Raw genomic sequence first — 46924 nt, forward strand, 5'->3', positions numbered from 1 at the left:
CGGCTTCCGCCGCGCCATGGTCACACCCCACAGAAGACGGGATCACATACCTCTCCACCGTGCCACAACACGATCTTTCTGCAAGGACCCCTAAGTGGGGGGCGTTCCCCCATGTGCCTCCCGGGTCCCGCGGGCACTGTGAGCAGGTCGATTCACACAACCGAGAGGGATCCCATGGGCAGAAAAGCGTTACTCCGGGTCATGGTGGTCGCGGCGATGGCCGGTTCCGCGGTGACCATGACCGGAGGGCCGGCTAGCGCGGCCACCGGTGTGTTCAAGAGCGGGACCAACATCGTCGTGAACGCGGCGCAGGGCCGCGCGAACAACATCACGGTCAGTCTGTCCGGGATCTACGTCATCATCCAGGACACCTCCGACACCCTGACCGCCGGTCTCAACTGCACCCTCCTGGTCAACGGCACGGTGGCCTGCCCGGTGGCCGTCAACTCCGACACGGTCGTGGTCAACGCCGGAGACGGCAACGACAGAATCACCAAGACCGGCAACGTCCGCAGTGAGCTGAAGGGCGAGTCGGGCCACGACGTCATCAACGGCGGCCCCAGCCCCGGCAGCAACAGCCTCAACGGCGGCCCGGGCAACGACACCCTGAACGGCAGCGCCACCTTCGACCTCCTCATCGGCGGCACCGGTGCCGACCGGATCAGCGGTGGGGGCGGAACCAACGACGTCGTCAGCTACCTGGAGAGCGGCTCCGGCGTGGTCGTCGACATCGACAACGTCGCCGACGACGGCATCGGCGGGGAGGGTGACAACGTTCTCACCGACGTCGAGATCGTCTACGGCAGCCAGTTCGGCGACACGCTCACCGGGGGCACGGCGGGCGACATCCTGTCCGGCTTCGCGGGCAACGACCTCCTGGCGGGCGGCACGGGCAACGACACCTTGGTCGGCGGTCCCGGCAACGACACCCACAGCGGCGGAGCGGGCAACGACACCCTCGACGCCGTCGACGGCGTGTTCGGCAACGACTCCCTCAACGGGGGCGCCAACACCGACACCTGCACCGCCGACACGAGCGACACGAAGAGCGCCTGCGAGGCCTGACCACCCGCATCCGCTGATTCCGCGGCGCTGATTCCACAGTCACTGGATCCGTAGCCGCTGGATCCGTAGCCGCTGCCGTCTCGTCACTCGGGAGCGCCTGCCGCGAGCACCGGTTCCACCGCTCGCGCCAGGCGCTCCCGAGCCACTCCGCGACCCGCGGTGCCGCGCGCTCGTCGACCGGCTCGTGCCGGCGGCCGGTCGAGACGGCCGGCGTCACCGCCCGTCCGCGTACCGGCGTGCCAGGGTGATCAGGGCGGCCCGGCCGCTCCGATCGGTACGGTTCCGGAGGCTCGCGAGGTGCTTCTCGACGGTGCGTGGCGAGAGGAAGAGCTGCTCGGCGATCTCCTGGTTGCCGAGCCCCCGGCCGAGCAGGAGCAGCACCTCGTACTCCCGGGCGGTCACCCCCGCCCGTCGCAGCTCCGGTGGAATCGTGTCGTGGCCCTCGCGGCGGCGGGCCACGGGGGAGCCCGCTTCCCGCAGTACGGCACGGCAGGCCGCCGACACCCGTGTCGTGCCCCGGTCGTGGAAGAACTGCTCGGCGGCGCGCAGCCACTCGACAGGCTGTCCCCAGCCGTCGGCGAGCGCCGCGGAAGCGCCCAGGCGCAGACACAGGTGGCGGGCCAGGGGGATGGTCTCGGTACCGGCCAGTGCTTCCTCGGCCGCCTTGGCGGCCTCGGCGGCCCGGCCCTCGCGGCCCAGCAGCACGGCCCGGGACCATCCCGCGAACGGCCGGTCCCAGTGGACCTGGGTGAGCCGGTCCGCGACGGCCCCGTCCAGCTCCGCCCAGCCGGCCGCGCCCCCTACGGTCCGCAGGAGCAGGTAGGGGCCCAGGAAACCGGTGACCCCGCGCGTGCTGGGCAATGCGCGCATCGCCTGGTCCGCCTCGGTGAACTCGGCCATCGCGCGGTCGGGTTCCTCCCGCAGCAGGGAGCAGATGCCCTGGGCCCAGCCCCACACGGAGGTGTCGGCGTAGCCCCAGAGTGCTCCGGCGCTCCGTCCGGCCAGTGCGCTCTCCATGACGTGCAGCGCGGCCTGGAGTTTCTGCCGGTCCCCGCGTGAGGCGGCGATGATGGCGTCCACTCCGACGCCGATCAGCTGGACCTCGCGCAGCCGCAGCCGGTGGGCCGTCGTCCGGAGCCGCCGGGCGGACTCCAGGGCGCTGTCGTGCTCGTCGCGCAGCAAGTGGGCCTGGGCCAGATGCATGTCGGCCCAGGCCGTCATGAGCACGGCGCCGGTCTCCTCGGCCGCCTTCCGCACGGCCAGCAGCCGATCGGTTCCGGTGGTGCGGATCCGGTCGAGCACGCCGAGTTCCAGCAGGCCGCGCAGCCGCCAGACCGGCAGCGCATGGGTCTCGGCCGTGGCCACCAGGCGCTCGAACGCCTTCTCCGCCTCGGTCAGATCCTGGGGCCGCAGGCAGTACCCGAGCATGTTCAGCGCCTTGCAGCTGACCTCCGGCAGTCCGACCGCCTCGGCGGTCGCCACGGCCCCTTCGGCCAGGGCCCTGGCGCTCTCCAGCCGGTCCGGGCGCTGCGAGTTGAGCACCAGGTGCGCGGCGACCGCGTCCAGGGCGGCGCGGGACGCGGGGTCGGGCTCGGCTCCGAGCAGTTCCCGTGCCCGCCGCACGGCGGTCAGGCCCTCCTCCCACTGCTGCGCGGTGGCGGCGGCTCTGGCCCGGGCCAGGAAACCCGCGGCGCGGCGGGCCGGCGGCGCGCCCCACACGGTCAGGACACCGTCCAGCCGGTCGCCGAGTTCCGGCACGCGCTGGACGTCGCCGGTGAGGACGAGTGTCCCCATCAGCTCCTCCAGCAGTCCGGCCACCGCCTCGGGCGGGGCGTCCGCGGCGCCGGAGGTCAACTCCAGTCCCCTGTCGAGGAGTTCCACCGCGGTCAGCAGAGCGCCCCGCAGGACCGCCTGTCGGCCGGCCCGGGTGAGCAGCACGGCCGCCCGTGCCCGCTGCCCGCCGGCCACGCACAGCTCCGCGGCCAGGCGGTACAGGTCGTCACCGGAGTCACCGCCGATCAGACCGTGCGGCTCCCCGGCCCGTCGAGGCTCCCCGGCCCGCCGGGCGGGGCGGCCAGCGTCCCGGGGCTCCGGCCCTGCCGCGTCGTCGGACCCTGTGGCGTCAACGCATCCGACGGCGTCGGCGGACTCGATCGCGTCGGCCGCGGCGAGACAGAGCGCCGCCCGCTCCACGGGGAGCAGCCGGTGGGTGATGGCGTCGGCGGTCAGGGCGTGGCGGAACGTGTGCCAGCCGGGCTCCTCCGCGGTGGCGCCGTCGGTGACCAGCTGGGCGCGTGCCGCATGGCGAAGCTGGCGCAGAGCCGTCGCCCGGTCGAGCCCGGCGACGCGGGCGGCTATGTCCACGGGAAAGCGCCTGCCCAGTACGGCCGCCGCTTCCAGAAGCGCGACACCGGGCGGTTCCAGGTGGTCCACGCGCTGAAGGACGGCGGCGGCGACCGTCGCGGGCACGTGGGCGTTCAGCGTGCCGGTCACCGTCCAGCCGTCGCCCCGCCGCCGCACGAGGTCGCCGCTGTCGACCATGGCGGTCAGCAGTTCCTCCACGACGAAGGGGACACCTTCGGAGACGGCGTGCAGGCGGTCAAGTACCTCTGCCGGTACGTGGCCCGCGTCGTCGTGGCCCAGACAGCGGGCTGCCAGCTCGGCGGTGTGGGCGGGGCCGAGGCGGGCGAGGCGCAGGGTGCGGGCCGTACGGCGGGACGCGGCGGCCTCGGCGAGGTCGAGGGCCGGTCCGGGCCCACCGCGCAGGGTGGCCAACAGGACGGCCCGCCGGCCGGGAAGGTTGTCCGTGAGGTAGTCGACGATGGTGAGCGTGTCGGCGTCCGCGTCATGCAGGTCCTCCAGCACCAGGACACAGCCGCCGGTGCGTCCGAGGGTCCCCAGGAGTCGCAGCACCGCCTCGGCGTATCCCACCAGGGGCGCACCGTCCTGCGGCGCCAGCCCGCACAGTCGCGACAGCAGCGGCTCGTACGGGCCCAGGTCCCCGTCGGCGGGCGCCCCTTCGCCGCGCAGTCCGGAGAACACGGCTTCCGCCAGCGGGCGCAGCGGCACCGCGCGCCCGGCGGACGCGGCCCGTCCGCGCAGCACCCGTAACCCGGTGCGTACGGCGGTGTCCGTGGCCTCCTCGACGAGGCGCGACTTGCCGATACCCGGTTCGCCCAGCACGAACACCGAGGAGCCCCGCCCCTCGCCCGCCGATCGGACGGCCGCGGTCAGAAGATCCCGCTCCGGTTCTCTGCCGACCAGTACCGATGACGACAACGACGACACTCAGGCCCCCCTGCGCCCTCTTCCGGGATGCCCCCCACCGGCTCCCGTCGAAAGCTCCTTCGAGTCCGTACAGCGTAGTACCCACGAGTCACAGGGGCCGCACAACTACATGGGGGTCCTTCCCCGATGTCCGCGACCGCGGGCGGGCGGCAGGCTCTCCTCCAGCAGGGCAGGGGGGAGCAGGGCATGGCCCGGGGGACATGCCCTGCCTGCTGTTCATTCTTCGATGGGGGTCGCCACATGTCTTCAACGTCGTCAAGGCCGCCGACACCGCGTACCCGCGTATGGATCGCCGCCGGGCTTCTGGGCGTGGCCCTGTGCGGGTGCTCCTCGCTCACCGGAAGCACGGCCGGAGGCACGGGCGACGGCGCGGGAGGCAGCGCGGGAGGCGCCAACGGCGGGTCGCCGTCGACGAGTTCGGCGGCGGACGCACCGGAGGTACCGGCGACCGCACTGGATCTGGAGCGGGTGTGCACGGACGGGCTCGGCTACTCGGGGATGCCTGCCTACGACCGTACGAAGAAGACCGTGCACCCGGCGGTCCTCATGAACAGCCCCGGCGACGGCTGGTCGCAGTCCGAGCCGCCGGCCGGCGACTTTCCCAAGGGCTGGATCCTCGGCTACTCGGACAAGCCGGCCGACGCCGAGCTGGTCGTCTGCGTCGAGCGCACCAAGGCGAGCCCGACCGGCAGGAAGTGCGACATGGAGAGCGACGACGGCAAACCGTTCACCGTCAGCACGTACAACACCTCGTACCGCCTGAAGGTCGTCGAGGCGCGCACGGGCGAGGAGTTGTCCGAGCACACGGGTGAGGCCAAGTCCGACGAGTGCCCGATGTACATCTTCACCTCGGACGGCGAGGACAAGGACAAGCACTACAACGAGGTTCGGCCAAAGGACTACCGCAAGCGCGTACAGCCCTTCATCGCGCCCTAGCCTTCTTCACCTCGGCCGTACCGCCGTCGCCGTCACCTCGGCCGTCCCCGTCGCCGCTCCCCCGGAGGACCGCATGCCCGGCACGACCACCACCGCCGTCGATCTCACCGCGCTGAGCGTCGCCCGAGGTGGCTCCTGTCGGCTCACCGGCCATCTCACCCGGCCCGTGGGGGCGGGCCCCTGGCCCGGTGTGGTCGTGGTCCATGAGGCGCTGGGCGTCAATGATGTGATGCACCGTCAGGCGGAGCGGCTGGCGAGAGCCGGGTACCTCGTCGTCATGCCGGACCTGTTCACCGACGGAGGTGCCGTCCGCTGCTTGGTGCCGACCTTCCGGGCCGCCCTGTCCGGCCACGGCCGTGCCTTCCGCGACATCGAGGCGGCCCGCACCCGCCTCGCCCAGGATCCCGACTGCACCGGGCGGATCGGCGTCATCGGCTTCTGCATGGGCGGTTCCTTCGCCCTCCTCTCCGTGCACGACGGCGAGTTCGACGCCGCCTCCGTCAACTACGGCCGTCTGCCGAAGGAACTCGACGGGGCGCTCGCCAATTCCTGCCCGGTCGTCGCGAGTTACGGGGCCCGCGACCGTACGCTGCCGGGCGCGGCCCGCAGGCTGGAGGCGTCCCTCGACCGGCTCGGCATCGTCCACGACGTCAAGGAGTACCCGGAGGCCGGGCATTCGTTCCTCAACGACGCCGAGGTGGGGCCACGCGCACTGCGTCCGCTGATGCGTGTCGCCGGAATCAGGCCGCATCCGGAGTCCGCCGTCGACGCCTGGCGGCGCATCGACGGCTTCTTCGCCACGCACCTCAAGGCGGAAGACCGAGCGGAAGACGAAAAGGACTGACTGAGGCGTCTATTTCCCGTTGTCCGCCTCGCCCGGCGTCCTCAAGGGGTTCGGGACCGGCAGATAGCGTGCGTCGGCGCCGTCCGCGCCGGTCCAGCGCAGCAGCAGGTTTGTCTTGCCGGGCAGGGTCGGGGCCCGGAGCAGTTCGGCCGCCTCGGGCAGCTCCGCGCCGCACCGCGACAGCTCGCGTCGCACGGCGTCCCAGAGTTCCAGGCCCGGGTACCGCTCCCCCAACGCCTCCGCGATCTCCAGGAGGTTGTTGACGACCAGGCAGTACACCAGCCGCTCCCACCCGGCCGCGCGCGTCACCTCGGGCAGCAGTTTCACGCCCTCCGCGTCGCGGAACAGCGCCTGCACCGGCATCCCGTCACTGTCCACGGCGACCACCGTGTTCTGCAGATGCGCTTCGAGTACGACCCCGTGCCGGGCGAACAACTCCAGGGCGGGCGGGACGACTTGACGCAGATACGCCGACCACCAGGCCGCCGGGTCGGCGAGGCCTTCGAGGGGGCTGCCCTCAAAGGCCTCGATGCCCTGCGAGCCCTCTGTGCCAGGCGTCCCCTCCGTCAGCGCGGCCGCCAGGACCGGGGTCGCGCCAGGGATCACATGGGTGCGCAGCCCATCCCGTACGAGGACGGCGAGTTCCTCGAAGGCGAAGTCGGCGGTGCGGTAGCCGCGGTCGCTCAGCCAGGCCGCGGGGGTGTCCGTGGCCGCGAACGCCGAGGTCACCGCCAAGTTCGTGCGGCGCAGCCGGAGGAGGTCGTGGCGCCAGAGGCGGCGGATGTCGTTGGTGATGCGGACGTCGAGGCTGAACTTCAGGAAGAGGTCGGTGTCGGGGACGTACAGCGTGCGGATCGCCGCCGTCGGCCAGGCCGTCCACGCGGAGGGGCCCAGCCGTACGAGGCGGCCGTCCGCGAAGGCCCCGCGGATCTCCGGGCGGGCGCCGACGAGGTCGAGCTGCCAGGGGTGGACGGGCAGGAGGCGATAGCCGGGCGGCGCCTCGCCCAGCTCGTCGAGCGCGCCCGTGTCACCTTCCTCCAGGCACACGTCCTCCCTCAGCCCCAGGAGCACCACCGGGAAGCGGGTGTACGCCTCGGGGGCGTACGGAATCCAGCCGGTGACCGGGCCTCCGCCGCGGGCCTTGGGGGCGGGATGGTAGGGATGTCCGGTGATCAGGGACTGTTCGGAACGCCGGTACAGGTCGTCGGGCGGGGTCGTTCCCTCCCTGGCGGTCAGGATCGCCGCCACCGCGTCCCGGCTGTCGATCATCTCGATGGGCAGCTCGGGGTTGGACAGGCCGGTGTGTCCGCGGAGGACCTCGGCGGTGAGTTTGACCAGTTCCGCGTGGCTCAGGCGCTGCCAGGCACCGGCCGCGTACACCTCCGGCTCGGCGGGGCGGCGTCCGCCGCGCACCCTCAGGAGCCGTCCCCCGGCCGGCAGCCGGTACACGCACCGGTCGCCGGACTGCCCGGGGCCCGGTGCCGGCTCGCCGAGTTCCCGCAGCAGACAATTGAGCAGCGGCGCCGCCGCGTGCGCATCGGCTGCTTCGCCGATGCCGTCCCCGGTGTTCATGGGGTGCATGGGTGGCATGGGGTGCATGAGGTCCACGCGATCCGTTCGTTGCGTACGGTGCCCTGGCGCTCAGTATGTCCGGCGTTGTACCCGGCCGCGACGCCGGCCCCACACCCTAGGAGCCCTCTGTGCACCCTCCCCGCACCCCAGTCGGGACCGAGGCCGTTCTCGCCGCCGAGCTGCGCACGGCACGCCCCGCTCTGCTGTCCCCGTACGCGGTCGAACTCCCCGGTGCCCGCGCGGCCGTGCTGACCCGGCTGTGGCGCGGGCTCGTCCATGAGCCGCTGCCGTGGGTCACGCGCCGGGAGGCGGCGGGGCACGAGGGGCTGGTGCTGCGGCTGGCCGACGGGCGTCGTTTGCACGGCCCGGTCTCGGACGCGTACGCGCAAGCCGCCACCGTCAGGGAGGTCGAACTGGACGGGACGGCGTACCGCCACCCGGCCACGCTCATGACGGCACTCGGGCTGCCGCACGGGCACGCCTTCGCCGTCGAACTCGGCCACAGCGTCGCCTCGTTGGCCCTCTCGCGCGCCAACCAGCCCGCGATGAGCTCTCCTTTCACGTCCTGGGGGTGGGAGCAGCGGGTCGTGGACGGGCATCCGTTCCATCCCAACTGCCGTTCCCGGCCCGGCTTTTCGGTGGCCGAGCAGCTGGCGTACGCACCGGAGCACCGGGCGGACGTCGAGCTGGGGCTGGTGGCCGTGCCGGAGGGCGCCTGCCTGGTGGGCGGGGAGTGGCCGTACCGGGAGGCGGGGCGCGTGCTGATCCCCGTACACCCGTGGCAGGCGCGGCATGTGCTGAAGGACGAACGGGCGGTCGGGGAGGGCGTCGCCGGGGAGAGTCTGACCGCGCATCCCCTGATGTCCCTGCGGACCCTGGCCCTCCCGGACGGACCGCACGTCAAGACCGCGCTCAGCGCGCGGCTGACCTCCTCCGTGCGGGACATCTCGGTGTACTCGATCGAGTCGGCGGCGGCCGTGTCGGCGTTCATGGAGGCGATGGCCGGGCGGCTGGACGGGATGCTGCACATCACCCGGACGCTCGGCGCGGTCACCGCCAACACCCCTGATCTGGCAGCGGTGTTGCGCGAGTCCCCGGACGTGTACGCGGGGGCGGGCGAGCGGGTCGTCCCGGTCGCCGCGCTCCCCTCGACCGTGCTGCCCCGGTCACCGGCCTGGCTGGCCGAGTTCAGCCGGCTCGCGCTCGCCGTCGGGCTGCGTCTGCTCGACCTGGGCGTGGCCCTGGAAGCGCACGGCCAGAACCTGCTGGTGGTGCTCTCGCCCGCGGGCGCCCCGCTGCGGCTCGTCTACCGCGATCTGGCCGACATCCGGATCAGCCCGACACGGCTGGCCCGCCACGGCATTCCGGCCCCGGACCTGACGGGCCGTATCGTCACGGACGACGAACCGGTCCTGCGCAGCAAGCTGTTCGGTTCGCTCGTCGCGGGCGCGCTGGCGGCGACGGCGGGTTCGGCGACCGCGCTGGGAGAGGCACTGTCCTCGGCCGTACGGGATCTGCCGCGCACCCCGGATCTCGCGGCACTGCTCGAAGAGCCGCTGCCGGCCAAGGCGTTGACGACGATGCGGCTGTCACCCGAGCGGCCGGGAGACATCTGGGCGCGGCTGCCGAACCCGCTCCCCGGCCCCTGACTCGACCGCCCCGGCCCTCGCCCCGCCCCCGTTTTGTTGCGTGACGCCATTGATCAATAGGATCCGGCGATGATCACAAGACAACGGCTGGCGGTGGGCGCCTGCGCCCTGCTCGCCGCCCTGACGGCCGGGATCGCCCTCCCGGCCGGAGCCGTCGCCGGCGAACCCACGGGTGACGCGGCGCCCAAGGTCGACCTCGTCCTCGACGTGAGCGGTTCGATGCGCGCGCGGGACATCGACGGACAGACGCGGATGGCCGCCGCGAAGCAGGCCTTCAACGAGGTCCTCGACGCGACACCCGAAGAGGTCCAGCTCGGCATACGGACACTCGGCGCCAACTACCCCGGCGACGACCGCAAGACGGGCTGCAAGGACACCGAACAGCTGTACCCCGTAGGGCCGTTGGACCGCACCGAGGCGAAGACCGCCGTCGCGACCCTCGCACCCACCGGCTGGACCCCGATCGGCCCGGCGCTCCTCAAGGCTGCCGACGACCTGGAGGGCGGCGAGGGATCCCGCCGTATCGTCCTCATCAGCGACGGCGAGGACACCTGCGCCCCGCTGGACCCGTGCGAGGTGGCCCGGGAGATCGCCGCCAAGGGGATCGGCCTCACCATCGACACACTCGGTCTGGTGCCGAACACCAAACTGCGGCAGCAGCTGAGCTGTATCGCGGAGGCGACCGGCGGAACGTACACCTCGATCGAGCACACCGACGAACTCACCGACAAGGTCAACCAGTTGGTGGACCGGGCTGCCGATCCAGTGGTCACGCCGGTCGCCGTGGACGGCGCGGACGCGTGCGCACAGGCACCCACGCTCAAGTCCGGGCTCTACACCGACCGTGAGGAGTTCGGGCAGCACCGCTGGTACCGCGTGGACGTCCCGGCGGGCTTCGAACTGCGCGCGTCGGTGAGCGTGGCGGCCGACCGTCAGGTCAACCGCGACTACGGGGTGTCGCTGCGGGCGGTGACCGCGAGCGGGCGCGAGATCGTGCGCGGCGAGTCGACCGGCTCGGGCCGGACCGACGTGATGTCCGCCGGTCTGCGCTACCCGAAGTCGGAGAGCGAGGACGACGACGATTCCGACAGCAAGCCCGCGGCCGAGGCCGTGTGTCTGCAGGTCGCCAACTCCTTCTCGGCGGCCTCCGGCGTCAAGACCACGCCCGGACTGCCGCTCGAACTGACAGTGGACGTCGTCGACGCTCCCGACACGTCGAGCGACGTGGCCTCCTTCGGCCTCGGTCGCGGCTGGTGGCTGCTCGGCGCCCTGGTGCTCACCGGCTTCCTCGCGGGTGTGCTGTGGGGCTGGGTCTCACGCTGGCGGGTCGCGGTCTGGAGGACCAACTGATGCGTACCACTCGTGTATTGAGCAGTCTCCGTGAATTGAGCAGTCTCCGTGTTCTGAGTGACGTCCGCACAGGCGGTGTCGGGCTGGCAGGCCGTGTCGTCCGTGCGGTGGGTGCGGGTCTGCTGGTGCTGGGGGCCGCCGCGTCTCCTGCGGTCGCGGACTCCTCCCCCTCCGCGAGCCCGTCGGACGACGGGGCCGGGCCCACCTCGGCCGGTACCTCGTTCCGTACGGCGGCCGAGGTCGACCAGGGGCAGCGGGCGACCGCGAGCGCGTCCATGGGTGACTACCTGTACTGGTCGTTCCCCGCCGACGCCGGGCAACGGCCCACCGTGAAGGCGACGGTGAAGCTGCCCGACGCGCACGCCTCCGCGACCTGGCAGGTCGACGTGTACGACGGTCTGCGGCGCCGCCAGGCGTGCCAGTACGGGGCGCAGACGCGGACTGCTGCCCAGGACGCGGCCTCCGTGGAGCTGTCCTGCACACTGCGTACGGTCCGTGCCTGGTCCGAGCCGTGGGCCGACGACCCGTTGCCGGGCACGTACTACGTCCGGCTGACCACCGTCGGCCTCAAGGCGGCCGACCTCGGGCTTCCCGTGAGCGCCGAGGTCCAGGTCGACTCGAAGGACGTCGGCGGGGCCGCCGCGGTGGACGGCTCGTTGGCCGAGCCGCTCGTTCCCGGGGTCGCCGTGGCGGCCGAGGGCGGCGACAGCGACGAGGAGTCCGAGACCTCGGTCGCCGTGCTGTCCAGCATCGAGCCCGATGACGGGTGGGCCTCCGGCTGGTGGTCCGACCGTTGGGTGTGGACCGGGGTGGGTGGTGTGCTGGCGGCGCTTGCGGGGGTCGGTGGGTACTCGTTGACGCGGGGGCGGTCTGTGCGGCCGGCCCCGTAGCGCTCCGTTCGATGGACGGTTGTTGTCTGCGGGGCGGTGGGGGCTGGTCGCGCAGTTCCCCGCGCCCCTGAAGGGGCGCTGTGCCGCAGCCGGTTTGAAACCGGTCCCGCTCAGGCCCTTGCCGTAAAAGCCCTGCCGCGCCAACTCCATGGCGCGGAAGGGCTTTTGGTGACCCGGCGTACGGGGTCACGCCTCCCGGAGTGTCTTGGCCAGGGGGCTTTCGCCCCTCACCGTGATGCGGCCGTCCCGGACCGCGTCGAGGAGGGCGAGGTCGCCTCTCGCGAGTGCCGTGCATGCCTCGGCGTCGAGGGAGAGGCCGGCGTCGGGTTCCTCGGGGGCCGGGCCCTCTCCGTAGACCGGGCCGTCCGGCGCGCCGAGTCGGACGTAGAACTCCCCTTCGTCGAGCCGGACTTGGACGACGCCGTCGCCAAGTCCCTCCAGGGAGCGCAGCAGCGGCAGCGCGAACCAGTGGGCGCGCACCGCGTCCGTGGGGCGCCGTTCTGCCAGCAGGGGTGCGCCCCACTCGCCGAGCGCCTGGAGGACGGGCAGCAACTCGCGCCCACGGCCGGTGAGTTCGTAGACGTTCGCCGCACCCGGCGGTGGCAGCCGTCGCCGGGTCGCCAGGCCGTCCCGCTCCATGTCCTTGAGCCGGGAGGCGAGGACGTCCGTGCTCACGCCGGGCAGATCCGCGTGCAGGTCGGTGTAGCGGCGGGGACCGGCCAGCAGCTCGCGGACGATCAGGAGGGTCCAGCGGTCACCGAGGGCATCAAGGGCCCGGGCAGCGGAACAGTACTGGTCGTAGCTTCGGCGAGGTGACATGCGACGCAGTCTAGACAACTTGTTGGACTTTCCAAGCTCGAACTTGGTAAAACCAAGCAACACACGAAACCGGAGGGGCGAGCGCGCATGGAGTTCCGGCAGTCGAACAAGCTCAGCGAGGTCTGCTACGAGATCCGGGGCCCGGTGATCGAGCACGCCGACGCGCTGGAGAAGGCAGGCCACAGCGTGCTGCGCCTGAACACCGGCAACCCCGCGCTCTTCGGCTTCGAGGCGCCGGAGGAGATCCTCCAGGACATGATCCGGATGCTGCCCCAGGCGCACGGGTACACGGACTCGCGCGGCATCCTCTCCGCCCGCCGGGCCGTGGCGGGGCGCTACCAGACGCTGGGCCTGGAGGTCGGCGTCGACGACGTCTTCCTCGGCAACGGCATCTCCGAGCTGATCTCGATGGCCGTACAGGCACTGGTCGAGGACGGCGACGAAATCCTCATCCCCGCCCCCGACTTCCCCCTCTGGACGGCCGTCACCACCCTCGCGGGCGGCAAGGCGGTCCACTACCTCTGCGACGAACAGGCCGACTGGTACCCGGACCTTGACGACATGGCGTCGAAGATCACCGACCGCACCAAGGCCGTGGTCATCATCAACCCGAACAACCCCACCGGCGCGGTCTACCCGAAGGAGATCATCGAGGGCATCCTCGACCTCGCCCGCCGGCACGGCCTGATGGTCTTCGCCGACGAGATCTACGACCAGATCCTGTACGACGACGCCGTGCACCACTCGGTCGCCGCGCTCGCCCCCGACCTGGTCGTGCTGACGTTCTGCGGCCTGTCGAAGACGTACCGGGTGGCCGGCTTCCGCTCGGGCTGGCTGGTGGTCACGGGCCCGCGCCAGCACGCGAAGAACTACCTGGAGGGGCTCACCATGCTGGCCTCCATGCGGCTCTGCGCCAACGCGCCCGCGCAGTACGCCATCCAGGCCGCGCTCGGCGGCCGGCAGTCCATCCACGAACTGACCGCTCCGGGTGGGCGTCTGCACGAACAGCGCACCGTGGCCTGGGAGAAGCTCAACGAGATCCCCGGCGTGTCCTGCGTGAAGCCGAAGGGCTCGCTGTACGCGTTCCCGCGCCTCGACCCCAAGGTCCACAAGATCCACGACGACGAGAAGTTCGTCCTGGACCTGCTGCTCCGGGAGAAGATCCAGGTCGTCCAGGGCACCGGCTTCAACTGGCCGACCCCCGACCACTTCCGCATCCTCACCCTCCCGCACGCCGACGACCTGGACGCGGCGATCAGCCGGATCGGCCGGTTCCTGAGCGGCTACCGGCAGTAGGAAGCAGTCCGGGCGGTCGGGGGCGCTTCACGGGCGGGCGGCAGGTCGGTGTCAGAGCCGGGTCGTAGTCTTCGAATGGGCCCGCTGATCGCCTGGATCTTCGCGCGGGCCTCCTCGTCGACGGACCGGGAAGGAGCGCCATGACACGACCGCCGACCGCCGCGCAGCGGCGCGTCATCGACGCGGCCGATCCCGTGACCGGACGGCTCAGAGGTACGGAGAGCCAGCTCGCGGCGCTGGTGAGGCGAGGGCTCGCCTTCCGGCATCCACGTCCGCCGCACGATCACTTCCTCACACCCGCCGGGCATCGGGTCCGCGAGGAGACGGCCACCCCGGCGGCGAGCGCTCCGGAAGCCGCCGAGCCCACTCAGGAGCCTGCCCGGGAGTCCTCCGGGGTGTTCGCCGCCCGGGTCGGCGGCAAGGAGGGCGTCGACGCCGGTCCGTCGCGCATACGTGAGGTGCACAGCGCCTGGCAGGGGCTGCTCGAACTGCGCCGCATGACCAATCCGCACGGGGTCGTGGACCGGCCGTGCGCCTGGGAGCGTACGCATCTGGTGCAGGCCGCCGCGCTCGCACTGGAGGCGGCGGGGCACCGGCCGGCGGACGCGGACACCGAGGGGTACCGGGTGCGCGCGACACCCCAGCCGGAGGCCGTCGCCGTGCGCGGTCCTGACGCCGAAGCCCTGCGGGAGTGCGCGGCGTCGCTGGAGCAGGCAGGCTGGCAGGTGGGCGAGCACACGGAGCCGCGTACCGGCGTGCGGTATCTGCTTGCCTCGCCCCGACGGACGTGACAGCACCCGAATGCCCTACGACATCCATACGACATTCAGCGGTTGACGCCCTTGAGCAACCGCTCAGTACGCTTGCGCCCATCCTGACTGCCGTTGAAGCTGTTGAAGGAGTTGAGGGAGAAGTCATGGCCGAACCGTTTTCCGTCCCTGTGACCGTGCGCGGGTACGAGACCGACGTCCAGGGGCATGTGAACCAGGCCGTGTACGTGAACTACGCGGAGCACGCCCGCTGGTCGTTACTGCAAGCCGCCGGGATCACCCAGGCCGGTCTGGCGGCCAAGGGCGTGGGCCCGGTGTCGCTGGAGATGACCGTCCGCTACCGACGGGAGCTGCGGGCCGGCGACGAGGTGGAGGTGACCTGCGACTTCATCTGGGGCGAGGGCAAGACGTTCCGGGTCGAGCAGACGATCCGCAAGTCCGACGGCACCGTCGCCGCCGAGATCACCGGGGTCGGCGGCCTGATGGACCTCAAGCAGCGAAAGCTGGTGGCGGACCCAAGGGACTACTTCCGCGCACTGGCCTCGGATCCCGGACGGTTCGGCCTCTGAGCAACGGGGCCCGCGCCCCCCAAGGGGCGCGGGGAACTGCGCGACAAGCCACGACGCACCCGCAGACGTCACGCAACACCACACCACACACCCGACCCACTCACAGCGGAGCACCCAGCTCCGGCCGATGCAGGGCGTCATACGCCGCACGCGACTCGGCGATCGTCACACGATGCCGCTCCGCCCAGTCGGTCAGCCCGAGCAGGCTGGCGTGCAACTCACGGGCCACCGGCGTGAGTTCGTACTCCACCTTCGGCGGGACCGTCGGGTGGACGGTGCGCGTGACGAGTCCGTCGCGCTCCAGATTGCGCAGGGTCAGCGTGAGCATGCGGCGGCTGATGCCCTCGATGCTGCGCTCCAGCTCGGTGAAACGGATCGGGCCGTGAGCGGCGGCCACGATGATCATCACGCTCCATTTGCCCGCGACCCTGTCAAGAACCTCCCGGACCGGGCAGCCCTCCGCGTGCACGACCTGCGACGTAACACCGGTGTTCCCCTGGGACATTGAAGTGCCTCCTTACGCCGGTCTCCATAGTCACCCACGATGTCCTCCGTTACAAGTCGTGCACCTATGGAACAACCAGCAGCGATACGGAGGGCCAAGGCCATGTCGTCCCGGAACGGGTCACCCACACAGCGAACCGCGCCGCACCCGGAGCAGAGTCCGGCACAGCGAACGTACTCCCGTTGGGCGTCCCTCGTCGTGCTCTGCGCGGGCACGCTGATGACGATCCTGGACGGCAGCATCGTGACCGTCGCGATGCCCGCGATCCAGAGCGACCTCGGCTTCTCGGCGCCGGGACTCGCCTGGGTCGTGAACGCCTACCTGATCCCGTTCGGTGGGCTGCTGCTGCTCGTGGGGAGGCTCGGTGATCTGGTCGGCCGGAAGCGGATGTTCGTGGCGGGTCTCGTCGTGTTCACCGTGGCGTCCGTGCTGTGCGGGGTCGCCACCAGTCAGGGCATGCTGATCGCGGCGCGGGCGCTGCAGGGCGTCGGCGGGGCGATGACCTCGGCCGTGGTGCTCGGCATGCTGGTCGCGCTCTTCCCCGAGCCGCGCGAACAGGCCAGGGCGATCGCCGTGTTCAGCGCGGTCGGCGCGGCGGGCGGCGCGCTCGGCACGTTCCTCGGCGGGGCTCTCACCCAGGCGCTCAACTGGCACTGGATCTTCCTGATCAACCTGCCGATCGGGATCGCCGCCTGGATCGCCGCCCTCCGCATCCTCGCCCCCGACCGCGGCGCCGGGCTCGGCAAGGGCGCCGACTACCCCGGGGCCGCGCTGGTCACCGGCGCGCTGATGCTCACGGTGTACGCGATCGTGGGCGCCGGCGAACGCGAGCTGGGCTCCACACTCGCGCTGGGGGCCGTATCCATCACCCTCTTCGCCGCCTTCGCCCTGCGGCAGTCGAGGGCCGCCCGTCCGCTCCTCCGTCTGCGGCTGTTCCGCTCACGCCTGCTCACCGGCGCGAACGGGGTGCAGATCCTGATGATCGCGACGATGTACGGCTTCCAGTACATCGGCGCGCTCTACCTCCAACGCGTGCTGGGCTTCGGCGAGTTGATGACCGGTACGGCGTTCCTGCCCGCGCCCGTCCTGATCGGGGTGCTGATGCTGGGCCTGTCCGCGCGGACGATCGGCCGCTTCGGCCCGTACCGCGTGCTGCTCGCCGGGCTCGTACTCATCACGGCCGGGATGGCGCTTCTGGCCCGGGTGCCGACCGACGGTTCGTACGTCGTCGACGTGCTGCCCGCGATGCTGCTGCTCTCCGCCGGGTTCGCGGCGGCGATGCCCGCGGTGACCGGGCTCGCGATGTCCGGCGCCCTGGAGGAGGACGCGGGCCTGGCGTCCGGCCTCTTCAGCACCACTCAGGTGGTGGGCGGTTCCCTGGGCCTAGCCGCCCTCACGACCCTCGCGGCGAGCCACACGGACGGCCTCGTGAACGGCGGCGCCACGCTCGCCGCAGCCACCGCGGACGGGTACCGGCTGGCGTTCGCGGTCGGCACGGGGATCGCGCTGGCGGGGCTGGCGCTCGCGGCGGGGGTGCTGCGGCCGGGGCGCGAGTCGTCCTCGGAACCGGTGAAGGTCGAGGCCGATTCGGGAGCCGGTTCCGATTCCGACTCCGAGGGCGATTCCGAGGCCGGGGCACGCGTGGAGGTGTCCGGCTGAGGCGGCTGCCGCAGGAACAGCGGACAGGGGCAGGGGCAGGGGCAGGGCTCATGTGCGGGAGTGTGCGGCTGTGGGGAGCGTTCCCCGGCAGCCGCGCTCCCGCCCGCGTCTCAGCTCTCGCCGAACGCCGCCCCGTGGTCGACCACCCACTCCCGGTACCTCCGCGGCGGCCGGCCCAGCACCTGCCGCACCTCCTCCGTGACGACGGCGTTGCGACGTGCACACCGGCCTCAGCCTGTGCCACGCATCCGGACCGGACACGCCACGAGCCAGCAGCGTGCGGCGAGACTCAGGGGAGGGGTCGGCCACCGTTGCCGCCGGAGTGCACAGCACGCACCAGGGATGCGCGTACAGATAGCGGCGGTGGATGTTCGGCCACCGTCGCCCCTACGGGCTTGTCTCTGGCGTCTCGCGCTGCACGTTCTCTTCTGTTGATGCGGACAGCTCACCCTGTCCGCATGAGTTCGGCATCAGCGCTGGATTGTTCGGCATCAGCGGATCGCGGAGACGCGCGTCCTGCTGTTCAGAGCCTGTCCTGTCGCGTCACTCTGGCCATGGGCAAATGCTTGATGCCGATAATTTTCAGTTGATGCGGACACGTCTACTGAACCGATTGCTCACAGCCAGGGGTGTAGCTCATCGTCAGTGCATGACAGCGAAGAAGCCCCCTCAGCCAGCCGTCGAACTCCGCTGCGGCGGGCTGCACTTGACGATTCAACGCGTCCCCGGATGGCTGGTGGCAGCCCTCGCCACTGCCACGGGTAGCGGGCTCGCGGCGTGGCTTACGTCCTGATGATGACGCTCGGGGCAGGCGGGGACAGAGCACCGGGGGGCGGGGCTTCAGGGGCATGGGGGATCACCTCCAGCGAGGGCAGAGGGGGCAGGCGAAGGCTCGGACATCCCCTGTCTTTTCAGTCATTCGAGTACCTCGATATCTGGCGATTTGACGGATTGCCCGAGACACGGTGTCCTGCGTCCATGACTAGGAACACGAGTGGCAGCGGCGCTGCCTCCACCTCCGCCAGTGATTTTGAACTCGGTTGTGGTGACGCTTACTTGCGGATGGGTAACGCCACCGAGCGAGTCCAACTGGCCCTTGTTGCAACGCTCTTTGTTGCCGTCATCGGGACACTGTCGATCGCCGCTTTGGTGGTGGCGCGAAGCTCTCGCCTGTGACTGTCGCAAGGGCAGCAGCCGGACAGGGTTTGGCGACGACAGCGCTCACCACTGCCAGAGGAAGCAGGCTTGCCGTGTGGCTCACGACCCGATGATGCCGCTCGGGGCAGCGGGGTGCCGAGCACAGGGGCTTGCCCGGCATGGGGGAACCTCCAAGCAGGGAGGGGGCGTTGCAGCACAGCGCTGGACTCGCGCCCATGGCGTCGGAAGGGAGGTGACCGTGAGCAACGAACTTCCGCCTATGGAGCGGGATTTGCGACTCTTCATGACGGGCTCATACGCGCAGGCAACCGAGTTGGCCAGAGCCGTAGAGGTTGGCGACACTGATTGCGTGCTCCACATGGCGATGGGGTCCGGCAAGTCGCACAATTTTGTGCACAGCTACAGTTGGCTGGACGCACAGACCTACGTTCGAGACGAGTTCCGGAACGGGCTTCTCGCTGCTGGCGAGCGTCTACGGAACGCTGCCACACGGTCCGAAAAGCGCGCTGCGGTACGCGAGTTTCTCTCAGCTTTGACAGACCTAATTTTGTGCCTGTTGCGCTATCTGATGAGCACTGTGCTGCTACTGCTATCTCGTTCAATAAGTCGTACTGATTCAGATGCCAAGACAGTTTGGAAGCCCTCGCCGATCGACACGTCACCACAGATCACGCCTCGGGGGCCGAACCCCGCCTTCCCGTGACCATTCACCGGGGCGGGCATCACAGCAGCGCGCTGGGGAGCGCCGTACTAGCTGCCTGAGTGGCTCGCCGACCATGCAAGGTCGGAAGGTTCAGATCATGTTTTCCCTGCCGGACACGGCCCCTTGGTGGGCAGTCTTGAGCGTCGCGGTTCTAGGAATCGTTGTATTCGGTGTTCCCCGTTTCGTCCGCTCTGTGTGGCCGCAGTCCTCCGCTCACCGCAAGGAACTCTTGCGAGAGTGGCAGCGACAGCGTGAGCAGGAACGGGCCCGTAAGCATGAGCAGGAACGGGCCCGTCAACAAAAGGAACTCGACGGCCAAGGGTGACGGGAGCACGGGCGGGAACTCGTCCAGTTCCCGCCCTGAAGTCCTCCCCGGTCTTGGCCAAGTGGCTGCCATGGCAGAGAGGTTGAACGTTGCCGTCCGTGTCCTCGCCCCCGAGGGCGAGCGGCTGCACGTGATCCACGTCCACGACGTCCACGAGGACGAGCGATCCGCACCGCGCACAGCAAGCACCACCGCAGACACCGTCCAGAACAAGGGGACGGGAATGGGAAAGGGCGGCGGGGGCGAAGAAAGCCCTCGGCCAGTTCACCGCCGGTTCTCCCCCATGTGGCCCAGCCACCGTGCCCAGGCCACCCACCGGGGGTATCCCTCCCACGGCACCCCCACCCCCACCACCGCGACCCCGGAGACCCACCCATGCCGCTAGCCCGTCGCGCGTTCCTCACCGTCTTCGCCGCCGCAGCCGGTACCGTCGCTTGTTCTCACGCACCCGCGCACTCGGACGGCACCCCGGCCAAGGAGGCACCCGTGACGGAGGCGGCGGCAGCAACGAGGGCGGCCCGGCGGCTCCTCCCCCACCACTGGCGGCAGCTGCGATTCGAGACGACTGGCACCGGGACCGGCACCAGAACCGGAACCGACACATTCGGCGTGTCCGGCGTCACCGGCCGCATCACCATCACCGGCAACAACGCGGCCACCCAACTCACCGGCCTCCGCTGGTACTTGAAGCACGTCGCCCACGCCAACATCAGCTGGGCGGGCGAGCAGCTCGACCTCCCGTCGGACCTGCCCGGCCCGGCCGATCCGGTGACCAGGACGGCCAACGTCCCGCACCGATTCGCCCTCAACGACACGAACGACGGCTACACGGGCGCGTACAACGACTGGACGTACTGGGAGCGCGAGCTGGACGTGCTGGCGTTGCACGGCTACAACGAGGTGCTGGTGTGCACGGGCGCGGACGCGGTCTACCACCGGGTGTTCCGCGGGTTCGGGTACACGGACGAGGAAGTGCGGCAGTGGATCGCGGGGCCCGCCCATCAGCCGTGGTGGCTGATGCAGAATCTCGCCGCCTTCCCCGATCCCGTGTCGCGGCAGCTCCTCGACGGCCGCGCCGCGCTCGGGCGGCGAATCGCCGACCGGGTACGGGAGTTGGGCATGACGCCCGTGTTCCCGGGCTACTTCGGCACCGTCCCGCCGGGCTTCACGGAAAGGAACGAAGGCGCCCGCACCGTCCCCCAGGGCACCTGGATGGGACTGCGGCGCCCCAACTGGCTGGACCCGCGCACCGCGCACTTCGCGCGCGTCGCGGCGGCTTTCTACCAGGCTCAGGACGAGGTGTTCGGCGGCGCTTCGACGCTCTACAAGATGGACCTGCTGCACGAGGGCGGCGACCCGGGTGACGTCCCGGTCGCCGACGCGGCGAAGGGCGTCGAGAAGGCGCTGCTCACCGCGCATCCGGACGCGACCTGGGTCATCCTCGGCTGGCAGCGCAACCCGCCGCGGGCCATCGTCGACGCCGTCGACAAGTCCCACATGCTCGTCATCGACGGCCTCTCCGACCGCTTCCCGAAGGTGAAGGACCGCGAGGCCGACTGGGGCGACACCCCGTACGCCTTCGGCTCGATCTGGAACTTCGGCGGCCATACGACCCTGGGCGCCAACACCCCCGACTGGGCAGCCCTGTTCAACAAGTGGCGCACCAAGCCGGGCAGCACCCTATGCGGTGTCGCCCTGCTGCCCGAGGCGGCCGACAACAACCCCGCCGCCTTCGACCTCTTCTCCGAACTCGCCTGGGAAGACGGCGAGTTGGACCTCAACGTCTGGTTCAGGGACTGGGCCCTCTCCCGCTACGGCGCCCGTGATCCGCACGCCGAGGCCGCCTGGGACATCCTCCGCCGCACCGCGTACGGCACGACACGCGCCGACTCGTGGAGCGAGGGCGCCGACGGGCTGTTCGGCGCCCGCCCCTCACTCACGGCGAAGTCGGCCGCCAAGTGGTCACCCAAGCAACTCCGGTACGGCGCCGATGAGTTCGAGCCCGCGCTCGGCGAACTGCTCCGGGTGCGCGCGAACCTCCGGAACTCCTCCGCGTACCGCCGCGACCTCCTGGACGTGGCCCGCCAGGCCGTCTCCAACCGCAGCCGCGTCCTCCTCCCCCGCATCAGGAAGGCGTACGAGGCCGGGGACGCGCCCTGCTTCGACCGGATCACCGGGGACTGGCTCGCCCTGATGGACGTGCTGGAGACCCTGCTGGCCACCGACTCCCGGCATCTGCTGGGGCGTTGGGTCGCCGACGCGCGGGCCTGGGGCGCGGACGCGGCGGAGCGGGACCGGCTGGCGTACGACAATCTGTCGCTGCTGACGGTGTGGGGCACCCGGCAGGGCGCGGACGCCGGGCTGCGCGACTACGCCAACCGTGAGTGGGCGGGTCTGGTCGGCGGGCTCTACCGGCTGCGGTGGGCGACGTACTTCACCGAGCTGCGGGCCGCGATGGCGGACGACCGGGAGCCGAAGGCCGTCGACTGGTTCGCCCTGGAGGAACGCTGGACACGCCGGCCGGGGCAACTCGCCACCCGGCCCACCGGTGACACGTACGAAGCCGCCGTCCGCGTACGAGAAGTGCTGGTCACGACCCGCTAGCCGGTCGCGCGCCGCCACCCGGCCCCGCCGTACGGCCTCGACTCCTCCACAACACGCACCTCCTTGACGGGTATACGTCACTCCAAATTTCTGGTAGGAAACCTTCCTAACAGTACGGACGAACGACTCCCACCCCACTGGAGGTCCCGTGCACACCCCCCACATACGCTCCTCGCGACGAACGATTCTCGCGCTGATCGGAGCATCCCTGGTGGCAGGTCCCGTCATCGCGACCAGGTCCGCGAGCGCCGCGCCGGCCGGCCTCGACGACCCGGCGAAGAAGGAGATCGCCATGCAACTGGTCTCCAGCGCGGAGAACTCCTCGCTGGACTGGAAGGCGCAGTACCAGTACATCGAGGACATCGGCGACGGCCGCGGCTACACCGCCGGGATCATCGGCTTCTGCTCCGGTACGGGCGACATGCTCGACCTCGTCGAGCTGTACGCGCAGCGCAGGCCGGGCAACGAACTGGCCGGGTATCTGCCGGCCCTGCGTCGCGTCAACGGCACCGACTCCCACGAGGGCCTCGACCCCGGATACCCGGACGCCTGGCGCCGGGCCGCCCAGGACGAGGCGTTCCGGCAGGCCCAGAACGACGAGCGTGACCGCGTCTACTTCAACCCCGCGGTCGGTCGGGGCAAGGCCGATGGCATCGGCACGCTCGGCCAGTTCGCGTACTACGACGCCATCGTGATGCACGGCGACGGCGGCGACAGCACGAGTTTCAGCAGCATCCGCGGGCGGGCGCTCGAACAGGCCAGGCCCCCGGCCCAGGGCGGCGACGAGGTGACGTACCTCAACGCCTTCCTCGACGCCCGGGTGTGGGCGATGAAGCAGGAGGAGGCCCACGAGGACACCAGCCGGGTGGACACCGCCCAGCGCGTCTTCCTCAGGAACCGGAACCTGAACCTGGATCCGCCCCTGGACTGGCAGGTCTACGGGGACAGCTACCACATCGGCTGAACACCTGGCTGAACACCCGAGGGCGCGGCACGCGTGACGTGCCGCGCCCTGCCCGTCCGTACGGGAAGTCCCGCAGGTGGAGGTCCCGTACGGGCGGGTCAGTGGACCGAGGCCGGCTGTGGATCCATCGGTGACGTCACCTCGTCGTCGGCCGCGCGTCCCCCGCCGAGGTGGTTGAAGACGAGGTTCAGGGCGACGGCCGCCACGCACCCCGTCGAGATCCCCGAGTCCAGGATGATCTTCGCGGTCTCCGGGAACGCGTGGTAGAACTCCGGCGCCGTGATCGGAATGATGCCGACGGCCAGCGAGACCGCCACGATCAGGACGTTGTTGTCCTTCTCCAGGCCCGCCTTGACGAGGGTCTGGATGCCGCTGGCGGCGACCGAGCCGAACAGCACCACGCCCGCGCCGCCGAGCACGGGGCGGGGTACGACGGCGATGAGCGAGGCGGCCATCGGGCACAGGCCCATCAGGACGAGGAAACCGCCGCCCGTGGCGACGACGTACCGGCTGCGGATCCTCGTCATGGCGACCAGGCCGATGTTCTGGGCGAAGGCGCTGCACATGAAGCCGTTGAAGAGCGGGCTGAGGGCGGAGCCGAGGGTGTCGGCGCGCAGACCCGCCGCGATGGTCCGCTCGTCGGCGGGGCGCTCGACGATCTCGCCCAACGCCAGCATGTCCGCGGTCGATTCGGTCATCGAGACCACCATCACCACGCACATCGAGAGGATCGCGGCGAGCTGGAACTGCGGGGCGCCGAAGTGGAACGGCGTGGGGAAGCCGACGACGGCCGCGTCGGCCACCGGGCCGAAGTCGGTGGCGCCGAAGGGGATGGCGAAGAGCGTGCCGACGACCAGGCCGAGCAGTACGGCGATCTGTTTGACGAAGCCGCGGGTGAAGCGGCGCAGGAGCAGGACGACGACGAGGGTCGCGCCCGCCAGGCCCAGGTTGGTGGTGGAACCGTAGTCGTCCGCCGCCGGGTTGGGGCCCTGCGCCCAGCCGAAGGCGACCGGCATCAGGGAGATGCCGATGAGCGTGATGACCGTGCCGGTGACGACGGGCGGGAAGAAGCGGACCGCCTTGCTGAAGAACGGGGCGGCGAGGAAGCCGAGTACGCCGGCGACGATGACCGCGCCGAAGATGACCGGCAGCGCGTCGCTCTTGTCGTCGGTGGAGTTGACGACGGCGATCATCGGGGCGACCCCGGCGAAGGTCACGCCGTTGACGAAGGGCAGCCGGGCGCCGATCTTCCAGATCCCGAGGGTCTGGAGGAAGGTGGCGAGGCCCGCGGTGAACAGGCAGGCACCGGTGAGGAAGGTCAGTTCGGTCGGGCTCAGGCCCACGGCCGCGCCGACGATCAGGGGCGGGGCGACGACTCCCGCGTACATGGCGGCCACGTGCTGCAGACCGCTGGTCGCCATCTTCAGGGCGGGGAGTCTCTCGTCAACTGGGTGTTTCTGCGGGCGAGTTGGATCTGCGTCCGTACTGCTGGACGTGGGCTGGGCGGCCACGGCGGCTCCTCCGGTCGGGTACACGTCGGCGTTGACGCGGGTGTCAGGGAGGTGGGGCGCGGTCGTGCGGGGACCGGGACGATGTCCGTCACGGGGAGGACGTGGCGGGGAGACCGTTCCGGGGCGCGCGCACGTCCATGCGCGTGCCCCGGAGACGGTCGCCGTGGGCCCCGCTGGGGTCCACGGCCACCGGCCGAGGGCCGTCCCCCTCAGCCGGAGATCTTCAGGTGTCGGAAGGTGTCAGGAGGCGTTTGGAGGTGTCAGGCCTGCGCGGCGATCCGCGCGAGGCGCTGGGCCTCGGTCCGCGTGGAACGGGCGATGGCGTCCTCGTCGACGTGCAGCAGTCGGCCGTTCTCGACGATCTGCTCGCCGTTGACGAAGGAGGCGGTGACCGGCGCCGCGGCGCCGAAGACGAGGGCGGTGACCGGGTCGGCGATCGACGCGTGGGCCAGGGTGTCCAGGTTCCACAGCACGAGGTCGGCGAGCTTGCCGGCCTCGAGAGAGCCGATCTCCCCTGCCCTGCCCAGGACTTGGGCTCCGCCGTACGTGCCGAGCCGCAGCGCCTGCCGGGCGTTCAGCGCGGCCTCGCGATGGGCGCCGAGGCGGTTGATGAGCAGGGCGTTGCGCAGTTCGGTGTGGAGTTCGCCCGACTCGTTCGACGCGGTGCCGTCGACGCCGAGTCCGACGGGGACGCCGGCGGCCAGCATGTCGGGGACGCGCGCGATCCCGGCCGCCAGACGGGCGTTGGAGGACGGGCAGTGGGCCACACCGGTCCTCGTACGGGCGAAGGCGGCGATGTCGGAGTCGTTCATGTGGACGCAGTGCGCCATCCACACGTCCTCGCCGAGCCAGCCGGTCGACTCGAAGTAGTCGGTCGGGCCCATCCCGAACAGCTCCTTGCAGAACTGCTCCTCCTCGACCGTCTCCGAGCCGTGGGTGTGCAGGCGGACGCCCTTGCGGCGCGCCAACTCCGCGCCCTGCCTGAGGAGTTCGGTCGACACCGAGAAAGGTGAGCAAGGGGCCACGGCCACCTGTGTCATCGCGCCGAAGGACGCGTCGTGGTGCTCGTCGACCGTCGCCTCGGTGGCGGCGAGGGCCCCTTCGAGGGTCTCGACGGCGAAGTCCGGGGGCAGGCCGCCGTCCTTCTCGCTGCGGTCCATGGAGCCGCGGGCGAGGGTGAAGCGGACGCCCATCTCGCGTGCGGCCCGGATGATCGAGCCGGACAGGTCGCCGGAGCCCCGCGGGAAGACGTAGTGGTGGTCCATGGCGGTGGTGACTCCGCCGCGGGCCATCATGCCGAGCGAGCCCTGGGCGGCCGCGTACGTCATGCGCTCGTCGATGCGCGCCCAGGTCGGGTACAGGGCGACGAGCCAGTTGAAGAGGTTGTGGTCCGTGGCGAGGCCGCGGGTGATCCACTGGTAGAAGTGGTGGTGCGTGTTGACCAGGCCCGGGGTCACGAGGTGGCCAGTCGCGTCGATACGGCGTACGACGTTCTCCAGGCCCTGAGGGGCCCTGCCCGTGCCGAGCGACTCGATGCGGTTGCCCGCCAGGACCAGATGACCGGACGCGTACTCGGTGTCGTCGGCGTCCACGGTCGCGATCGCACAGTTCTCGATGACGATGCGCGGGTCTGCTGCCATGGTTCGTCCTTCTTCGCTGAGGAATCGCTGAGTTGGAGTGGGCACGGCAGGACCCTGGGAGGTTTGAGTGCCGCGGCCCGGCCGGGCGGGCGGGCCGCGGGTGCCGAAATGGGGGGCGTCAGAGTGTGGTTCAGAGGTTGGTGAGGTCCACCGGGATCTTCGGCTCGCAGCCGTCCCGCAGGATCGTGGCCTCGATCAGGCCGTACGGCCGGTCGGCAGCGAAGTACACCTCATTGTCGTTCTTGAGGCCGAACGGCTCCAAGTCGACCAGGAAATGGTGCTTGTTCGGCAGCGAGAAGCGGACCTCGTCGATCTCGCCGCGGTTCTCGATGATCCGCGAACCCATCTGGTACAGGGTCTGCTGGAGCGACAGGGAGTACGTCTCGGCGAAGGCCTGGAGCAGGTGCTTCTTCACCTGCTCGTAGGACTTCTCCCAGTTGGGCGCCTTCTGCTCGTCGTCGGTCCAGTTGAAGCGCCAGCGGGCGGAGACCTGGGTGGCCAGGATGCGGTCGTACGCCTCGGGGAGCGTCGTGTACTTGTCCTTGACGTAGCCCCAGAACTCGGAGTTGGTCGAGTTCATCACGACGAGATCCTTGAGCCCCGAGACGACCTCCCAGGACTCACCGTCGTAGGTGATCTGCGTGACGCGGGTCTCCTGGCCCTGGCGGACGAAGGAGTGCTTGACCTCGTCGGCGCCGATGAACCTGGAGTTGGCGTCCGAGGTCGCGATCCGCTCCCAGGCGTACTCCTCGATGCGGATGCGCGCCGTCCTGATCGGCTCCTGGCTCGTCACGAAGTGCCGGGCGAGGTGGATGCCGAACTGTTCGGCGGACTCGATGCCGTGCTCCTTGGCGAAGGCGTACACCGTGTTCTTGGTGGTGTCCGTCGGCAGCACGTTGGCGTTCGAGCCGGAGAGGTGGACCTCGTCCATGTCGCCGGAGAGCGCGACGGAGACGTTCAGGTCCTTGATGTGGTGGGTGGCGCCGTCCCGCGTGATCTTTACGACTCGGTTCTCGGCCTTGCCGTACTGGTTCTGTCCCAGGATGGTCGGCATAGCTAGCTCCCTCGGTAAACGGAGTAGCCGAACGGGTTGAGCAGCAGCGGTACGTGGAAGTGCTCGCCCGGCACGACGGCGAACGTGATCGCCACCTCCGGGAAGAACGCTCCTACGCTGCCGCTGTCCCGGTTCGCGGGGGCGTCCTGCTGCGCATCGGCTTGCTTCTTCTCAGACTTCAGGAAATACGCCTCGACCGCGAAGTCGAGCCGTACGTGTGTGGTGCCCTCCGGCAGCGCCGGCAGGTCCTTGCACCGGCCGTCCGCGTCGGCCGCAGAGCCGCCGAGTGCCTGCCAGTCCGCATCACGGCCGCTGCGGGCCGCGAGGCTGACGGCGACACCCTCGGCGGGGCGGCCGACGCTGGTGTCCAGGATGTGCGTGGACACGGAAGCGGTGGTCTCGGTGCTCATACGGGTGCGTCCTCTTCGACGAGTCGGGCGAGCCGGATGCGGTTGATCTTTCCCAGTTCGATGCGCACGATCTCGCGCTCCTTCCCGGGTGCGTTGCCGATCCGTTCCCTGACCGCGTCGCGCATCTGCTCGCCGGTGCGGCCGGTCGCGCAGATCAGGAAGACATGGCCGAACTTCTCCTGGTAGGCCAGGTTCAGTTCGAGCATCTCCGCCTTCAGTTCCTCGGAGGCGCCGGCCATGCCGCGCTGTTCGCGCGAGGAGGTCGGGTCTCCGGGCTTCGGGCGTCCGATCGGCGGGTGGCCCGCCATCGCCTCGTCGAGGTCAGCGTCGAGCAGGCCGGCCGTGGCGGCGTCGCTCTCCGCGAAGAGTTCGTCGGTGGTGGTGTAGGGGCGGCGGGCGAGCAGCCGGTTCGCCCAGGCCGCCGAGGCGCAGACCTCGTGGAGGGCGGCGTAGGCGGCGTGCTCCTCCAGTGCGTTGAAACGGGCGAGGCCGCCGGATGTCGTACTCGAAGTCACGGGAAGCCTCCGTGGCCTTGTGCTGGACGGGCTGCGGATTAGCTAACGCCCTCGGAAACATCACGTCAACACTTTGTTGAAAAATCCGGGTAACAAATACCGGGAAGCGGAAACCGCCGCCCGCATGCCGGACGGCGGCGGCTCGCGGGCGCCCGCGAGCGGGTCACCGGGCGCCGCGTCATGCCTGGTCAGAGGCTTGACGGTGACCTGTCGTCGACTGGTGGCGGGTCCGAGCGCCGGTCAGCGGCGGGTTGGACGCCGGCCAGCGGTAGGTCAGGCTTCGGTGGGCGGTAGGCCACGCGCCAGCAGGCCGCAGGCCGCAGGCCGGGCGCCGGTCGGCGGCAGGCCAGGTGCCGGTCGGCGGCGACCAGGCACCCACCCCCGCTCAGGCGTCCTTCTCGCGGTTCAAGTAGTTGTAGACCGTGAACCGGCTGACGCCGAGCGCGCCCGCGACGGTCTCCACGCCGTGCCGCACGGAGAAGGCGCCGCGCGCCTCGAGTATCCGTACGACCTCCTGCTTGGCCTTGCGGTCCAGCTCGGCCAGGGGCTTGCCGCGCTTGCGCTCCAGGGCGGCCAGGATGTGGTCCAGCGAGTCGGCGAGCTGCGGCAGACGTACGGCGACGACGTCGGCGCCCTCCCAGGAGAGGACGACGTCATCGGGTCCCGCCTGGCCGGGCGGGAGCATCTCGCCGCCCATGGCGTCGACCAGCGGCTTGACGGCCGTGACGAAGGGGTCGTCCCCGATGCCGGTCACTCGCCCCCCTCCCCGATCACGTTGACCTGGAGCGAGACGCGGGTGGCGCCGGCCTCCAGGGCCTGGCGCAGCAGCGCGTCGACCGCACCGAGCACGGAGTCCGCGCCGCCCTCCGCGGTGTTGCCGAACGGTCCGACGTCCACGGCGTCCAGCTCGGCCGCCTCGATGACCTCGCGGGCGACCAGCGCGTGCCGCGGTGCCTCGTCGAGATCGAAGGGCTCGGTCGTGAACTCCACTCTCAATCGCACTGTGCCCCCATGGCATCGGCTCCGACCTGCTCGTTCCCCCGGCCTAGGTGATGCGGGGACTGTCGGACGCGCAAGCGACCCTAGCCGACCCGCACGCCACCCGTGAGGAACACCCGATCGAACGGCGCCGGTGCCACCCGGCCGAATCCGCCCGGGGCCTCCCGCGCCCCGGCGGCTTTTCCGGGCGACCCCTCTTGACAAGGTTCCCCGACACAGGCAGCCTTTCCATCAAGCAGAAACTAACTTCCGCAATACGGAACTACTCGACACGGAAGGGAGCGCCGACCCACATGCCCGGTTTCTCGATGGATGCAGCCGCTGAGCAGCGCTTCAACGTCAACCTGTCGATCCTCTTCACGGAGCTCCCGCTACTGGAGCGCCCCGCGGCCGCCGCCGCGGCGGGCTTCACCGCGGTCGAGCTGTGGTGGCCCTGGGTCGACTCCCCCACCCCCGAGCGCGCCGAGCTCGACGCCCTGAAGAAGGCGGTCGAGGACGCGGGCGTACAGCTCACGGGGCTGAACTTCTACGCCGGGCAGCTGCCGGGCCCGGACCGGGGCGCGCTGTCGGTCCCCGGCGAGGAGTCCGAGCGGTTCCGCGCGAACATCGATGTGGCCGCGGAGTTCGCGCGGTCGCTGGGCTGCAAGGCGCTCAACGCGCTGTACGGCAACCGCGTCGAGGGCGTGGACCCGGCCGAGCAGGACGAACTCGCCCTGGAGAACCTGGTGTTGGCGGCCCGCGCGGCCGACCGCATCGGCGCGGTCCTGCTGATCGAGACCCTCAACAAGCCGGAGTCGCCGCTCTATCCGCTGGTGACCGCCCCGGCCGGGATCGCCGTCGTCGACAGGGTCAACGAGGCGACCGGGCTCGGCAACGCCAAGTTCCTGATGGACCTCTACCACCTGTCCATGAACGGCGAGGACCTGCCGTCGGTGATCGACCGGTACGCGGCGAGGACCGGCCACGTCCAGATCGCCGACAACCCGGGCCGCGGCGCCCCGGGCACCGGCTCGCTCCCCCTGGAGGAGTTGCTCGGCCGGCTCCGCAAGCAGGGGTACGAGGGCTGGGTAGGCCTGGAGTACAAGCCGGGCGACCGCCCCAGCGCCGAGGCCTTCGAGTGGCTGCCCGCCGGGGCCCGCGCGGCGCGTTGAGCGCCAACCCATCGACGTACCAGAGCTTTTGGAGACGCACCCTCATGAGCAGCAACCTCACAGACTCCGCCCGCCCGACTCGCCCGTCGATCGCCTGGATCGGGCTCGGCATCATGGGCTCCCCCATGTCCGAGAACCTCATCAAGGCCGGTTACGACGTCACCGGGTTCACCCTGGAGCAGGACAAGCTGGACCGGCTGACCGCCGCGGGCGGCACCGCGGCCGGCTCGATCACCGAGGCCGTGCGGGACGCCGACGTGGTGATCACGATGGTGCCCGCCTCCCCGCAGGTCGAGGCCATCGCGTACGGGCCCGACGGCATCCTGGAGAACACGAGGTCCGGCGCGCTCCTGATCGACATGTCATCCATCACCCCGCAGACCTCCGTGGACCTGGCCAAGGCCGCGCAGGACAAGGGCATACGGGTCCTGGACGCGCCGGTGTCCGGCGGTGAGGCCGGGGCGGTCGAGGCCGTGCTGTCCATCATGGTCGGCGGCGAGCAGGCCGACTTCGACCAGGCCGAGCCGATCTTCGAGGCGCTGGGCAGAACGATCGTGCTGTGCGGTCCGCACGGCTCCGGGCAGACCGTGAAGGCCGCGAACCAGCTGATCGTCGCCGTGAACATCCAGGCGTGCGCCGAGGCCGTGGTCTTCCTGGAGAAGTCGGGCGTCGACCTGAGGGCGGCCCTCGACGTCCTGAACGGCGGCCTCGCCGGCTCGACCGTGCTGACGCGCAAGAAGGACAACTTCCTGAACCGCGACTTCAAGCCGGGCTTCCGTATCGACCTGCACCACAAGGACATGGGCATCGTCACGGACGCCGCCCGCAACGTCGGTGCCGCACTGCCCGTCGGCGCCGTGGTCGCCCAGCTCGTCGCCTCGCTGCGGACCCAGGGCGACGGCGGCCTGGACCACTCCGCGCTGCTGCGCGCGGTCGAGCGCCTCTCCGGCGCGCAGATCTGACGGTCCTCCGGCCCCACAAAGACCTCCGGGCGGCGCCGCCGCTGACACCTGTCCTGTCGCGCCCAAGCGGTGGCGCCGCCCGGAACCCATCACCCGCCCCTCCATCCCCACAGGAATCCCGCAGCGGATCCCCCAGCGGCGAACTTCAACAAACTGTTGACGTCCGGATCGCCCCAAACCTAGGCTCCACAAAGCGGAAAACAACTTCCGAAGAATTCCGCTGCCCCTCGTACGGAAGGTCACGATGTCGAAGCGCGTGCTCACGACAGAGTCCGGCGCCCCGGTCGCCGACAACCAGAACTCCGCCTCCGCCGGCGTCGGCGGCCCGCTCCTCCTCCAGGACCAGCACCTGCTCGAGAAGCTCGCCCGGTTCAACCGCGAGCGCATCCCGGAGCGTGTGGTGCACGCGCGCGGCTCGGGCGCGTACGGCCACTTCGAGGTGACCGACGACGTCACCGGCTTCACGCACGCGGACTTCCTGAGCACGGTCGGCAGGCGCACCGAGGTCTTCCTGCGCTTCTCGACGGTCGCGGACAACCTGGGCGGCGCGGACGCGGTGCGCGACCCGCGCGGCTTCGCGGTCAAGTTCTATACGGAGCAGGGGAATTACGACCTCGTCGGGAACAACACCCCGGTGTTCTTCATCAAGGACCCCATCAAGTTCCCCGACTTCATCCACTCGCAGAAGCGGGATCCCTTCACGGGCCGTCAGGAGCCGGACAACGTCTGGGACTTCTGGGCGCACGCCCCCGAGGCCACGCACCAGATCACCTGGCTGATGGGCGACCGAGGCATCCCGGCCTCGTACCGCCACATGAACGGCTACGGCTCGCACACCTACCAGTGGACGAACGCCGAGGGCGAGGCCTTCTTCGTCAAGTACCACTTCAAGACGAACCAGGGCATCCGCTCCCTGTCCTCCGAGCAGGCGGCCGAGATCGCGGGCAAGGACCCGAACTCGCACCAGACGGACCTGCTCCAGGCCATCGAGCGCGGGGTGCGCCCGTCGTGGACGCTGTACGTCCAGGTCATGCCGGCGGCCGAGGCGGACGGTTACCGCTTCAACCCGTTCGATCTGACGAAGGTCTGGCCGCACGAGGACTACCCGCTCCAGCGGGTGGGCCGGCTGGTCCTGGACCGCAACCCGGACAACGTGTTCGCGGAGGTCGAGCAGGCCGCGTTCTCCCCGAACAACTTCGTTCCCGGCATCGGTCCCTCGCCGGACAAGATGCTCCAGGGCCGCCTGTTCGCGTACGCGGACGCACACCGCTACCGGCTGGGCGTCAACCACACCCTGCTGGCGGTCAACGCCCCCAGGGCGACGGTGGCGAGCAATTACGGCCGGGACGGCCTGATGGCCGCCAACTCCCAGGGCCGCGCGGCGAGGAACTACGAGCCGAACTCGTACGGCGGCCCGACGGAGACCGGCCGCCCCCTGTCGGCGCCGCTCGCGGTGAACGGCCACACCGGCACGTACGAGACCCCGCTGCACACCAAGGACGACCACTTCTTCCAGGCGGGCGAGCTGTACCGCCTGATGTCGGAGGAGGAGAGGTCCCGGCTGGTCGCCAACATCGCCGGCGGCCTCTCCCAGGTCTCCCGCGACGACGTGATCGAGAAGAACCTCGCCCACTTCCACGCCGCCGACCCCGAGTACGGCAGGCGCGTGGAGGAGGCGGTCCTCGCCCTGCGCGAGGACTGACCCTCTCAACTCCCAAGCTCAACTCCCAAGCTGCGCCCCGGGTCCGACGGGAGGTCGGACCCCAGGCGCGTCGCCCGCGAAGCCCGTGGACCCGGATGAGGGGTTGTCGACGGGCGGAGCGGGCCGGCCGAGGACCGCGGCGGCACGTGAGCCAGTGCGGTGGTGAAGGTCCCGGAGCCCCCTTCTCGACCAGAGGGAAGGACGGTCCCGGCCCGTCACGACCGCCGCGGTCCTCGGACGACACCTTGATCGACACTCTTGATCGAGACGGCGAAGAGCGCCGGGTACGGACGGTCCCGTACCCGGCGCTCTTCGCCGTCCGCGGAAATGCCCGGCCCCTTCGGGGTGCGGATTCCCCGGCCGCGCAGCAGCCTGGATGCATGGACCTTCCCAGCATCGTCGTGCACCCTCCGGCGCTGGACGGCTCGCGCCGGGTCACCGCGGGCAGCGAGACCCTCGGCATCGCCTACCACCTCGACGACGTCGTCGAGATCCTGCGCCTCGCCGACCTGGACGAGATCGAGGTGGAGGAGAGCGACATCATCGACTGGCAGGGCGGCGGCCCCGACGACTGGCCGGGCCTGTCGGAGCACCACGCGGCCGAGTGACGTAGCACGTACGTCCGTGTGCGTACATGGGCTACGGAACCCTCAAATCAACCTCTGAACATGCCTCCGGGGGCTTCAACTCACTGTGCTTCAGGGCACATTCTCAGCACATGGGGCCCGCCGGCACGGGGGCGGCGGGCCCCGAACGGGGAACAGTGGGCTTGGCCGGAGACGGAGGTGAGACGCATGAGCAGCCTGATGACGACGCATCGGCGGGAGCCGTTCGCGTTGGCGCTGCTCCGGGGCGTTTCCCGGTCCGGCCGGTCCGGCACGGTACTTCGGGCGTCGGGGGCGTCCGGAGACGGGGGGAAGCACGGGGGCGGCGGACTCCGTTCGGGTGGCGGCGGGGGCCGCTCGAACTGAACACGCCGAGGGGCCCCCGTCCTGGATCCTCAGGACGGGGGCCTCGGTTCTGCCCCTTGAGCTGCTCTCTCCCAGGTCTTGTCAGACCTTCTTGTCAGACCTTCAGGGTCCTGATGGACGTGGGCGCGTGGCCCGGCTCGGTCGCGATCTCCTCGAACTCCACGACGTTGCTGATGTCGTTGGTCGTGGACATCGAGATGTTGGTGACGCGCTCCAGGATCGCCTCGACGACGACCGGGACCCGGAACTCGACCGCGAGCTTCTTCGCCTGTTCGAGGGCGGCGCCCAGCTCGCTCGGGTCGGTGACCCGGATGGCCTTGCAGCCGAGGCCCTCGACGACCTTGACATGGTCGACACCGTAGACGCCCAGCTCGGGCGAGTTGAGGTTCTCGAACTCCAGGTTGACCTGGAAGTCGATGTCGAACGCCCGCTGCGCCTGACGGATCAGGCCCAGATAGGAGTTGTTCACCAGCACATGGACGTACGGGATCCGGTGCTGGGCCCCGACGGCCAGCTCCTCGATCATGAACTGGAAGTCGTAGTCGCCGGAGAGCGCGACCACCTGCGCCTCCGGGTCGGCCTTGGCGACACCCAGCGCGGCCGGGACGGTCCAGCCGAGGGGGCCCGCCTGACCGCAGTTGATCCAGTGCCGCGGCCGATAGACGTGCAGCATCTGGGCGCCGGCGATCTGCGAGAGTCCGATGGTGGAGACATACCGGGTCTCGGGGCCGAAGGCCTTGTTCATCTCCTCATAGACGCGCTGCGGCTTGATGGGGATGTCGTCGAAGTGCGTACGGCGCTGGAGGGTGGCCTTACGCTCCTGCGCGGCCTGGGCCCACGCCGAGCGGTCGGGCAGCCTGCCCTCGGCCTTCAACTCCCGTGCCACCTCGACGAACAGTTCGAGCGCGGCCTTCGCGTCGGAGGCGATGCCGTAGTCCGGGGCGAAGATCTTGCCGATCTGGGTGGGCTCGATGTCGACGTGCACGAACTTCCGGCCCGCCGTGTAGACGTCCAGCCTGCCGGTGTGGCGGTTGGCCCAGCGGTTGCCGATACCGAGGACGAAGTCGGACTCCAGGAAGGTCGCGTTGCCGTAGCGGTGCGAGGTCTGCAGGCCGACCATGCCGGCGTTCAGCTCGTGGTCGTCGGGCAGGATGCCCCAGCCCATGAGGGTGGGGACGACCGGTGTGCCGGTCAACTCGGCGAATTCCACGAGGAGTTCGCAGGCGTCGGCATTGATGATGCCGCCGCCGGCGACGATCAGCGGCCGCTCCGACTCGTTCAGGAGCGTGATCGCCTTCTCGACCTGGGCACGGGTCGCGGACGGCTTGTAGACCGGCAGCGGCTCGTACGTCTCCGGGTCGAACTCGATCTCCGTCAGCTGGACGTCGACGGGAAGGTCGATGAGGACCGGGCCCGGACGGGCGGACCGCATCAGATGGAAGGCCTGCTGGAAGACGCCCGGGACCTGCGCGGCCTCCAGCACGGTGACCGCCATCTTGGCGACCGGCTTGGCGATCGAGGCGATGTCGACGGCCTGGAAGTCCTCCTTGTGGATCACGGCGGTCGGAGCCTGGCCCGTGATGCACAGGATCGGGATGGAGTCGCCGGTCGCGGAGTACAGACCGGTGATCATGTCGGTACCCGCGGGCCCTGACGTACCGATGCAGACGCCGATGTTGCCGGGTGCGGTGCGGGTGTAGCCCTCCGCCATGTGCGAGGCGCCCTCGACATGGCGGGCGAGGGTGTGACTGATTCCGCCGGAGGCCTTCAGCGCCGCGTAGAAGGGGTTGATCGCCGCGCCCGGGACACCGAACGCGCTGGTGACGCCCTCACGCTTGAGGATCTCAACTGCCGCGCGGGCAGCGGTCATACGAGCCATTGCGTACTCCTGCTTCGGCCGTCGGATTCGGGCTCCCGTCGCGCCCCGCGGAGAGCTTCAAATTCCGTATTACGGAAACTAACTTCTACTATCTGGAAGCAATGTAAGTGGACGGCCAGAAGGCGTCAAGGGTCGGAGGGCGGCCGGAGGGCAGCCGGCGGGCGGCCGTCGACCGGCCGTCCGTCGGTCGACAGGCGGGGGAATCCCGGGACGTCGGATCGTTTCGCTGCCGGAGGAAGGGGTTCCGGAGGACGATGGAGGCGCTGTCCCGATGTGGCGTTGTGGTGTCGCGGTGTTCTGGAGAGGGTCATGTCCGAGAGCGTGCCGGTGAGGTGTCCGGCCTGTCGGCGCGAGCATGTCTATGCGGCGCCGTCGTACCCGTGCGTGTGCGGCGCGCCTGTCGCACCCGTCCTCGACCGGAGCACGCCCCCGGAGCCCGTCACGCACCACACCTGGGACGAGGGCTGGCTGACGATCCGCTGCGAGGGCTGCGGGCGGGCGGACCACTGGCCCCGCCCGGAGCTGGGGTGCCCCTGCGGCGCGCTGTTACGGATACCGGTGACGGAGCCGGGGGCCGACGGCGACGCGGGAACCTCGGGCGCCGACGCGGCGCACTCCTCGGGCGCGGACACCGGCGAAAGCACCGGTGAGACCACCGGTGAGAGCACCGAGGGCGGCTCCCACGAGAGCTCGCACGAGGGCTCATACGAAGGCTCGCACGAGGGCTCGTACGAGGGCTCACGCGACCACTCCGGCCGGCCGCCCCGGACCCCGCGGACCGACCGGGCCAACCGTCTCCCCGCCGCCGCCATCCCCCTCCCCCGTACCGCCCCGGCCCCCCGCCCCGCGTTCCAGCCGGTGGTCATCCGCACGGCCCGGGACGCCGTGACCGCCGCCGCGCTGTATCTGCGCTGGCTCGGGTACCGCGACATCCGGCGGGCCGACCAGCGGCCGCCTTCGGGGATCGGTCTGGCGGCCCGCGGGATCGTGGCCCAGGTCGACCCGACCGTACGACCGGCCTCCCTGCGGGACGTGGAGTGCCTGTGGCTGACGGCGATGACGGAGTCGGCGGGCTGCGTCTACTTCTCGCTGGCGGGCTACGAGGAGGACGCCCGCGTCTGTGCCGACTCCCTCGGCATCCCCCTGTTCGTACTGGACCTCACCGGCACCCCACAGCCGGTGAACAGCCTCGCCGACGACCTGATAGCCACGGGAGACTGAGCAGCCCAACTCCCGGAAACGACCGCATACTTGACGACATGCGCATCAGACCGGCAACCCCCGCCGACCTCCCGCTGCTCCAGGACATCGAGCGGGCCGCGGGCGAGCCCTTCCGCACCCTGGGCATGACGGAGATCGCCGACGACGAGCCGCCCGCGCTGGAACTGCTGGAGCGCTTCAGGGAGGCGGGCCACGCCTGGGTCGCCGAGGCGGAGAGCGACGGGGCCGAGGGGGACGGCGACACCGCCCGTCCCGTCGCGTATCTGATCGGCGAGCCGGTGGACGGCGCCTTCCACATCGAGCAGGTCTCCGTCCACCCGGACGCCGCGCACCGGGGCGTGGGCCGGACCCTGATCGCGTACGCCGCCGACCGCGCACGCGACCAGGGCCTGACCGGTCTCACGCTGACCACCTTCACGGAGGTCCCCTGGAACGCGCCCTACTACGAGCGCATCGGCTTCCGCCCCCTGACCGACCCCGAACTCACCCCGGGCCTACGCAAGATCCGAGCAACAGAGTCCGAACACGGCCTGGACCGCTGGCCCCGGGTGTGCATGTACAGAGGCGCCCTGTAAGGGGCGCCTCACAAGGGGCGCGGGGCTGTGACATTTGCGGCTCCGCCGCGTGGGCGCGACAAGCCCCCACCGGCCCGCAGCCATCAAGCACCCCCAGCACCCCCCTCCCGCAGCTCGACCTTCCGCACCTTCCCGGACACCGTCATCGGAAAAGCCTCCATGACCCGCACCCGACTCGGCACCTTGTAGTGCGCCAACCGCCCCTCACAGAACGCCCGCACCTCCTCCAGCGTCGGCGGATCACCGGCATCCCGCGGAATGACACAGGCGAGCACCTCCTCCCCGTACCGTTCGTGCGGCACACCCACCACCTGCACGTCGGCGATCTTCGGATGCGCGTACAGGAACTCCTCGATCTCGCGCGGGTAGATGTTCTCGCCACCCCGGATGATCATGTCCTTGATCCGGCCGACGATCTGCACGTACCCGTCGTCGAGCATCACGGCCAGGTCCCCGGTGTGCATCCACCGCCCGGCGTCGACGGACTCGGCGGTCTTCTCGGGCTCGTCCCAGTAGCCGAGCATCACGCTGTAGCCGCGGGTGCACAGCTCGCCCGCCGAGCCGCGCGGCAGGGTCGTGCCGGTCGCCGGATCGACGACCTTGACCTCGATGTGCGGCAGGACGCGTCCGACCGTGCCGGTGCGGTGCTCCAGGTCGTCGTCGCGGCGGGTCTGGAGGGACACGGGCGAGGTCTCGGTCATGCCGTAACAGATGGAGACCTCCGCCATGTGCATCTCGGAGACCACCCTTTTCATCACCTCGACCGGGCAGGGCGAGCCCGCCATGATGCCGGTCCGCAGGGCGGACAGGTCGTACGTCGCGAAGTCGGGGAGGTTCAACTCCGCGATGAACATGGTCGGTACGCCGTAGAGGGACGTACAGCGCTCGTCCTGGACCGCGCGCAGGGTCTCCGTCGGGTCGAAGGATGGAGCCGGGATCACGATGCACGCGCCGTGCGAGGTCGCGGCGAGGTTGCCCATGACCATGCCGAAGCAGTGGTAGAAGGGCACAGGGACACAGATCCGGTCCTGCTCGGTGTAGGCGATCAACTCTCCGACGAAATAGCCGTTGTTGAGGATGTTGTGGTGGGAGAGGGTCGCGCCCTTGGGGAAGCCGGTGGTGCCCGAGGTGTACTGGATGTTGATCGGGTCGTCGCAGGACAGCTCGCTCCGGCGCGTCCGGAACTCCTCTTCCAGGCCGGGTGTGCCCCGGGCGACCAGCGCGTCCCAGCTCGGGTCGCCGATGTAGACGGTCTCCCTCAACTGCGGGCACTTGCCCCGCACTTGCTCGACCATGGCCCGGTAGTCGCTCGTCTTGTGACTGAGCGAGGCGAACAGCACCGAGATGCCCGCCTGCTTGAGGACGTACTCGACCTCGTGGGTGCGGTAGGCCGGGTTGATGTTCACCATGACCGCGCCGATGCGGGCGGTGGCGTACTGGACGAGCATCCACTCCGGGCAGTTGACCGCCCAGATGCCCACCCGTTCCCCCTTGCCGACTCCGCCGGCGAGCAGCGCGCGGGCCAACCCGTCGACGTCCGCGGCGAATTGGGCGTACGTCCAGCGCCGCCCGGACGGTACGTCGACGAGCGCCTCGCGGTCCGGCCAGGCCGCGACGGCCCGGTCCAGGTTGGCGCCGATGGTGTCGCCGAGCAGTGAAGTCCCGCTCACCCCGTGCGCGTACGACAATTCACGCGTCTCGCCCGCCTCGCCCGGCTCACTCACCTCAGTCGCCCCACTCGCCCCACTCGCCCCAGTCACCTCACTCACCTCACTCACCGGAAGTCCTCCTCGCGGTACTCGGCGTCCGACCCCGCCGCCGTCGCCTCGCGCAGCTCGATCCGGCGGATCTTGCCGGACACCGTCTTGGGCAGATCGCCGAACTCCAGGCGGCGGATGCGCTTGTACGGGGCGAGGGCCGTGCGCGAGTGTTCGAAGAGGACCTTCGCGGTGTCGGGTCCCGGCTCCCAGCCCTCCGCCAGTACGACGTACGCCTTCGGGACCGCGAGCCGCAGCTCGTCCGGGGCGGGCACGACGGCCGCCTCGACGACGGCCTCGTGCTCCAGGAGCGCGCTCTCCAGCTCGAAGGGGCTGATCTTGTAGTCGCTTGCCTTGAAGACGTCGTCGCTGCGGCCCACGTACGTGATGTAGCCCTCGGGGTCGCGCGAGCCGATGTCGCCGGTGCGGTAGTAGCCGTCCGCCATCGCCTCGGCGGTACGGTCGGGGTCGCCGTGGTAGCCGGTCATCAGGCCCACGGGCCGGGCGGACAGGTCGAGCGCGATCTCGCCCTCCGTGGCGCCGGGCGCGCCCGTGACCGGGTCGAGGAGTTCGACCTCGAAGCCGGGGCTCGGCCGTCCCATGGAACCCGTCTTGAGCGGCTGGCCTGGGCTGTTGGACACCTGCACGGCCGTCTCGGTCTGCCCGAAGCCGTCCCTGATGGTGACGCCCCAGGCGCGCCGCACCTGCTCGATGACCTCGGGATTCAGCGGCTCGCCCGCGGCCACGGCCTCGCGCGGGGGCGTACGAAGCTGGGTCAGGTCGGCCTGGATGAGCATGCGCCAGACGGTGGGCGGGGCGCAGAACGTCGTCACTCCCGCGCGGTCCATCTCGGCCATCAGGCGGGGCGCGTCGAAGCGCGTGTAGTTGTGGAGGAAGACGGTCGCCTCGGCGTTCCAGGGCGCGAAGAGGTTCGACCAGGCGTGCTTGGCCCAGCCGGGTGAGGAGATGTTCAGGTGCACGTCACCGGGCTTGAGGCCGATCCAGTACATGGTCGCCAGGTGGCCGATCGGGTACGACGTGTGCGTGTGCTCGACGAGCTTGGGGCGGGCGGTGGTGCCCGAGGTGAAGTAGAGCATCAGCGGGTCGTCGGCCCGGGTCGGTCCGTCGGGCAGGAAGAGGCCGGACTCGCGGTCGTACACGTCCTCGTACGACTGCCAGCCCTGGTGTTCGCCGCCGACCACGACGCGTGTGTAGTCACCGGGCACCTCGTCGAACTTGCCGGTGTCCTCGGCGCGCACGATGACGTGCCGGACCCGGCCGCGTTCGACGCGGTCGCGCAGGTCGGCGGGGCCGAGCAGCGGGGTGGCCGGGATGACCACGGCGCGCAGTTTCATCGCGGCGAGCGCGGTCACCCACAGCTCGGCCTGGTTGCCGAGCATGACGAGGATGCGGTCCCCGGCGCGTACGCCCAGCTCGCGCAGCCAGTCCGCGACCTGGTCCGAGCGCACGGACAGTTCCCCGAAGGACAGCTTGGTCTCGCGGCCGTCCTCCTCGACGATGTGCAGCGCGGTCCTGGCGTTGCCGTGGGCGATGTGGTCGAACCAGTCGAGGGCCCAGTTGAAGTGCTCGGGGCGGGGCCAGACGAAGCCCTCGTAGGCCGTGGCGTAGTCCTCGCGGTGCTCCAGCAGGAAGTCCCGCGCGCTGCGGAAGCTCTCCGTCGGCGTCGTCGGCGGCGTAGTCATCTGTCCTCCTCGGCCCCGGACCATTGCCGGGCGGCTCACTCACATCGTGTAATCCGTGATGCGGGTCTCACTACCCCCGAACGGGGGGTGCGCTGCGGTGAAGGGACGAGCACGTGGCAACTGGCGCGACCGAAGCGGTGGAGCTGCGCGGTGCGCTGATGCGGCTGCGCCGGACGACGGGGCTGCCCGTGGCCTTCGGCGGCCTGGTCGAGCCGGGCCGCCATCAGGTGCGGATCAGCGAGCTGAACGGTACGGCGACGGCGGCGCTCAGCGCGCTCGCGGTGTCGTCGGGCAACGGCCTCGGCGGCAAGGCGGTCGCCCTCGCCCGGCCGTGCGCCGTCCTGGACTACTCGTCATCGCGGCAGATCAGCCACGAGTACGACGCCCCGGTCGCCGCGGAGGGCCTGCGGGCCATCCTCGCGGTGCCGGTCGTCGTACGCCGCCGGGTGCGCGGTGTCCTGTACGGCGCCCTGCGCACGGCCCAGCCCCTCGGCGACCGGACGCTGACCGCGGCCGTGGAGGCGGCACGCGACGTGGAGCAGTCACTGGTCGTACGGGACGAGGCACAGGGTCTGCTGGCGGCAGCGCGCGAGCCCGAGGTGACGCCGGACGTCACCGAGGGCGCGGCGTGGGAGCGGGTCCGGGAGGCGCACGGGGCGCTGCGCGCGCTGGCCCCGCGCGTCGTGGATCCGGCGCTTCGGGCGGAACTCCTGGCGGTCTGCGCCACGCTCACCGCCTCGCCGGGCCCGGTGCCGACGGCCCGGCGGGTCCGGCTCACCCCGCGTGAGCTGGACGTTCTTGCCTGTGTGTCGGTCGGTACGACCAACGCGGCCGCCGGGGACCGGCTCGGGCTGCGTCCGGAGACGGTGAAGGCCTATCTGCGCTCGGCGATGCGCAAACTGGGCGCGCACACCCGGCTGGAGGCGGTGGTGGCGGCGCGGCGGGCGGGGCTGCTGCCCTGAGATGCGCCCTTGCCCGCCACCCCGAAGGTCCATACCTCCCCCGGCGCTCTATACATGCACGGGCACGCTGAAATCCCGTATACCGGATCTCTGTTATTTCCCTCACGGCGCAACCCTCCGAAATTCAAGGGCTCTTTGCTTAATATTGAGCCGAACACGACTGAGGGGAGCGGTGCGCGTGCGACGGGATTTCGAGGAGCCTGTCAGACCCCGTTCCGAGCAGGTCGTCGGGCGGGACGAGGTGCTCGTACGAGCACGTGCGCAGCTCTCCCGAGGGGGCAGTCTCCTCTTGCACGGTCCGCCCGGAATAGGAAAGTCGACCGTCCTGCGGGCAATGACAGCGGAATACGCCGAATCGACCCGGACTGTGTTGCGTTGCTCCGCGACGGAGTCCGAATCCCATCTCCCGTTCCTCGCCCTGGTCGATCTGCTCGGTCTGGTCGCCGACGAGGTCGCGGACGCGCTGCCAGCCCCGCAGCAGGCCGCGCTCGAAGCCGCGCTCACCGGCCGTGCCGAATCGTCCCTGCACCAGGACGGTCTCGCGCTGCGGCTCGCGGTGCTGTCGGTGCTGCGCGCGCTGGCGGCCAAAGGTCCCGTCCTCCTCGTGGCCGACGACCTGCAGTGGCTGGACGCGCCCAGCGCGGAGCTGCTCGGTTTCGCGGCCCGCCGCCTCGGCGGGATGCCGGTGCGGATGCTCGGCGCGGTGCGTACCGGCACGGAACCGAAGGAGCAAGAACACGACCCGTATCTACGCGCGTATCCACCGGAGGCGCTGGCCCTGCGGCTGACCCCGCTGTCCCGGCCGCAGGTGTCCGAGCTGCTGGTCGCGCGCGGTTACACCGGTCTGGGCCGCTCGACGCTGCGGGACATCCACCACACCAGCGGCGGCAACCCGCTGTTCGCGCTGGAGCTCGCGCGCGCCCTGGCCGAGAGCCCGACGCCGCCCCGCCCCGGCGAGCCGCTGCCGGTGCCGACCTCGCTGCGCGCCCTCGTCCTCAGCCGCCTGGAACTGCTGTCCGCCGAGGCCCGGCAGACGCTGCTGGTCGCGAGCGCGGGAGCCCGCCCCACACAGACGCTGCTGGGGTCCGCGGGCCGTAGGAACGCGGAGTCGGAGATCGCGCTCGCGGCCTCGCTCGGTCTGGTGACGGCCCACACTCCGGACGCCCAGGGCCCGGACGGGCAGGAGGGCGCGGTCCGCTTCGCGCACCCGCTCGTCTCGGCCGCGCTGTACGCGCAGGCGACGCCCCAGGAGCGGCGGGCCGCCCACGCCGCGCTGTCCACGGTGGCCTCCGACCCGATCGAGCGGGCCCGCCATCTCGCGCTGGCCACCACCGGCACCGACGAGCAGGTCGCCGCGCGGCTCTCCGAGGCGGCCGCGCTGGCCCGGGACCGCGGCGCACCCTCGGTCGCGGCCCAGCTCGGGCTGCTCGCCGCCCGGCACACCCCGCCCGACAGCCTGCCCGGCGCGGACGAACGGCGGCTGAGGTCCGCCGAGGACGCACTGACCTCGGGCGAGATCGACCTCGCCCGCGAGGTGGCCCGCGACGTCCTGGACCGGGCGACGGACCCGGCGGTCCGGGTACGGGCCTGGATGGTGGTGATCGACTCGGCGGGGCAGGCGATGGCCGACGTGGAGGCCGTGTTCCCGCAGGCCCTCGCGGACGCGGGCGAGGATCCGCGGCTGCTCGCCCTGGTCCACTACCAACTGGCGTGGCGGGGACTGCTCGTGGAGGGCGAGATGGCCAAGGGCCGCGAGGAGGCCGCGCAGGCTGCCCGGCTCGCCGCCACCGCCGGCGACCGGAGCACCGAGCTGATGGCCCTGTCCTTCCAGGCCCAGATGGAGACCCTGATGGGTCACCCCGCGGCCCCGGAGACCCTGGAGAAGGCCCTCGCGGAACCGCAGGACCTCCGGGTGGCCTGCGACCACAACGGCGCGGGTGCCACCCGGTTCCGCTGGCAGATCATGAGCGACCAGCTCACCGACGCCCGTACGACGATCACCCGGCTCCTCGGCGAGGTGCGGCGGCGCGGCATGGTCGAGAGCGAGGTGCACTTCCTGCGCGGACTCGCCGAGACCGAACTGCGCTCCGGACACTGCGCCCGCGCCCTGGACCTGGCCCACGAGAGCCTGCGGCTGGCCCGGGACACCGGTATGGGCGAGGCCGCGGGCAACATGTTCACCTCGCTCGCCGAGGCCGCGGGCGGGGATGTGCACCGGGCGCTCGTACTGGCCGGCGACGCGGTGCGCCGCGCCGAGGACGACGGCGACCTGATCTACCTCTCCCGTGCGCTGGGCGCGCTCGGGCATGCCCGGCTAGTGGCCGGGGACGCCGCCGGAACGGTCCAGTCGCTGCGCAGGGCAAGGGAGTTGGAGCAAGGGCTCGGCATCTCCGACCCCGCGCGCGGCCGTTGGCACGGCGACCTCGCCGAGGCCCTCGTCCTGGTCGGCGAACCGGCGGAGGCACAGGACGTCATCACCGCCACACGCGAACACGCGGTACGGCTCCGGCGGGCAAGCGTCCTCGCCGTACTGGACCGTGCCGAGGCCCTGGTGAAGGCGACGGCGGGTCAATACGAGGCGGCGGCACAGCAGTTGACTTCCGCACAGGACCGTCTGGCGCAACTCGGGTACGGGCTGGAGGAGGCCCGGGCGGCCCTCGCACTGGCCAGGCTGCGGGCCGAGCAGTCGGGTCGCGGCTCGTACGACGAGGCGGCACGGCTGTTCCGACGCTGCAAGGCGGTGCCCTGGCTACGGCAGTTGGAGACGGCTTCGGTGACCGCCCCGGCTCCCGCTGCCCCCTCGGCCATGGCCCCCGAGTCCCTCCTGCCACACCTCGACCGACTGGCCTCCACGGAACGCCAGGTCGCGGGGCTCGTCCTGGAGGGCGCCACGAACCGCGAGATCGCCGCGCGCCTGTTCATCAGCGTGAAGACGGTCGAGGCGACACTCACCCGGGTGTACCGGAAGCTGGGTATCCGATCGCGAGTCGACATCGTGCGGTTGGCTGCGGGGCAGCGGCGGGGGAACTGAACTCGGGGTTCGTGGGCGGGGGTTGGGTCGGCCGTCGGGATTGAGGCCGGTGGGCTGAGCCGAGCTTGGGTGGTTGCCGGGGCGTGGTGGCCGCCCGGGCGCGGGCGTCGCTGGGACGCGTGCCCGCCGGGTGTGGGCGGGTACCTGGGACGCGGACGCGGTGCCCGCGGGGCGCGGGGGCCCTTGGACGCCGTGCCCGCAAGGTGCGGCGTGCCTCTGGGACGCGGTGCCCGCGGGGTGCGGACTGTCCTTGGGACGCGGTGCCCGCCAGGTGCGGGCGGACCCTGGGACGCCGTACCCGCGAGGTGCAGGCGGCCTCTGGGACGCGGCGCCCGCCGGGTGCGGGGTACCTCTAGGACGCGGCACCGGAGGGGTGCGGGCGTGCCGCTGGGACTCGGTGACCTCGGGTGCGAGCGATCCCGTGACGCCGTGCCCGCAAGGTACAGGGTGCTTGTGGGCCGCGGCGCACGCGGTGTGCGGGTGGCCCCTGTCTGGTCAACGGTGCCCGCCGGGCGACAGACGTCGCCCGCAGGTACTTGCCCGGGCGGCGACCGTCGCCGGACGGCTGAAGTCGGCAGATGCCCGCCGGGCGGCGGAAACCGGGAGATGCTCGCCGGTGGACGGAAGTCCAGTGGTGCTCGCCGGGCCCCAGTGCGCCGGACGCCGAGCGGGCTGGCGGCTGGCGGCTGGCGGCTGGCGGCTGGCGGCTGGCGGCTGGCGGCTGGCGGCTGGCGGCTGGCGGGGCATCGTCGCGCTTCGGCGGCGTACCCGCGCCCCGCCAACTGCCCTGTCCCGCGGCCCGCAGGGGCAGGCAGGGGCACGACCGAGGGTTTTCCCTCGTCAACTCCCGCAGGGAGTTCCCTCATTGGGGAGAGGGCAGGTCCGCTTCTAGCGTGGGACCCGCCCCGCAGGCTGTCGCTCCACCCCCACAGTGCACCCCCCACCGGCACTCCTGAGGAGAACCATGTTCGGGCTCACCCTTGCCAAGAAGGCCGCCGCCGTCACCGCGGCGGTCGCCGCCGCCGCGACGACCTGTCTGCTCGGAGCCACCACCGCGAGCGCCGCTCCCCAGCCCATCGTCGGTGGCTCGACCACCACGGCAGCCGCGTACCCGTACGTCATGCAGATCACCGACTCCTCGCAGAGCCAGTTCTGCGGCGGCACCCTGGTCTCGGCGACCAAGGTCGTCACCGCCGCCCACTGTATGGTCGGCGAGACCACGAGCAGCGTCAGAGTCGTCGGCGGCCGCACCTACCGCAATGGCACCAACGGCACGGTCAGCCGGGTCAGCAAGATATGGATCAACCCGAGCTACGTGGACGCCGAGCAGGGTGACGACGTCGCCGTCCTGACCCTGTCGACCTCCATGCCGTACACGCCCATCAGCTACGTCTCCTCCTCCGAGACCAGCGTGTACGCGGCCGGCACCACCGCCCGCATCCTCGGCTGGGGCACCACCAGCTCGGGCGGCTCCTCCTCCAACCAGCTGCGCACCGCCACGGTCCCGACCGTCTCGAACGCCACCTGCTCCTCGGCGTACGGCTCGTCGTACATCTCCTCCGACATGGTCTGCGCCGGCTACACCTCCGGCGGCGTGGACACCTGCCAGGGCGACAGCGGCGGCCCGCTGATCATCGGCGGCAAGCTCGCCGGCATCACCTCGTGGGGCTACGGCTGCGCGGACGCCGAGTACCCCGGCGTCTACACCCGCCTGACCACCTTCTCCAGCCTGGTGACGACGCAGGTCAACTCCTAGTACTACTCCCCGAGTACCTCCTGAGCACGACTCAGGTTGAGCCAGGGGGGGGGGGGGGGGGGCCCCGCCGCCCCCCCCCCCCCCCAAATAGGTGGACCGCAACCCCGAGGGGGGGGCGGGTCGAGGCGGCTCGTACGTCGAGTTCATCGTGCGGCGGCG

36 protein-coding genes are annotated in these 46924 nt (G+C 70.8%); 21 read left to right on the forward strand and 15 right to left on the reverse strand.

The window, feature by feature from the left end; genetic code table 11:
- Positions 1-174 precede the first annotated feature (174 nt).
- Positions 175-1065, forward strand: coding sequence for a calcium-binding protein (locus ACIBEI_RS47700; protein ID WP_398897608.1), 891 nt, complete (start codon positions 175-177; stop codon positions 1063-1065).
- Positions 1066-1278: 213 nt separating this feature from the next.
- On the opposite strand, the gene ACIBEI_RS47705 is transcribed toward ACIBEI_RS47700, so the two are convergent.
- Positions 1279-4353, reverse strand: coding sequence for an AAA family ATPase (locus ACIBEI_RS47705; protein WP_398897611.1), 3075 nt, complete (start codon positions 4351-4353; stop codon positions 1279-1281).
- A gap of 240 nt (positions 4354-4593) precedes the next feature.
- Between ACIBEI_RS47705 and ACIBEI_RS47710 the strand changes: the two genes are divergently transcribed.
- Together ACIBEI_RS47710 and ACIBEI_RS47715 are read left to right on the forward strand one after the other, a co-directional pair.
- Positions 4594-5289 carry a hypothetical protein gene (locus ACIBEI_RS47710; protein ID WP_398897612.1) on the forward strand — a complete coding sequence of 232 codons (696 nt, stop codon included), beginning with the start codon at positions 4594-4596 and terminating at the stop codon, positions 5287-5289.
- 73 nt (positions 5290-5362) lie between these two features.
- Positions 5363-6133: a dienelactone hydrolase family protein gene (locus tag ACIBEI_RS47715; protein WP_398897614.1), complete on the forward strand. Its 771-nt coding sequence runs from the start codon at positions 5363-5365 to the stop codon at positions 6131-6133.
- Positions 6134-6142: 9 nt separating this feature from the next.
- On the opposite strand, the gene ACIBEI_RS47720 is transcribed toward ACIBEI_RS47715, so the two are convergent.
- Positions 6143-7705 (reverse strand): IucA/IucC family protein, encoded by a 1563-nt coding sequence (locus tag ACIBEI_RS47720; protein WP_398897616.1) that lies wholly within the window; start codon positions 7703-7705, stop codon positions 6143-6145.
- A 128-nt stretch (positions 7706-7833) separates the two neighbouring features.
- Here ACIBEI_RS47720 and ACIBEI_RS47725 point away from each other — a divergent pair, with 128 nt between their 5' ends.
- The 3 genes from ACIBEI_RS47725 (at position 7834) to ACIBEI_RS47735 (ending at position 11594) form a co-directional block, all read left to right on the forward strand.
- Complete coding sequence (locus ACIBEI_RS47725) at positions 7834-9354, forward strand: IucA/IucC family protein (protein WP_398897617.1); 1521 nt, start codon at positions 7834-7836, stop codon at positions 9352-9354.
- Between the two features lie 69 nt (positions 9355-9423).
- Positions 9424-10704: a VWA domain-containing protein gene (locus ACIBEI_RS47730; RefSeq protein ID WP_398897619.1), complete on the forward strand. Its 1281-nt coding sequence runs from the start codon at positions 9424-9426 to the stop codon at positions 10702-10704.
- Positions 10656-11594 (forward strand): hypothetical protein, encoded by a 939-nt coding sequence (locus tag ACIBEI_RS47735; RefSeq protein ID WP_398897621.1) that lies wholly within the window; start codon positions 10656-10658, stop codon positions 11592-11594. Before ACIBEI_RS47730 ends, ACIBEI_RS47735 begins: the two co-directional genes overlap by 49 nt.
- Positions 11595-11780: 186 nt before the next feature.
- Here the strand turns inward: ACIBEI_RS47735 and ACIBEI_RS47740 are convergent, their stop codons facing one another.
- Positions 11781-12413: a winged helix-turn-helix transcriptional regulator gene (locus ACIBEI_RS47740; protein ID WP_398897623.1), complete on the reverse strand. Its 633-nt coding sequence runs from the start codon at positions 12411-12413 to the stop codon at positions 11781-11783.
- A gap of 87 nt (positions 12414-12500) precedes the next feature.
- Between ACIBEI_RS47740 and ACIBEI_RS47745 the strand changes: the two genes are divergently transcribed.
- From ACIBEI_RS47745 to ACIBEI_RS47755, 3 genes are all read left to right on the forward strand, one after another.
- Positions 12501-13709: a pyridoxal phosphate-dependent aminotransferase gene (locus ACIBEI_RS47745; RefSeq protein WP_398897625.1), complete on the forward strand. Its 1209-nt coding sequence runs from the start codon at positions 12501-12503 to the stop codon at positions 13707-13709.
- A gap of 140 nt (positions 13710-13849) precedes the next feature.
- Entirely contained in the window at positions 13850-14500 is a 651-nt protein-coding gene (locus ACIBEI_RS47750) for a hypothetical protein (protein WP_398897626.1), read from the forward strand.
- A gap of 125 nt (positions 14501-14625) precedes the next feature.
- Positions 14626-15048, forward strand: a complete 423-nt coding sequence (locus ACIBEI_RS47755; RefSeq protein ID WP_398897628.1) for an acyl-CoA thioesterase — start codon at positions 14626-14628, stop codon at positions 15046-15048.
- Positions 15049-15148: 100 nt separating this feature from the next.
- On the opposite strand, the gene ACIBEI_RS47760 is transcribed toward ACIBEI_RS47755, so the two are convergent.
- Positions 15149-15553 carry a helix-turn-helix domain-containing protein gene (locus tag ACIBEI_RS47760; RefSeq protein WP_269655262.1) on the reverse strand — a complete coding sequence of 135 codons (405 nt, stop codon included), beginning with the start codon at positions 15551-15553 and terminating at the stop codon, positions 15149-15151.
- 219 nt (positions 15554-15772) lie between these two features.
- Here ACIBEI_RS47760 and ACIBEI_RS47765 point away from each other — a divergent pair, with 219 nt between their 5' ends.
- Positions 15773-17212, forward strand: a complete 1440-nt coding sequence (locus tag ACIBEI_RS47765; RefSeq protein ID WP_398897677.1) for an MFS transporter — start codon at positions 15773-15775, stop codon at positions 17210-17212.
- A gap of 1956 nt (positions 17213-19168) precedes the next feature.
- Here ACIBEI_RS47765 and ACIBEI_RS47770 read toward each other — a convergent pair.
- The gene (locus tag ACIBEI_RS47770) at positions 19169-19771 is read right to left on the reverse strand and encodes an HNH endonuclease (RefSeq protein ID WP_398897630.1); all 603 of its coding nucleotides are present in this window, start codon (positions 19769-19771) and stop codon (positions 19169-19171) included.
- 2 nt (positions 19772-19773) lie between these two features.
- Between ACIBEI_RS47770 and ACIBEI_RS47775 the strand changes: the two genes are divergently transcribed.
- Together ACIBEI_RS47775 and ACIBEI_RS47780 are read left to right on the forward strand one after the other, a co-directional pair.
- Entirely contained in the window at positions 19774-22002 is a 2229-nt protein-coding gene (locus tag ACIBEI_RS47775; RefSeq protein ID WP_398897631.1) for an alpha-N-acetylglucosaminidase, read from the forward strand.
- A gap of 148 nt (positions 22003-22150) precedes the next feature.
- Positions 22151-22966 carry a chitosanase gene (locus ACIBEI_RS47780; RefSeq protein ID WP_398897633.1) on the forward strand — a complete coding sequence of 272 codons (816 nt, stop codon included), beginning with the start codon at positions 22151-22153 and terminating at the stop codon, positions 22964-22966.
- A gap of 98 nt (positions 22967-23064) precedes the next feature.
- On the opposite strand, the gene ACIBEI_RS47785 is transcribed toward ACIBEI_RS47780, so the two are convergent.
- The 7 genes from ACIBEI_RS47785 to ACIBEI_RS47815 all read right to left on the reverse strand — a co-directional run bounded on the left by ACIBEI_RS47785 (position 23065) and on the right by ACIBEI_RS47815 (position 29098).
- Positions 23065-24387, reverse strand: a complete 1323-nt coding sequence (locus ACIBEI_RS47785) for a nucleobase:cation symporter-2 family protein (RefSeq protein ID WP_398897679.1) — start codon at positions 24385-24387, stop codon at positions 23065-23067.
- Between the two features lie 350 nt (positions 24388-24737).
- A complete protein-coding gene (locus tag ACIBEI_RS47790) occupies positions 24738-26117 on the reverse strand; it encodes an 8-oxoguanine deaminase (protein WP_398897634.1) in 1380 nt (459 codons plus the stop codon).
- A gap of 130 nt (positions 26118-26247) precedes the next feature.
- Positions 26248-27171 carry a factor-independent urate hydroxylase gene (gene pucL, locus ACIBEI_RS47795; protein ID WP_398897636.1) on the reverse strand — a complete coding sequence of 308 codons (924 nt, stop codon included), beginning with the start codon at positions 27169-27171 and terminating at the stop codon, positions 26248-26250.
- Between the two features lie 2 nt (positions 27172-27173).
- Positions 27174-27581: a hydroxyisourate hydrolase gene (gene uraH / locus ACIBEI_RS47800; protein ID WP_398897638.1), complete on the reverse strand. Its 408-nt coding sequence runs from the start codon at positions 27579-27581 to the stop codon at positions 27174-27176.
- Positions 27578-28096: a 2-oxo-4-hydroxy-4-carboxy-5-ureidoimidazoline decarboxylase gene (gene uraD, locus ACIBEI_RS47805; RefSeq protein ID WP_398897640.1), complete on the reverse strand. Its 519-nt coding sequence runs from the start codon at positions 28094-28096 to the stop codon at positions 27578-27580. The genes uraH and uraD overlap by 4 nt, the downstream gene beginning before the upstream one ends.
- 385 nt (positions 28097-28481) lie before the next feature.
- Positions 28482-28850 (reverse strand): helix-turn-helix domain-containing protein, encoded by a 369-nt coding sequence (locus ACIBEI_RS47810; protein WP_143641961.1) that lies wholly within the window; start codon positions 28848-28850, stop codon positions 28482-28484.
- Positions 28847-29098: a hypothetical protein gene (locus ACIBEI_RS47815; RefSeq protein ID WP_398897642.1), complete on the reverse strand. Its 252-nt coding sequence runs from the start codon at positions 29096-29098 to the stop codon at positions 28847-28849. The genes ACIBEI_RS47810 and ACIBEI_RS47815 overlap by 4 nt, the downstream gene beginning before the upstream one ends.
- Before the next feature lie 290 nt (positions 29099-29388).
- Here ACIBEI_RS47815 and ACIBEI_RS47820 point away from each other — a divergent pair, with 290 nt between their 5' ends.
- The 4 genes from ACIBEI_RS47820 to ACIBEI_RS47835 all read left to right on the forward strand — a co-directional run bounded on the left by ACIBEI_RS47820 (position 29389) and on the right by ACIBEI_RS47835 (position 33518).
- The gene (locus ACIBEI_RS47820) at positions 29389-30246 is read left to right on the forward strand and encodes a TIM barrel protein (protein WP_398897643.1); all 858 of its coding nucleotides are present in this window, start codon (positions 29389-29391) and stop codon (positions 30244-30246) included.
- A gap of 44 nt (positions 30247-30290) precedes the next feature.
- Complete coding sequence (locus tag ACIBEI_RS47825; RefSeq protein ID WP_398897645.1) at positions 30291-31208, forward strand: 2-hydroxy-3-oxopropionate reductase; 918 nt, start codon at positions 30291-30293, stop codon at positions 31206-31208.
- Positions 31209-31452: 244 nt separating this feature from the next.
- The gene (locus ACIBEI_RS47830; protein WP_398897647.1) at positions 31453-32910 is read left to right on the forward strand and encodes a catalase; all 1458 of its coding nucleotides are present in this window, start codon (positions 31453-31455) and stop codon (positions 32908-32910) included.
- A gap of 380 nt (positions 32911-33290) precedes the next feature.
- Positions 33291-33518 (forward strand): hypothetical protein, encoded by a 228-nt coding sequence (locus tag ACIBEI_RS47835; protein WP_143641952.1) that lies wholly within the window; start codon positions 33291-33293, stop codon positions 33516-33518.
- Between the two features lie 457 nt (positions 33519-33975).
- Here the strand turns inward: ACIBEI_RS47835 and gcl are convergent, their stop codons facing one another.
- Positions 33976-35760, reverse strand: a complete 1785-nt coding sequence (gene gcl, locus ACIBEI_RS47840; protein ID WP_398897650.1) for a glyoxylate carboligase — start codon at positions 35758-35760, stop codon at positions 33976-33978.
- Between the two features lie 309 nt (positions 35761-36069).
- Here gcl and ACIBEI_RS47845 point away from each other — a divergent pair, with 309 nt between their 5' ends.
- Together ACIBEI_RS47845 and ACIBEI_RS47850 are read left to right on the forward strand one after the other, a co-directional pair.
- Positions 36070-36981 (forward strand): hypothetical protein, encoded by a 912-nt coding sequence (locus ACIBEI_RS47845; RefSeq protein WP_398897651.1) that lies wholly within the window; start codon positions 36070-36072, stop codon positions 36979-36981.
- Positions 36982-37019: 38 nt separating this feature from the next.
- A complete protein-coding gene (locus ACIBEI_RS47850) occupies positions 37020-37556 on the forward strand; it encodes a GNAT family N-acetyltransferase (RefSeq protein ID WP_398897652.1) in 537 nt (178 codons plus the stop codon).
- Positions 37557-37639: 83 nt separating this feature from the next.
- On the opposite strand, the gene ACIBEI_RS47855 is transcribed toward ACIBEI_RS47850, so the two are convergent.
- Positions 37640-39280, reverse strand: coding sequence for an AMP-binding protein (locus ACIBEI_RS47855; protein WP_398897654.1), 1641 nt, complete (start codon positions 39278-39280; stop codon positions 37640-37642).
- A 50-nt stretch (positions 39281-39330) separates the two neighbouring features.
- Positions 39331-41016 (reverse strand): AMP-binding protein, encoded by a 1686-nt coding sequence (locus tag ACIBEI_RS47860; protein WP_398897656.1) that lies wholly within the window; start codon positions 41014-41016, stop codon positions 39331-39333.
- A 158-nt stretch (positions 41017-41174) separates the two neighbouring features.
- Here ACIBEI_RS47860 and ACIBEI_RS47865 point away from each other — a divergent pair, with 158 nt between their 5' ends.
- From ACIBEI_RS47865 to ACIBEI_RS47875, 3 genes are all read left to right on the forward strand, one after another.
- A complete protein-coding gene (locus ACIBEI_RS47865; RefSeq protein WP_398897680.1) occupies positions 41175-41978 on the forward strand; it encodes a response regulator transcription factor in 804 nt (267 codons plus the stop codon).
- A 178-nt stretch (positions 41979-42156) separates the two neighbouring features.
- The gene (locus ACIBEI_RS47870; RefSeq protein WP_398897657.1) at positions 42157-45009 is read left to right on the forward strand and encodes an AAA family ATPase; all 2853 of its coding nucleotides are present in this window, start codon (positions 42157-42159) and stop codon (positions 45007-45009) included.
- A 964-nt stretch (positions 45010-45973) separates the two neighbouring features.
- Positions 45974-46765, forward strand: a complete 792-nt coding sequence (locus ACIBEI_RS47875) for a serine protease (protein ID WP_359942325.1) — start codon at positions 45974-45976, stop codon at positions 46763-46765.
- The last annotated feature ends 159 nt before the right edge of the window (positions 46766-46924 follow it).

Origin of the sequence: Streptomyces sp. NPDC050988, from assembly GCF_044456225.1 — a bacterium.
In the GTDB taxonomy this organism is placed as follows: domain Bacteria; phylum Actinomycetota; class Actinomycetes; order Streptomycetales; family Streptomycetaceae; genus Streptomyces.

Coding starts and splice junctions, on each gene's coding strand:
- ACIBEI_RS47830 (WP_398897647.1), top strand. CDS start 31,453: ATGTCGAAGCGCGTGCTCACGACAGAGTCCGGCGCCCCGGTCGCCGAC.
- ACIBEI_RS47700 (WP_398897608.1), top strand. CDS start 175: ATGGGCAGAAAAGCGTTACTCCGGGTCATGGTGGTCGCGGCGATGGCC.
- ACIBEI_RS47765 (WP_398897677.1), top strand. CDS start 15,773: ATGACGATCCTGGACGGCAGCATCGTGACCGTCGCGATGCCCGCGATC.
- ACIBEI_RS47820 (WP_398897643.1), top strand. CDS start 29,389: ATGCCCGGTTTCTCGATGGATGCAGCCGCTGAGCAGCGCTTCAACGTC.
- ACIBEI_RS47730 (WP_398897619.1), top strand. CDS start 9,424: ATGATCACAAGACAACGGCTGGCGGTGGGCGCCTGCGCCCTGCTCGCC.
- ACIBEI_RS47760 (WP_269655262.1), bottom strand. CDS start 15,553: ATGTCCCAGGGGAACACCGGTGTTACGTCGCAGGTCGTGCACGCGGAG.
- ACIBEI_RS47835 (WP_143641952.1), top strand. CDS start 33,291: ATGGACCTTCCCAGCATCGTCGTGCACCCTCCGGCGCTGGACGGCTCG.
- ACIBEI_RS47850 (WP_398897652.1), top strand. CDS start 37,020: ATGCGCATCAGACCGGCAACCCCCGCCGACCTCCCGCTGCTCCAGGAC.
- ACIBEI_RS47750 (WP_398897626.1), top strand. CDS start 13,850: ATGACACGACCGCCGACCGCCGCGCAGCGGCGCGTCATCGACGCGGCC.
- ACIBEI_RS47865 (WP_398897680.1), top strand. CDS start 41,175: ATGCGGCTGCGCCGGACGACGGGGCTGCCCGTGGCCTTCGGCGGCCTG.
- ACIBEI_RS47860 (WP_398897656.1), bottom strand. CDS start 41,016: ATGACTACGCCGCCGACGACGCCGACGGAGAGCTTCCGCAGCGCGCGG.
- ACIBEI_RS47715 (WP_398897614.1), top strand. CDS start 5,363: ATGCCCGGCACGACCACCACCGCCGTCGATCTCACCGCGCTGAGCGTC.
- ACIBEI_RS47785 (WP_398897679.1), bottom strand. CDS start 24,387: ATGGCGACCAGCGGTCTGCAGCACGTGGCCGCCATGTACGCGGGAGTC.
- ACIBEI_RS47745 (WP_398897625.1), top strand. CDS start 12,501: ATGGAGTTCCGGCAGTCGAACAAGCTCAGCGAGGTCTGCTACGAGATC.
- gcl (WP_398897650.1), bottom strand. CDS start 35,760: ATGGCTCGTATGACCGCTGCCCGCGCGGCAGTTGAGATCCTCAAGCGT.
- ACIBEI_RS47790 (WP_398897634.1), bottom strand. CDS start 26,117: ATGGCAGCAGACCCGCGCATCGTCATCGAGAACTGTGCGATCGCGACC.
- ACIBEI_RS47775 (WP_398897631.1), top strand. CDS start 19,774: ATGCCGCTAGCCCGTCGCGCGTTCCTCACCGTCTTCGCCGCCGCAGCC.
- ACIBEI_RS47755 (WP_398897628.1), top strand. CDS start 14,626: ATGGCCGAACCGTTTTCCGTCCCTGTGACCGTGCGCGGGTACGAGACC.
- ACIBEI_RS47875 (WP_359942325.1), top strand. CDS start 45,974: ATGTTCGGGCTCACCCTTGCCAAGAAGGCCGCCGCCGTCACCGCGGCG.
- ACIBEI_RS47710 (WP_398897612.1), top strand. CDS start 4,594: ATGTCTTCAACGTCGTCAAGGCCGCCGACACCGCGTACCCGCGTATGG.
- ACIBEI_RS47845 (WP_398897651.1), top strand. CDS start 36,070: ATGTCCGAGAGCGTGCCGGTGAGGTGTCCGGCCTGTCGGCGCGAGCAT.
- ACIBEI_RS47740 (WP_398897623.1), bottom strand. CDS start 12,413: ATGTCACCTCGCCGAAGCTACGACCAGTACTGTTCCGCTGCCCGGGCC.
- pucL (WP_398897636.1), bottom strand. CDS start 27,171: ATGCCGACCATCCTGGGACAGAACCAGTACGGCAAGGCCGAGAACCGA.
- ACIBEI_RS47720 (WP_398897616.1), bottom strand. CDS start 7,705: ATGAACACCGGGGACGGCATCGGCGAAGCAGCCGATGCGCACGCGGCG.
- ACIBEI_RS47825 (WP_398897645.1), top strand. CDS start 30,291: ATGAGCAGCAACCTCACAGACTCCGCCCGCCCGACTCGCCCGTCGATC.
- uraH (WP_398897638.1), bottom strand. CDS start 27,581: ATGAGCACCGAGACCACCGCTTCCGTGTCCACGCACATCCTGGACACC.